Raw genomic sequence first — 57671 nt, 5'->3', positions numbered from 1 at the left:
TCAAAAATTCTTCCCTTGATAGAAGCGGTTTATACAAAAACGACCGTCCTTCCAGTCTCTTGCAAAGAATCTCCTTGTCTACTAATCGATTCATAACAGTCATTACTGTATTGAAATTCGTTGATTTTTCACGTTCAAGTACTTGCTGAACATCTTTAATAGTCATTTCGACATCATTCCATAAAACGTCCATAATCTTTGCCTCAAGAGGCCCAAAAAAGCGGTTTAGCCCACTTTCATTCAACTTGAATTTCCTAATTTTCATGACTACTCATCTCCACATTACTCATTGTAGTGCTAGTCTTTTATCCAGTCAAGAATTCTCTTTTGAAAAACAGACAATTAACAAATCTGTAACATTTATTGCCCTATATTCTCCTTATTTAGGTCAGGTTGTCTTTAACAATTCAGACAAAAATCTCCCCGGCATTTAAACCGAGGAGATTTTCACAACCTATTATTGAAGCTATTTATTGTTTATTTATCATCTTCAAATTCGATTTTTGTACCGTCTTTAAATCGAATTTCTAGCTCAAATTCCGTATAATCTGTCGGTAAATCGAATACCTTCATTACTTCTTGAATGGCAGCTTCCTTCCCTGTCTGTTGAGTAATTGTTAACTGTTTCACCAATGGATACAGTTCATTGAATGCCTCCGTCCCCTTTTTCTTGATATTATTAAGTGAATCCTCAATTTCTGCATCGATTGAATTGTCACTATTTTTTTCAAGCTCTGCCTCATATTCCTGATGATTCGCATAGTCAAGCTTTAGTTCGAAATCAGCATAGCCAAGTTCATCCATCTTTTTTTGCATATCATCTTGATTGACGGTATCTGTATTTTGTTCAGTTTCAGGGCTACTAGTTCCCTCCGTCGAAGTCGCACCATTTGTGTCCCCATTACTATTCTCTCCCGTAATAGGTTCGTCCACTACCTTATCATTATTTTTTTCAGCGTTCCCGCAAGCAACAAGCACAAAGGATAATGCCATGGTCAAGATGAAAATAGAAATTTTCTTCATCGTATCTACCTCCTTATACAGTCCATTCCCCATCGAGGGACTTTTACACATGAAAAAACTACCTATTTTGGATATCGATAAATACCTGTTAGGATGGGGATAATGATGAATATAAATTGTGATAACGGAGGAATTTCAATGAATGAATCGATTAAGCAAACTGTTGCTACACTTACGTATATTTCAGTCGAACGAGTTATGGGTTGGTATGACCAAAAAACAAAGCGTACCGTGCATAGTATCTATTTATATACTGACTCGATTTCAACTTCACGAAATACATTCAGATTAGAACACGTGCATGATATGTCCTATAAGCCGTTTTCCAGCGGAGCAGGATTTTTCTATTTACATACAACCCAAGGTGTCTTCACTTATGAAGTCGATACAGACCCAACTTATTTCATCCGGACCTATCAAAGTTTACCCAGATGATCCGCACTTTCATTTTTTTGTTTAGTCCTTACCTTTTTGGGGAATATAAAAAAGGAGAACAAAAAATGGAGGTAATTTAAATGACTATTAAAAAAACTGTTGAAAACGCCGTTCAGGCAAAGGAAGAAATCGAGAAATTGGTAACACAAGGATATACACATGATGAGATTTATATTTTTGCACATGACAAAAAGAGAGCCAGTCACATAACGGATGCGCTAGATACAGAAAGCGTAGGTATGAAAGAACAAGGTTTCTTGGATAGTATGAAAAACATGTTCTCTTCTCGCGGAGATGAACTCCGTAGCAAGATGGAAGCTGCAGGACTATCCACGGCAGAAGCTGCCGATGCAGAGGCAGAACTTGACCAAGGGAAACTTATCCTAATTGCGAAGAAATAACTTATAAGTTTATGGATCCCATTCCTCTGATATGAGGAATGGGATTTTTTTGATTGCTTGGGGGATTATTTAGTTCGTTGCATATATGGTCGGTTCGATGTCAGTTATGATCGGTTGGACGGAGATACGATTGCTTCCGCGTCGGTTATGATCGGTTCGCCGGGGATATGATCGCTTCCACATCGATTATGATCGGTTGGACGGAGATACGATTGCTTCCGCATCGGTTATGATCGGTTAGACGGGGTTATGATTGCTTCCGCGTCCGTTATGATCGGTTGGACGGAGATATGATTGCTTCCGCGTCCGTTATGATCGGTTGGACGGAGATATGATCGCTTCCGCGGCGGTTATGATTGGTTGGCCGGGGATATGATCGCTTCCGCGTCGGTTATGATCGGTTCGTCGGGGATATGATTGCTTCCAAGATGGTTATGATTGATTGGTCGGAGATAGGATTGCTTCCGCGTCGGTTATGATCGGTTGGACGGAGATATGATTGCTTCCACGTCCGTTATTATCGGTTCGCCGGGGATATGATCGCTTCCACGTCGGTTATGATTGGTTCGTCGGAGATATGATTGCTTCAACGTCAGTTATGATCGGTTAGCCGGGGATATGATCGCTTCCACGTCGGTTATGATTGGTTCGTCGGAGATATGATTGCTTCAACGTCAGTTATGATCGGTTAGCCGGGGATATGATCGCTTCCACGTCGGTTATGATTGGTTCGTCGGAGATATGATTGCTTCAACGTCAGTTATGATCGGTTAGCCGGGGATATGATCGCTTCCGCGAAGGTTATGATCGGTTGGCGAGCAAACCGCTTACGTTTTCACTTTTTTAATGCTTTCATTGGCATAATCACACCATTATTCGATATGATGAACAATGGAAGTGGGTGCGTTTTATGATTAACAAGTTCTGGAAGATCGGTTTTTTCACTGGACTTACAAGTTTCGTTCTTCTCATAGTAGGTGTTCGAACTGTTTTGGGTCAAACGCTTGTCTTTACAAACTACTTAACATTTGGTCTTTTCGGGCTAATCATCGGTGTTTTTTCATTTTTACTGCTGTTTTACAATTTGAAAATTGCTTTCAGGATTTTCTTGATTGGTGTGGCTCTCGGTTTTGCAGAGTTTTTCCGCAGCTTGTTAATGAATCCGAATGGGATAGGTGATGTACTCGGAATCTTGTCCTTGTTCATCATTTCTTCCTTTGGATTGGGACTGGCATTTATTGTCCAGTTCATCGTGATTTTAATGAAGAAAAAGAGCTAAGAACAAGAGCACCGAAGTCTAGATGATAAAAAGAGTGTGCAACTCCTAGTTCCCCTAGGAATTGCACACTCTTTTTAAATGGATTAGACGGCTTTATCTTTCTTAATCTGCTTACTTCGTAACTGACCGCATGCTGCGTCGATGTCTGTACCATGTTCAAGACGGACGCCGCAATTGATGCCTTTTCTTTTGAGTGTTTCATAAAATGCTTTAATGTCTTCTGGTGTACTACGGCGATACTGGTCATGTTCGTCAACCGGATTGTAGGGAATCAAGTTAACATATGATAGGTGACGTTTGTTTTCGAGTAGTTTTGCAAGCTGCTGTGCTTCCAGAACATGATCATTTACATCATGCAACATAATATATTCAAACGTGATTCTGCGGTTTGTCGTTTCCAAATAATAATCGATTGAATCCATCAATTTCTCAAGCGGGAACGCTTTGTTAATTTTCATAACGCGTGTACGCAACTCATTATTAGGTGCATGCAGAGATACTGCTAGGTTGATTTGGATATTTTCTTCTGCAAAATCCTTAATTCGTTGCGGATTACCACTTGTTGAAACGGTAATGTGACGAGCACCGATGGAAAGTCCTTTTTGATCATTGACGACACGAAGGAAATTCATCAAATGCGAATAGTTGTCAAATGGTTCGCCAATTCCCATAACAACAATATGACTTACGCGCTCATCTTCAGCTTTCGCGTCAAGGTGATGCTGTACTTCCATGATTTGTTCCACAATTTCTCCTGCTGTTAAATCACGGCTTTTTTTCAATAATCCACTCGCACAAAAACTGCAACCGATATTACAGCCGACTTGTGTCGTTACACAAACCGATTGGCCGTAAGGAAATTTCATTAAAACAGTTTCAATCAAGTTACCATCTTGCATTTTAAATAGGAATTTGATTGTGCCATCTTCTGATTCCTGTTTCACAGTCTGTTCTAGCGTTCGGAGGACATAGTTCGCATCCAGCAAGTCGATACATTCTTGATTAATATTTTTCATGTCTGCAAAGTTTGTTACACGCTTTTTATATAACCAGTCCCAAATTTGTGCAGCACGGAATTTTTTCTGCCCTTGATCCACTAACCATTCTGTAAGTTGTTCAATTGTGAGTCCATATATCGAATTCTTCATTAGTTATCCTCATTTCAAAAAATGCAATTCACATATTATACTACATGAAATTAGAAATGGGAACAACTATTTTAGTTTATAAATGTGAATTTCCAGCCCATAATCGCAAAAGACCCTCTATTATTATCTCCTCCGCAAATAAAGACTGTCCTTAATCTTTTTGGAGTTTTAAATTTTAAATTTCTTTACATGATCTTTTAAGTTTATTGCCATTTCATTAAGGGTCGTTGTCGTTCCAACCATTTCTTCCATAGAAGCCAATTGCTCTTCCATAGATGCAGCAATGTTTTGCGTATGGGAAGATGTCTCTTCTAATGATTGAACTGTTTCGATTGTAGATGCTAGTATTTCCTCAGAACCCGCAGAGATTTCTTGTATTGTTGCAGATACTGATTGATTTTTTTCTGTAATTTGAGTAATACGATTCAAAATGCTAGTAAACGATTTACCTGTTTCTCGTACGATTCCAGTTTCACGTTCCACATCTTCGAAAACCTTCGTCATGGCCTTCACAGAATTTTGAGAGTCATTTTGAATTTCTTTCACGAGCGTACTAATTTGGTTTGCTGAAGATGCGGATTGCTCAGCAAGTTTCCTCACTTCATCTGCGACTACACTGAATCCTTTTCCAGCATCGCCTGCACGTGCTGCTTCTATAGCGGCATTCAGTGCAAGTAAGTTTATTTGATCAGAAATAGCCGTAATAATTTCTATAATTTGACCAACTTCATTGGATCTCGTATTCATCAACTGTGTGATATCCATAGAAACTTTAACTGAGCTCGTTATCGTATCAATCCCTTGAATCGAGTCTAAAATAAGATGATTACCTTGCTTAGCTTCTTGGGATGCATCCATCGATTCTTCCGTTACTTTCATAGAAGAATCTGCTATTTCTTGCAGACCAATTGTGATTTGTTCAAGCGCCACCAAGTTTTGTGATGCACTACTTGCTAACGTATCGCTCGTCGAAGATACTTCTTGGGTCGTAACAGTCGTATGATTGACTACTTCTGTCATTTGCTCTGCGCTATAGGTCAAGTCATCCGAGGAAGTGATAACGTTGTCCGTCGCTACATTGACATGTTCAATCGTATTTCTCAATTCTTGCTGCATGTTTCGGAAACTGTGGGCAAGATGACCAATTTCATCTTGACTATTCACACTAACTTCTTTTGTTAAATCACCTTGGGCTACAACTTCTGTATACTTCACTAATTGTTGAAGTGGTTTCGTAATTCTTGTTGATAAAATATAAGATATTCCAGCTCCTACCACCAATGCCCCTAGCGTAAGTGCAATACTGATGACAAGTATTTTCCGGGTTAAATCAGGGATAAATTTCGCATCCTGATCGATTCCTATAATAGAATCTGTCCCTTCAATATGTAAATAGATTGATTTATGTACACCGTACTCATCCTCATAAATCTCACTGAACAATGGCTGTTCCATGTTTAGCGCATCGTTTTGTTCGGATTTAAACGGATAAGGCGTAAGATAATCTGCCGTATCGGACAACGCAAGGATCATATCCTCACCATCAACTTTACTCATGATATAAACACTTTCTAAATCGCCTATCTCACGCGATTCATTGATTATAGCGAGTAATCTTTCATAGTCCTGTTTATTTGTCTTTGCTTTATTAAGCATCTCGGCATCGATATCTTTTTTCAAGTCTAGTAAATTCGTGTTGAGTACTCTCTCAAACTGGGGAATGACATTCTGATTGACAATTGACATAGATTGAAAATAAAAACCTAAACTAAATAATAAAGATAATACTGCAATTGGAATAATCGTTCCAAGCATTATTTTAGTTCTAATAGATCCTTTTTGTTTAAACAAACTAATTCCTCCTAAGATTTATACGAGTTGCGGTTCATAGAGCGATATAAAATTGCTCAATTCAAGTGTAAGCAATCGCTTATTTTCGTCAAATGTGTGATGTTTGAAAAATACAACAGAAAAAATAGGGTACTCTTTGTAATCCATATACCTATAGTCTAGTATTTCATTAAATTGTTGCTTAAAACTTTCATGGTCTACCGCTCGAATTAATTCAAGCGAAATCGACGGGTCAAATTCTGCACAAAGAAAACTATAAATCGCATTATCCATAGCCTCTATTTTTTCTTCCCAATTTGGTTTTAGCTGATTGAAATAATAATCATAAACGTCTACACCATAAGCATGTACGCCCAGTTCTGTCGTACCTATACCAGCAAAGCGGAATGGATTTACTTCAATTGGCACAACTTGTCCTTCTTTAGTTATTCGAACTTCAAAATGTAGTGGGAAGGAAGCCAGTGCTTCAATATTTCCTAGTCTTTCTAAAAAATCTGAAATCGGAGCAAGTGTTTCCCTTAATACACTTTTGCTTGTGTAATATATACGATCACTCATGTCTTTATCGTTAGCAAACATGCGCTTAAATAAATTTAAGATGACAGGTTTTCCCTCTTTAGTAAAATAAGCATCAATTGCATACTCGTCTCCTTGAATTAGCTCTTCTAATATGACAGTTTGGCTATCAATCACATCATTAGGATACGCGGATGCTGAATCGTTTATATCGACTTTCAATTTTTCTACGGTGTGATGCCAATCTTCAATACAATCTATTCTATAAACCCCAACACTCGAGTAGCCGATAACAGGCTTAATAATAATAGGGAATGGAATTGATTCTAAAGGTATTTCATATAAATCTTGAATAGATACTTCACGGAAATAAAATGAAGGATAAATTTTTGTCATTCTCCTCCTAAATTCCGCTTTGTTTTTGAATAGTGATGTCCATTCGGCAAATTTACTCTCAGGTAAGTAATTCATTAACATAGCCAAACCGTTTTCCGAATTAAATAAAAGAGGAGCAGAAGACTTCTCAAGTTGTTCAAAGAACAATGCCTCTTCAAGTAAAGCAAGTTTTTCTTCCTCCGGAATCTGCACATCTCCTATTTTTAAAACCGGAGTACCTAATTGCTGTAAAGTTGATGAAAGTAATGTTGATACATAAGGCTTATCAAGTATAATCATTTTATTCTCCTTTTTCTTGTTTTTTCCACTATATTTTTACAGCAGAATTTTTGTTCGTACCGATATTATTATCTCCCAATAGAGCCTATAGTATTGATTTTGAAAAATCATTAATTCCAATGACCTATAATTATCCGCGGTAAAATAACAGTTAATAACTCCTATTATCATACATAGTAAGTTTTAACAATGCTATGCATTGTATTAAAGTATCATTATTTTGTATAGTCCGAATAGGTAGATAGTTAATCTGTATTATGTCATAACTGTATTCTAATGGCTTTTCACTCTGCCTATCTCAAAATTCCTTGTTTAATTTAAGACATTATTTTTTCAAAAATTCATCATAGGTCTTTTAAACTAAATAATATAAGCAATAGATTCTATTGCATAAATAAGCCATATATAATTCTTATTACAATTATAAATGATTTATTTATTATATTTAAATTCCTTCATTGCTATTATTTTAGTCACATTTTTACTTCCCATGGTTTTCATCACCTTCAATATCTTATTTCGTTCTATGACCTACTGAATTCAAATAGCAAGGGTTCATTCATTTTTCTTTGTCATACGTTAATAAATAAAACTAGGCACCCTCCATATTTTCTGGAGGATGCCTAGTTTGTTGTCACTACTTATTTAAACTTCATCGCACTGCATTCTTTGCGGCTTTGTCCTTATTTATTTTCATGACAAGCGTTAAAATATTCAATAAGCTAAGTACTGTGAAAAAGATTCCAAAGCCAATTTGTCCATCCGCAAATCGCGTAATTGCGAAATAACTCATGAATAATATAAGTGCAAGATCAATATATTTAGATCCCATGTCGATAACCTCCCCTGTTTACACAAGTATATCAGTTTCGATGCACTTTTCATTAAGTCATTTCATCTTAGAACCTAACAGTACATTACAAATTCAAAATGTCAGTCAACTTCTCAACTAATCGCTCCATCTGTTCATCTGTACCAACTGTAATACGCAAATAGTTGTCGATTCCAGGCTTGTTAAAATACCTAACTAACACGCCTTCTTTTTTTAATTTATTGTAGAGAAACTCTGCTGGAACAGTCTGATGCGAGGTGAAAACAAAATTTGCTTGTGAAGGTAACACATTGAAATTGAGCTGTTGCAACGTCTCGTTCATCTTTTCCCGTGTTGCAATGATTTTCTGAGTCGTCTCCTCAAAATAGTCTTCATCCTCAAATGCAGCTTTTGCTCCCACTAGTGCAAGACGGTCCAGCGTATAAGAATTGAATGAGTCTTTAATGCGAATCAATGCAGCAATTAATGAAGGAGCTCCCATCGCAAAGCCAACGCGTAAACCGGCAAGTGAACGTGATTTAGATGTCGTCTGGACGACAAGGACATTGTCGTATTTCCGAATGAGTTCAGTCGCTGATTTCGATGCAAAGTCGATATATGCCTCGTCGATGATGACGACTTGGTCAGGGTTATTTTTGACAATCTCTTCAATGTGCTCAAGTTCAGCATAAATGCTAGTCGGCGCATTTGGATTTGGCAAAATTACTCCGCCTTCGGACTGAAAGTAGTTATCCACAGGCAATGTAAAATCTTTATTCAATGGAACTTCCTCATAAGGGATATCGAATAACTTTGCATAGACCGGATAAAAGCTATATGTTACATCAGGAAACCGGATTGGTTTGCCAGGCTCAAAAAACGCCATGAAGGAGAATGCCAGCACTTCATCCGAACCATTACCGACAAATACTTCTTCAGCAGTAAGTCCATATTGCAGTCCGATTGTTTCTCGTAGCTCAGTCGCAGTAGGAGATGGATACAACTGAAGGTTGCGTCCCATCTCTTGCTGGATTGCAGCTATCACTTTTGGACTTGGAGGATACGGATTTTCATTGGTATTCAGTTTCACGATGTCCTTTTGTTCAATTTGCTCCCCCGGAACATACGGGTCGGTCCGTTTCACCATAGAGCTCCAAAATTTACTCATCTCTCAGCACTTCACTTTTAGGTCGTCTTTTCCGCAATTCGTTTTTGACATCCTCAACACTAACACCTAACTCTTCCATCAATACAAGTGTGTGATACGTCAAATCTGCAAGTTCGCTCGTTACTTCAGCTTTATCACGGTTTTTTGCACCGATGACAACTTCAGTTGTTTCTTCTCCAACTTTTTTCAAAATTTTATCCAAACCTTCGCGGAACAGATACGTTGTGTATGATCCTTCTACTGGATTGGCACGCCGATTTTTTATTTCATCCGTGATCTCATGAACGATTGAGCGAGTCTGTACTACCTCATCGAAAACTTGCTTGTGGAAACAAGTCACTTCTCCCGTATGACAGGCTGGACCCAGTGGTGTAACTTGTACCAAAATTGAATCACCGTCGCAGTCCAGTGACAAGTTCTTCACAATTTGCCGATTGCCAGATGTTGCTCCTTTATTCCACAGCTCTTTTCTTGATCTGCTGAAAAACCAAGTCTCTTTCGTATCAATCGTCTTCTGCAACGATTCTTTATTCATATAAGCAAGCATCAGTACATTCCCTGTCCGGTCATCTTGAACAATTGCTGGTATCAATCCATTTTCGTCAAATGATAATGTGTCAATTTCTATTGTCATGGTTAGTCATTCCCAACAGATGTATTTTTTTCAGCTAGATATGTTTTTAATTCGCCGATATTAATGTCTTCGAAATGGAATACAGATGCAGCAAGCGCAGCGTCAGCTTTCCCTTCAGTTAAGACAGTATGGAAGTGTTCAGGTTTCCCTGCTCCGCCGCTCGCAATAACAGGAATGTTGACCGCTTCCGCAATCGCCCGCGTCAATTCGAGGTTATAGCCGTCTTTCACGCCATCTTCGCCGATACTATTAACAACAAGTTCACCGGCACCCAGTTTTTCGCCTTGAATCGCCCACTCAATAGCATCCATACCAGTATCTTTCATGCCTCCATTAGAGAATACCGACCACTTAGAAGGGCCCACTTCATTGACATCCATCGACAGGATAATGCGTTCAGAACCGAATTTCTTCGACGCTTCTTCAATTAAAGATGGATTGCTGAGTGCTGCACTGTTGATGGATACTTTGTCCCCGCCAGCATCAAACACCTTCTGAATATCTTCGACAGTCCGTATACCCCCGCCAACAATAAAAGGTACGGGTACTTCTTTCGCAATTTCCGCAATAAGGTCAAGGAACATGGCACGATTATTTGTCGAAGCGGCAATGTCGTAAAACACAAGTTCATCTGCACCGTCAGCTACATATTTCTTAGCCAATGTCAGTGGATCTGCAACTTCTTTAACTTCTAAAAACTTTTTCCCTTTTACGACTTTCCCGTTATCAAAATCTAGGCATGGTATTATCCGGTTGCTTGTCATCCTCGTTGTCCCCCTAATATTTTTTCTAAAGATATTTTACCTTCATACAATGCTTTACCAATAATTGCTCCATATAAATCTAGGTCCCGTAACTGAATGATATCCTCTTCCGTGGAGACGCCGCCTGAAGCCACAATGTCGATGGAAGACGCATTGTCCATCATTTCCAGTTCGTTAAAATTAGGTCCTTGCATCATTCCGTCTTTCAAAATATCTGTATAAATGACTGTTTTCACACCGATTACTTCTAGTTCTTTTAACAAGTCAACTGCTAATACATCACTTGTTTCCGTCCAGCCATCCGTTGCAACGAATCCTTTTCTTGCATCGATGGAAACTGCAATTTTATCACCGTATTTTTCTACGGCTTGCTTTAAAAATGGTTTATCTTGAATCGCCGCCGTTCCGATGATCACGCGACTAACGCCGGATGCAATATGTGCGTCAATAATCTCCATCGTCCGAATTCCGCCACCTACTTGAACTGGTATCGATACGTTTTTAGCAATCGCTTGAATGGCTTCGCGATTTAATGAATTACCTGTTTTCGCCCCATCTAAATCGACGACGTGAATGTAGTCAGCACCTTGCTTTTCCCACTCCAGAGCCATCGCTGTTGGTGAGTCATTATAGATAATTTCTTGGTCATAATCACCTTGAATTAGCCGAACACATTTACCATCACGTATATCAATTGCTGGAAATAAAATCATCGGTGTTCCCCCTTATATATAGAATTCCATTGAATCCGCTACGGCGCTTGGGGATGCCTCCCGCCATAAGCCGAGCAGCTTCGCCGCCAGTCTTATGGCTTCGGCTACCCCTTGTAAGGCGCCTTCGCTTAGTAAATTACGAATTCGAGCAGTACCTGCACACAAAACAAAATTACCAAGTGTGTAAAGGTAATATTCTTATAGCATTCCCTTCGTAGATGGAACTCCTTTTACATCTGGATTAATCGCACTTGCTACTCGCAATGCACGTCCGAATCCTTTGAAAATTGATTCGATAATATGGTGACTGTTTTTCCCGTACTGCAAATTGATATGCAATGTTACTTTGGCATGGCTTGTGAATGCTTGGAAAAACTCCTCAACAAGCTCAGTGTCGAATTCCCCTACTTTATCTTTCAATCCCTCAACGTTATAAACAAAAAATGGACGCCCGCTTATATCGATAGAAACTGTTGATAATGCTTCATCCATAGGTGTTGACACTGTCGCATAACGCTCGATGCCTTCCTTTGATCCGATACTTTCATAGAACGCTTGTCCCAATACAATTCCGATATCTTCGACGGAGTGATGCTGGTCTACTTCGATATCGCCATCACAATCAACAGCCAAATCGAATCGACCGTGATTTGTGAACAATGTCAGCATATGATCGAGAAAGCCCACTCCTGTTTTAATAGTTGTTGTTCCACTTCCATCAATCGCAAAGTCTAAGTTAATCTTTGTTTCCGCTGTCTGTCTTGAAATCGATTTACTCCGCATTCAAATCCGCCTTCCTTACTTGAATTGAATTTGCATGGGCCGTTAAGCCTTCCGCATTCGCAATTGTGATAATGTCTTCGGCTACTTCTTGCAATGCTTGCTCCGTATACTGAATAATGCTCGTTTTTTTCATAAAGTCATAGACACCTAACGGCGATGAAAATGCCGATGTCCCGCTCGTTGGCAATGTATGATTCGGACCTGCCATATAATCGCCCAATGCCTCCGGTGAATAGTTTCCTAAGAAGATTGCTCCTGCATTGTGAATGAACGGTAATTGCTCCATCGGATTTTCCACCATAAGCTGTAAATGTTCCGGCGCCAATTTATTAACAAAGTCGTATGCTTCCTTCAACGATTCAACCAAGATAATGCGCCCATTATCAGCGATTGAAACTTCAATAATTCCCTTACGATCTGCTTGTTCAGTTTGCTTTATCACTTCTTTTTGAAGTGCTTCAGCAAATGATTGACTCGTCGTTACGCATACAGCTGTTGCCCGTTCATCATGCTCCGCTTGTGATAATAGATCAGCAGCGACAAACACTGGGACAGCGCTATTGTCTGCAACAACACAAATCTCACTCGGTCCTGCAATCATATCGATGGCTACGTCACCAAAAACCCATTTTTTCGCCCGTGCAACAAATGCATTTCCAGGCCCCGTGATTTTCACTACTTTTTTTACTGTTTCCGTCCCATACGCCAATGCTGCAATCGCTTGAGCACCACCAATTTTATAGACGATATCGACACCGGCTTCTTGCGCTGCTACGAGCACATGTGGATTCACTTTGCCATCCGCTTGAGGTGGTGTCACCATTGCAATCCTTCCGACTCCCGCAATTTTTGCTGGAATGGCATTCATAAGAACAGTCGATGGATAAGCCGCTTTTCCGCCAGGTACGTATATACCGACACTGTCTAAAGGCGTCACTTTCTGACCAAGAACAATTCCTTGTTCTTGATTAATAAACCAAGACTGTTCTTTTTGAACTTCATGGAACGTAGTAATGTTTTGCTTTGCTTTTCTAAGAGCACTTAGGAATTGCCCTGTAATCAACGTCCGCGCCTCCGCAAACTCCTCAGGCGTTACAATCAAGTTATCTAGCCACACGCCGTCAAACTGTTCGGTAAAGCTTCTTAATGCCTGGTCCCCATCTTCACGGACTGTTTCGATAATTCCAAGCACAGTTCGGTCAAATTCAAAATTAGTTGTTTGTACTGCCGTTTGCTGCTCTTTCTCTTTTGTATATTGTTCCAACGTTACAATTCGCATAAATTATCACTCCAATGCAGCTTTTAAGTCCGAAATGACTTGCTGGATTTGACTGGTTCTTGTCGCATAACTTGCTTTATTAACAATCAATCGTGCACTGACATCTGCAATTTCCTCCAAGACGACTAATCCATTTTCTTTTAGTGTCTTGCCCGATTCAACAATATCAACGATGACATCTGCCATACCAATAAGCGGAGCCAGTTCGATAGAGCCATTCAACTTGATGGTCTCAATACGAATGCCTTTGCTGTCAAAATAGGCTTTTGTCACTGCTGGATACTTTGAAGCAACTGTCAGCAACGTACTACTCGGAAATTGTTTATCCGGAAATCCGGCAACAACCAGCTGACATTTTCCAATTCCAAGATCCAACAGTTCATAGACATCAACTGGATCTTCCATAATCGTATCTTTACCAACAATTCCGATATCTGCTGCTCCTTTTTCGACATAGGTTGGAACATCAACTGCTTTCACGAAAATGAGTTTCACTTTATTTTCATCATCATAGATAACAAGCTTCCTGCTTTTATCATGATATTCTGAAAAACGAATGCCTGCTTTTTCAAAAAACGCTAACGCTTTATCAGCAGTACGTCCCTTCGCCATGGCGATTGTAAGATGTGTCATTTCAATTCAATCCCCCTACGAGTAATTCCAGCAAAGCCTTTAAGTCCGGAAATGGTGTAACTTTATCTTTATATAGAAATGAATTATTTTCTTTCTCCAAACGTATCGAGTAAACACTCTGTCGTGGATCTGCCTGTTCCTTATGCTCCGAAAATGACAGCACACTATAATTTCGTTCCCGTAATTCATTGGAGATGGCAATGGCTTGTTCCAATTGGCTATCTGCATATGTTATTTTTACATCGATTGGAAAGCGGGATGTAACTTCCCTGCTATCTGTCGCTTTAACTAACGATTCAATTTCACATGCAAACCCAATCGCTGGAAGTCTAGCACCAAACTCGTTTCCTAACTCATCGTAGCGCCCGCCCATTAAAACAGGTTTCCCAAATCTTTCGACATATCCTTGGAAAATAACCCCTGAATAATAACCCATATGATTAATCAATCCCAAATCCATGACAATATACTGTTCTAATCCGTACATTTTCAATATACTGTAAACATCCATTAAGTAATCGAGCGTGTCCTGCATTTTTTCCGTTAAGGCGATCCCTGTTGTCCGTTCACTCACATCAACTGGGTTACCGTATAAAAACGGGATCCGTTCGATTACTTCTCTCACATCATCGTCAATGTTTAGGTTCTGAAGAAAAGGTCCAATTTCTACAACGTTTTTCGCTTGTATCAATGACTTCAATTGATCAATTTGAAGTGAAGTAAGTGGTAAATTCTGGACAAGCTCATTGAAAAATCCAGCGTGCCCTAATTCTATTTTAATATCATTAAATCCTAAATCTTTCATTAAGTGACACGCTAGTGCAATTACTTCTGCATCCGCTTCAGGTGAACTATCGCAAAAATATTCAATGCCTGCTTGTGTGCGTTCGATACTGTCATTTTTATCAAATGGCTGACGGAACACCTCTTGTACATAAAAATATCTAAGTTCACTTGAAAGGTCCGGGAAATTTTGTACCAGTTCTCTTGTGATTGGAATCGTGACATCGGGTCGTAATACTAATACTTGCCCTGTATGATCGATTACTTTAATCATTTCATTTTGGTTGATTGAGCTTTTTACTTTTGAATATAAATCATATTGTTCAAAAGCCGATGTTTTAATGCGTTTATAGCCATATGTGGTAAAGCGCTTATTGATCGTCTTAATGATTCTTTCAAACTTTTCACTATCACTTAACATTCGTTCAGGATACACTTCGTTTCTAACCATTTCCAACACCCCTTACTTCACTACTTTACTAGACTAAAGTTATTTAGTACTATAAAGGTATACCAACGAAATGTCAACAGGAGGAATGATTATTAATGTTCGATTATCACATGCACAGTTCGTTCTCAGCAGACTGCCCAGTTCCAATGGAAGATATGATTAAGGGAGCGATTCAAAAAGGATTGACTGAAATTTGTTTTACAGAACATATCGACTATGAATATCCCGATGATACAATCGTTTTCGACTTTGATAAAAAGGAGTACGCAAGCAAATTGATAGAAATGCAGAAGAAATATGAAGGGCGTATTCGTATAAAAAAAGGCGTTGAAATCGGTGTACAACCACATATACTGGACAAATACGACGAGCTTATGGCTAAAGAAGTATTCGATTTCGTCATTTGCTCCATGCATACCGTTGAGAAAAAAGGATTACACTACGGAGAATTTTTCGAGCATAAAACCATAGAAGAAGCGTATGGTATTTATTACGCAGAGTTATTATATTGTGTAAAAAACTATAAACAATTTAATATCCTCGGTCATGTTGACCTCGTGAAGAGGTACACAAAAAAATCGTGTGATAACCCTTTCCATACTGAATTGACGGCTATTTTCAACGTTATTATTCCAGAAGGTAAAGGAATTGAATTGAATACTTCTGGTGTCCGCTACGGACTGGCAAACGGCATGCCAAGTGATGATATTTTGAAACTATATAAACAATGCGGAGGCGAAATCATCACACTTGGTTCCGATGCACATAAACCTGAAGACATTGCATTCCAATTCAGTGAATCACTGCAATTGTTGCAGTCGATTGGATTCAAGTATATCACTACATTCGATAATGAAAAACCTACTTTTCACGCAATTAGTAATATGATGTGAATTAAGAAAAGCGCAAGTGCCTAGGCACTATTCCATGTTGAATAACTTATACTTTTCTTCACGCCTGTTGATTAACCAAAAACAAGCTGTAAATAACTTGATCACACACTGGGTGCTGTGCATATAGTTATATTTTGATTGCTTTGGATTGAACGACTTCTATACCATTTTCGAGATGTCTGGATGTGTAACTACACGTAGTGCTGAAGTTTTTTTGGACGAAAGAATAGCTGGCTTTTTCACTAGAGAAAAGCCGCCAAAGATGCAATTTTGGCGGCTGATGCTTTCTCTATGGTTTTTCTTTTTTATTTTAAAGAAGTGTCACTTTCTATAAGGTATCACATGATTACATACATACTCTTTGCTAAAAGTAAGCAAGAAACACATTGTACAAAGTACTAGAGTGCCCGAAATTGTATCTTCGGGCACTTACAATCTCTGTAGAAAGTCATCTATTCATTTCTTTCAAAGCAGCTGCATTTTTCACTTGAATAGTGTAGGAACGCGACAGGCAATTATTCACAACAGGATTACTGAAAAGAGTGTGGCTAGAAGTGACGGAGTCGCTTCTAACCACACTAGGCCCCCCCTCAGTAAACCTGTCATGAATATTTAGCCGAAAGCGGACCAGAAATGGTCCAGTGAAAATGAAGTTTTCAAGCCCTTTTCACCAGTTTTTTATGCGAATTAATGGTTAATCAACAGACATGACTTTTCTTTTAATCAAACGGTCCAGTACGCCTCTACTAACTAGAGACGGACTGGACCGTTTTTACACACTATTACTCCGCTTGTTTAAATATAGAGATAAAATTAACAACCATTTTTGCAGCTTGTGCACGTGTAGTTGAGCTGCTCGGCATGAATTTTCCTTCGAATCCAGTTGCAACATCTAATTCATGAAGCATTGAAATGGCATTTACTACTTCCGCATTATAGTTTCCGAAATCGGAATAAGGTGCTTTAGTAGAGGCCTTATATGCCTTTCCTGTTACGCTTCCATATGCACGTTCAATCATTAAAGCCAATTGTGCGCGTGTTACTAAATCAGTTGGATTAAAGTTTCCTTTATTCCCTTTAATAATTCCATATTTATAAGCGGCATTGATGTCAGCTTTGGTCTTATCTGCATAATTACCAATATCACCAAATGGGGCTACTTCATCCGTTTTCAAACCTAATGCGCGTACAATTATTGTAGCAGCTTGCACACGTGTTAAGTTTTGATCAGGTTTGAATGTCCCGTCCGGGTAGCCACCAATGATTCCAGCTACGGCTGCATGTTCAATATAATTCTTCAAGCCATGATTGGCGATATCCGAGAATAATATTGGTGTTGGTGTCGATGAATCTGCAACCGTTACACTGATTATTGGATTATGAACACTTTTGTTTCCAGCTTGATCTACTGCCATTACTGAAAAAACATACGTTGTATTTGCAGTAAGATTTTCTACTTTATATGTCGTAATGTCTCCAGCTACAGTTGCTAGTTTTTCTTCACCACTGTATATTTCATAACTCGTTACGGCTACATTATCACTAGCTGGTTGCCAGTTTAATTTCACCGAGTTTGGACCCGGCGCATCGGCGACGAGGCTACCTCCTGTGATCCATGTATTAGCTGGTAGCATGTTCGCCCAAAATTGCTCAGTCACTTTTTTATAGCCTGCTTCACTTAAGTGGATATTTTCCGGATTTGGAAGGTAGGTCTTGTAGTCTGACGCGATTACGTCACCAGTAGGCACGAAGATTGCTTGCGTCCCCACTAGGCCTGTTGTAATGGCTTTATTCAACATATCTAGTAATTGTTTGAGCAATGGTTGCAGGTCTTCCGACATATAAGGAAACGGATTATAGTAACCCATGACATACACTTGCGCATCAGGATTGATTTCATTGATTTGAGCCATAATCGATTTGTAGTTTGTACCTACTTGCTGAAGCGTCGTCAGCGCCATTTTCTGATCAATAATGGCCTTACCTGTCGTCGGATCTTGTTTGAAATGCGGTAAAATATCATTTGCACCGGCGCTAATTGTGATAACTTCTGCATCTTTGATGGATTGTTGAAGTTTAGCTGTCTTCTCTTCAAAGCCAATGCCTTGGATATCCTTTGTGACGTTCAGTTTAATATCATTTAAAACGTCTGTTGTTTTATAGCCTGGATACGAGAATCCTTTGTTATATGTTTTCAAAGCCCCTATCTCCATCATTGACACCGCTAAGAAATCTGCATAGCCCTTCCCTAATTCATTGTTAGGAGTGACACCTGCTGCCAATGAATCACCTATAGCAAGATAATCGATTGGCAGCATCCAAGAAGGAGCACTTGTATCTATTTCAGCTGCTGCAAAACGGTACGGTACAACAATCATTTGGATCATAAGTGCAATTACAAAAAGCATTCGAAATTTGAACTTCGATTTCACCATAACCTTCCTCCTATTTTATGTTTTTGCGAACACCCTACCTCGGTATAACTCCTTGTCACACCACCTTCGCATTTAACCGTGCCAACCAGTACTATTCTTGACTAATTCGACATAGAATACTAGTTTTCCTTCACTGTAATTAGATACCGTCGTTTAGCATTGAAAACACTTTTTTCAGCATGTAGTACTATTTATTCCCACGAAAAGCGAATTCTTATCAACCATCATTAAAAATGGCGGTTGCCCGTTTATAAGTTAAGAAATTATAAGTTTTTCACCAGGCGCCTTGCGCTTTTCTTTGTGTCTAGACTCCAGGCGCCAGCCGCTCTGGTCATAAGCAATCCAGTTACGTGGCAAAGAGCGCCACGTAACTGGATCGACTTATGCCTGTCGCGTCTAAACGGCGCCTTGCGCTTTTCTTATTTCCCTACAATATACGTTTTCACAAGGGCGATACGTTCTCTCACAGTCAATTTTGCTGCCACTACTTTCGGCGTTTTAGCCGACACTCCATCTGACTCGAGTCCAAGGCTAGCCGCAATTTTCCGTGCTCTCGCCAGGTGATAATCACTTGTGATGATTGTGATCGAACTAATTTCAGACGGCAACAACTTTTTCGAGAATAAAATGTTTTCATAAGTGGAAGTAGACGCCGCTTCTAAAATAAGCCGTTCCTCGGCGATGCCATTCTCCGTTAGAAACCGTCTCATCGCTTCCGCTTCGCTAATAGGCTCATCCGGACCTTGCCCGCCTGATAAGATTATCGTCACATGTGGATACTCATTAGCGTACTGTAGCGTAGCATCCAAACGATACTGTAATGATAGCGACAGAGAATCTTTTTTCACTCTAGCACCGAGTACGATTACATAGTCATTCGTGCCATCTGCTGCAGGTTCTAATCCCTCATCCATCCATTTGCCCGTTAGCCACCATAAAAACAGACTAAAAATAGTAAGTGCAATTGCACAAGCTATAGCTATTTTCTTTGATTTTTTCATTACAATCACTCATTTCAACTGTTCTACGAAAATTTTATTCTCCATCAATAAATTCATATAAAACGGATCTTTTCCGATTGCATAAACTCGGTCGCAAACGGTAGTAATTTCGTCCATATCATGAGAAGTGTACATAATCATTTTCCCTTCATTTTTCGCCAACCTATGCAAATATGAACCTATCTCCTTTTTGGATTTCAGATCGATACCAACTGTAGGTTCATCTAACAACAAGAAAGTCGGATCATGGAGCAGGCTGATTGCTAGGTTCAATTTCCTTTTCATACCGCCCGATAACGATTGAACTCCCTCCTTCCAATGCGTCAATTGCATATCCAAACAAAGTTGCCGGCATTCCTCTTTTGTACGTTTTTTCCACGACAGCTGTTCAAAAAAAAGCATATTTTCCTCTACTGTGAGTTCCTCCCAAACCGATATATCTTGAGGGACATAACCGATTAAGCGCCTGATGCCCTTTACATCAGTCATATAAGAAAGTTCATCCAATTGAATATCGCCTTGAGTCGGCTGAATAACTGTCGCCAATAGTTGAAGCAAGGTTGATTTTCCTGCACCATTTTCCCCAACGAGACCAACAATTTCTCCAGGCTTCATTTGAAAAGACACATTTTCTAAAACGGTCTTTTCCTTGTACTTTTTCTGTAGTCCCGTCACGTTAAGCATTTGCCTTCCCTCCTCTATGAATCCAAACAGTGAGCAAAGCAATCATAACGAAAAGCCATGTCAGAGGTATCGTCCCATCCAGTAACGATTGGACCGGACTAAGTTCTTCAATCCACGGCCACTTCCCCTTTAGCCCATCCATCGGTATGATTGACCCACCGACTACAATCAGCAACAACGCAATCCCCAAGCCACTTATATAGTACATAAACAATTGCTTGTAGACGCTTGCGAGTAGAAACGCCAGCAAATTTATCGTCAGCCGGAAAGTAAATAGTGAAATCAGAACTCGAATTGTCCATGCTTCCTGGAATAATGATGAGAAGATGAACGCCGTGACAAGATCCATGAGGAAAATGATAACTGTAAAAAACAGCAATGATAAACATGCATACTTTTTAAAAGAGATTTCAGTGAATAACCAGCGCTGACGCATCGATGGTCGATTTTCTTTTAGCATCCAGTCGAATAGGAAGAATGTCGTGATGATTGCGAAGAATGCCCAAACACCCCATGCTTTCAGTAGCGGTAACGTTTGTTCTTCAGCGGTATTTTCCTTATCATAATAAGAAAAACTCGATCGGAGCAGTGCTTCACTTTTTTCCCTTTCGCGACTACTCTCAATAACTTCTTCGTAACTCCATTCATCTTCCATACCATAATCAGAGAATAATTGTTTGATAACGAAAGCTGCTTTTGAACGGGCTGCATCTTGTTGAGCATAGGACGTAATCGTTTCGACGACAGCTCGATAAGCAAAAGACCGATTGGAAGAGTATGCCTCGATAAGCTGATTTCGCCGGTTTGCCAGTATATGATCTTCATACCCCTTGCGAATAACGAACACACTATCCAACTCATGCTGTTCGAGTTTATGTAGTGCTTCATCTAGGGATATGAACTGGATATGGAGAAGCTCCGTACTCGCGATATCGTCAACTAGACGCGCTGCCATTTCAGTCTGTTCCTCAACGACAAGAGCTATCGGCACTCTAGTCTCCTCTTGCCAAGTCACAACACCTTGCATAATTAGCACTGTCATAACGATTGGCAGAAGCATCCAGCATAAAAGACTTTTCCAGTCCTTCTTCAAACGCATCAAGCGGATAAACACAACATTTTTCATCGAATCCACCTCTCTTTTCCGACTGTTGATAGCCAAAGAAGGAGTAGTCCGATAGTAGCAATGACAGTTAGTGTTATGAAGTTCGCATAGTTTCGCCCTTCCAATACAATATCAATCATCCAATTCAAGCTAACGTATGAAAAGATATACGGTAAAACACCTTGTATCACTTGCGGAAAGTAGAGCGTCGGTATAACTGCACCACTTGTGAAAATTAGTACGAACGTATAGAAACTTTGTAATAAAAGAATGACTTTTCGAGATGAAATCCAGACATCAATTAGCGCTATGCCAACTAAAAACAATAAAGCATTAAGAATAGTAAATAAACCAAACCGGAAATAATCAATAAAGAAAAGTTCAAATCCAACAAACTCACCGATAATGAAAAAGGCTACTGCCGCAACGACAAGGCTATATCCTAAAGAGACCAGAATTCTTGCGAGGATAGGTTGCCACGTAGTTACACCGAACAGTTTCATCCGAATTAGCATCGAGGAATGCTCTTCTTTCCCTAAAATAGTATAGATGGCGAAAAGCCAGACTGACATAGTTATAAACCAGCCGGACAATATGTAATAGTGCGTTGGTGATGACGTCGCCACATTTGTAATCATTTCTTCATCAAGTAGCTTATCTTTTCCAAGTGTGTACAAACTGAAATCCATAAACTGTTGAAACATCATTTCTTGTCGTTCTTCTTTGGGCATATCCGTTTTTTTTGCGTACTCATTGACGGTAAGAATAGTCGACTGAGCTACAGAGATGTAACGCATCATACTTTCCACTAACTCTTTCACAAGAAAACTATCTGTTGGACGCGATGGGTTTCCAACAATAGGAACCGTCACGGATTGACCTTCATACAAATCCTCCGTAAATCCGCTCGGAAATGTAAAATAGGAACTGATTTGGTTTTGCTCCATAAGTTTCACAGCATTTTCTTTCGTTATTGATATGATTTGGATGAACTGATTATCCGAGGCTGTTTCTTCCAGTAGCCCACTAAACAGTATCGTTTCCTGCGTTCTGTCTTCATCAACCAAAGCCACCCGGATTGGTGAATCTTCTTCAGGCAGCAGTAAACCAGCCACCAGGAGCAACAGTGAGCCTATCAAAATAATTGGAAATAGAAAAAGAAGAAGAAGTGTTGCCCACTTCTTCTTCAACTGTTTATTATATTGGCGCATGAAAAATAGTATTCTTCTCATGGATAGCATAATGGTCACTTCCATTCTTAAAACTCGCCTATTTCACCTTGTAAATCCTCCATAAATCCGAACATCCATTCTTGGACTTTCACCGTGATTTCTTCAGTGAATGCATCAAATTCATCCTTATTCATTTTACCAATATTCACTGTGCCCTCTGTTTCTACTGGCATATCTACTTTTTTCACAACTTTTCCTTGTTGCTTTAAAATGAGATTGAACATATCAGCGCCCATTGTTTCTTCACTGAAAGTAAATTCATGATTCGCTTTCATAGAATCGCTTTCGTGTGTAGCACTCCCTTTCCAGATAACGGCTGGATCGACATTTCCATCTGTAAAGCCAAACGAACGAGTAAATGTACGTTTCTTATCTTCCAGTTGTTCTTTTCCTTTATAGATGAACTTCATATCATCCATCGAAAATGTTATGGAATCAGTTGCCTTCTGATCTTTCCAACTTAAATCACCAATAATTTTCACAAAGTTTTCATCACCGAAGGAATCTTCTACCCCCATTGTGAAATCCCACTTTTGACTTGTTTTATCTAGCAATTGAGTTCCATTAATCATTAACGTATCGACATCCGTCTTATCTTCTCCAACACCCATTGCGAATTCACGTTTCACAATTTTGTTTGAATGGTGCCAGATTGTCGATTGCAGTCCGTTAGGAAGTTTAATAGCGTCCACACCTTCAATCGCTTCATCAAGCCCATTTTCAAAATCATCCATTATAGTTGCAAGTTCATTGTCGGAAGTATCCCCAGCAAATGAAGTAAGTGTCAATTGCTCTTTCAGTATAGCTTTAAGTTTTTCATCTGATTTCGCTTTTTTCAATAAATCTTTTAATAACGTTTTAACTTGTTGTTCTGTAAGATCCATCTTGGTTTTTTTAGTTTTTATTTTTTCATCAAACACTGTAAGTTCTTCTTTTGCGCTCGTAAATGCCTCTTCAGGAATCTCTTTAATGAGATACGTGATATATTCGTTTTCGACATATGTACGTGATTCTTCCGTCATCGAAAATCCACCTTCGAATAATTGGGATAGACCAAGATTTTCATTTCCTTCATAATCTGGATCCGTTTCTCTCATTAACTTCCCGAAATCCTTATCGTCGAAGCGAATTAGTTCATCCATGAATGGAAATGAAGCCACTAGTTTCTCAGTTGTCACAAAAACCGAACCGAAGTCCATGTTAACACTGCCTAGTTCTCCCCTAAGATCCACTTCGAGTTCTTTTTTGACCGGATCATAGACTTGTTTACTAGATATTTTAGCACTATTGACAATGCTTTGTACTTCCTGCATTTCATGGTCAACAGACGGATCATTCCATTCGCCGGAAAGATCAAAGTTCGTTTCAACTGGCTTTTCCTCTTGAACTTCCAACCATCTTAGTTCGTTCTTATAACGGTCTTCCAAAATAGTTCCCATTTGTTTAAACGTTTCTGCTTCTGCTAAAAAATATTGTACTTTAGGTGACTTATTCACCAAGAAAAATGCCGACACGCTACCGCCTACAATGACCAATCCAGTTAATAACATAATCATTAATAACTTGGGTGACTTTTTCTTCACAGCTTTCTCTTCCATACTATTCTCCTCCTAAATCCGAATCGTGAACTAGAAATGTTTTGCTAAAGTTGAAGTTTTTTCATATTCACATTTTTTCATACTATCACAGTCTATGTCTTTACTCAAAAATAAGTTGGAAGAATTCACCTTTTCAGAGCAATTGATGATATCCGACTAGTCCCCTCTCTACACCCAAAGAATCATACAGCTCAAAGAACCATCTACCTTTAAAAAGTAGATGGTTCTTTGAATGGATAGCACGTCTGTCATTAACCATTTGTTTGCATAAAATACTGGTGAGTAGGGCCTGGAAAAATCCATTTTCACTGGATCATTTCCGATCCGCTTTCGGCGAAATTATCACGACATATTTACCGTGAGGCGTATGCGCTTTACAAAGGTTTTTAGGAGGCCACTGAAAAAGTCCCAATACTTAGAACTAATTAGATTTCCCGCCAATACCGCTTGGACGCTTTGTGGATGCCTCCCGCGATAAGCCAGAAAGAAGACCGCTTTCAGTCTTATCGCTCCGGCTACCACGAAGTTGCGCCTTCGCTAGATGGTCTATGTGAGAAAGAGCATTTCATTATCTGTGATGAAATCTGCAACCTAGATTGCGTCTTTCTTGAATATAATTATATATGTTGAATCCGGTATATATACTGAGCGAAGGCGCCTTAACAGGGGTAGCCGAAGCCATAAGACTTGCGGCGAAGCTGCTCGGGAGGCATCCGCTAGCGCTGTAGCGGTTCAATGGGATTCATTTATATAGTATCAACTAGTAATCACCTTACAATCTCGACATATACATCTCAAAATCACATTTCTCTCGATAATGAACAACCTAGCGCAGGCGCGGCAAAGGGGTCGCCGAAGCTGTAAGACTGGATGCGAAGCGCTAATCCAGGCATACAGCCAGAGGCATCCCCAAAGCGCCAAGCGTTCTACAATCCACACCCCGAATAACACCTCTCTTATTATTGAGTGCCACGGCAGATTCAATGGGATTCTTTAATTCAACATATATAGAAAGTTTCAGCACTCTGTGTATTAATGCATTTGAAGCGCGACGGATGAAGGACCACCATACGATCACCGAAAAAATATGTAGGGATGCGACAAAGTCACATCCCTACATATTCAGACATCTCGGTAATCATATAGAAGTCATTCTATCCAAAGTAACTCAAAGTCAACTATACACATAGCTTCCAGTAGGTGATCATGTTACACACTGGTTACTTTGGTTAATCAACAGACGTGAATGGATAGTGCTTAATTTTTCACTGTTTGCTTCTTGTTTACCATGCTGTGAACTTCTGTAGGTAATCCCCAAAGCTTGATGAACCCAACCGCTGCAGATTGATCAAAGGAGTCATCAGACGTATACGTTGCAAGATTCATGTCATAAAGTGAATTAGCTGACTTTCTGCCTTCTACAATCGCATGCCCCTTGAACAACTTCACACGCACTGTTCCATTAACGTATTGCTGTGTTTCTTTGATGAACGCTTCTAATGCATCTCTCAGTGGTGAGAACCACAAGCCATTATAAATTAATTCACTCAACTTTTGTGAAATAATTGGTTTGAAATGAGCCAACTCTTTAACAAGTGTCAGATCTTCTAATTCCTTATGTGATTTCAACAATATAATTGCTCCTGGACATTCATACACTTCACGTGATTTGATCCCAACAAGACGGTTTTCTACATGGTCAATTCTTCCTACTCCGTGCTTTCCACCAATATCATTTAGTTTTAGAATCAGTTCACTGAGTGGATATTGCTGACCGTCAATACTGACAGGCACACCTTTTACAAAATCAATTTCAATAACATCTGACGTATCTGGTGCATTTTCAATTGAAACTGTAAGACCGAATGCATCTTCAGGTGGTGCTGCCCAAGGATCTTCCAAAATTCCACACTCATTAGCACGTCCCCATAAGTTTTGATCGACAGAATATGGGCTTTCTAAATCGATTGGAATCGGGATATTCTTCTCTTTTGCGTAAGCAATTTCTTCTTCACGCGACCAACTCCACTCACGGACAGGGGCAATAACTTCCAATGATGGATCCAATGCTTTAATTGCCACTTCGAAACGTACTTGGTCATTCCCTTTTCCAGTACAGCCGTGTGCAACTGCAGTAGCATTTTCTTTATGAGCCACTTCAACAAGTTTTTTCGAAATAAGCGGACGTGATAGTGCCGATACAAGTGGATATTTGTTTTCATAATAAGTTTGAGCTTGGAGTGAGAGCAACGCATACTCCTGTGCGAATTCCTCTTTCGCATCAATGACATAACTATTTACAGCTCCAACCTGCAACGCTTTCGCCTGGATGAAGTCCAAGTCTTTTCCTTCTCCGACATCAAGACAAACTGCAACTACATCATATCCTTGTTCTGTTAGCCACTGTACTGCCACAGATGTATCTAGTCCACCTGAATATGCTAAAACTACTTTTTTCTTACTCATAATTAAAATCCCCTTCCATTCATTCATCTAGTTGTATGTTTATGCAACACTTTGTATTTTTATAATAACATATTTTCAATTTTACACAATAGTTTTGTTGAAATTTTTCCGAAATAAAAAAGAGTACACAATTTTCAGCTTGTGTACTCTTTTTATGGGACTGTCATAAGCTTAACTAAGACCATGGGCTACCATTGCATCTGCTACTTTTAAAAATCCTGCAATATTCGCTCCGACTACGAGGTTACCGGGATGTCCATATGCTTCTGCCGCATCCAAACAGCTCGTATAGATATTTTTCATGACCGTCTGAAGTCTTTCATCAACCTCTTCAACTGTCCAAGAAAGACGCATACTATTTTGGGACATTTCCATCGCTGATACCGCAACACCACCTGCATTCGCAGCTTTTGCTGGACCGAATAAAGTTTTATGCTCGTGGAAAACTGCCATCGCTTCCAACGTACAAGGCATATTCGCACCTTCTCCGACTGCAATTACACCATTCGCAATCAGTATACGGGCAGCTATCTCATCAATTTCATTTTGCGTCGCACAAGGAAGTGCAATGTCACATGGAATTGACCAGATTGCAGAACAGTCCTCAAAATACTTTGCTTCCGGATGTTCTTTGACGTATTCCGAAATTCGTTTGTTCTCAACCTCTTTCAAACGCTTGATTGTATCTAGGTCGATTCCATTTTCATCATAAATATAACCGTCTGAATCACTACAAGCCAGTACAGTAGCGCCTAACTGCATTGCTTTTTCAATTGCATAAGTGGAAACGTTACCCGACCCTGAAACAACAACTTTTTTACCTTCAAAACTTAAACCTGCTTCTTTTAACATCTCTTCAACAAAGTAGACTGTTCCATACCCTGTCGCCTCTTTGCGACCAAGGCTACCACCATGTTTTGGATCTTTCCCAGTAAACACGCCTGCTTCATAACCGCCTTTCAAGCGATTATACTGACCAAACATATAACCTATTTCTCTCTTACCTACTCCAATATCACCTGCTGGAACGTCGGTATCAGGACCGATATATCTGCTCAACTCCGTGATGAAGCTTTGAGTGAAACGCATAATTTCACGGTCTGATTTCCCCTTCGGATCAAAGTCAGAACCACCTTTACCCGCACCAATTGGCTGGCCTGTTAACGCATTTTTAAATATCTGTTCAAATGCGAGAAACTTCATAATGCTGCTGTTTACAGAAGGATGGAATCGGATACCGCCTTTATACGGTCCGAGATCACTATTGAACTGGACACGAAAACCACGATTTACATGTACTTTACCTTGATCATCTTCCCATGCAACCCGAAAAATGATGATGCGTTCCGGTTCCGTAATACGCTCTAAAATGCCATTTGTTATATAATCGGGATGCTTGGAAAAGACAGGTCGAAGCGAATCGAAAATTTCTCTAGTTGCTTGTAAGAACTCTTTTTCATCTGGATTTCTTTTCTTGATCAATTCATAGACTTCATGGACGTAATCATTCGCTCTTTTTTTATTATCATTGTAAGTTTCATTCAACTTCGTCAATTTTCACTCATCCCTTTCTTGCTTTAAGTTAAAGGTGGAAGCTATTAAATCCCTACTTCCACTACTAAATGATAGTTCAAACTCATGTTACCATTTTTAGTATTATCGCTGAAAAAATGAATATATACAACTTTTTTCTAGTGTCGAATAAGTAATTATACAACATTATGTCCTATTTATGTATGGAAAATAAAATTATTTACTTTTTTCCGAAGAGAGAGTATTATTTAGTTATTCAAATAACGATTGATGAAGCATATACTTATCAGTGTAGCTGTCAATAGCTATTAGAAAATTACAACTAGGAGAAAGAAGGTTAGGACAATGAAATTTAAAAAGATTCTCCGTACATTTATCGGTGCGAACGTAATGCTATTAATGACTTTCGTTTTCCTACCTGTTTTACTTTTCAATCCGGATGTAGAGTTTCTGACGAGTTTCATCAATTATATCAATAAAGAGTAATTAATCTTAAAAAATGAACCGCGAGTGCTTAAGCACAGCGGTTCTTTTTTTTAAGTAATTTTTCGTATGGCGAAATTGTCTTCCAACAGCAACCAGTTTTGTGGAAAAGCTAAACCAAGTTTCCAATACATAATCCCGCGTAAGTTGAACTGTTTGATCAAGTCAAATTTAGCTTGAATACTACGTGCATCTTCAAACCAAACTACATGACGTACTCCTGTATCATCCGTGTACTCGAAATTGGGTGCCTGCGCTACATAGTCGTATTCGATATCAACTTCTCGATCTGTCGCAATCAAAATTGCCTGTTGAGGGCTTATCGCTCTGGCAGCAGATCCACCTTGACTCGGATATGGTGTAGACCAATCATAACCGTATAGATTTTGGCCCAAGAATATTTTCTCGCTCGGAATTTGACTGACAGCATACTCGACTACATTCCGAACAGGACCTATTGGACTGACAGCTTGCGGGTCGCTGTATGTGTAGCCCCACTCATACGTCATAAGAGAAACAAAGTCCACAATCTCTCCATGCGCACGATAGTCATGTGCCCCGTAAATCCCAGTTCTGACATCACTTGTCATGGGTGCAAGTGCGGTCGAAATTGTGAAACCGGCTTGATGGAATCGATCTCTTGCATTTCGCAGAAAACTATTATAAAGTTCACGATCTTCTGGATGTAATAACTCAAAATCAAAATGTATGTCCTTATAACCAATTTCATTAGCCACTTGAATGAGATTGCCGAACAACCGATTTTGTGCTGCCTGATCCGTAAATAATACATGAGCAAGATCTGCATTAAATGCAAAGTTCTCCAAATTACTTACTACAAGTGCATTCGCCGCCCCTGCAGCACTCGCTATATTCGGTATATCATCAATCGAAGGTGCTTTCAATGACCCATCCCGCTGCGCTTCGTAACTGAACATGGCTAAGTACGTTAGTGCATCGACTCTTTGTCTAACTTCATCAATCATTACTTCGGTTACTGGAGTCCTTGGCTCCACATAGAGTAATGACTCAGCCGTTTTTTTCGGTCGCGCTGGAATGTAAAGACGTTGTCCCACACGTAAGTTCTGGGATGGAGATAGTCGATTAATTGTTGCGAGCTCATTGACTGTCAAACCGTACATTTGTGCGATGACATAAAGCGACTGACCTGGCTGAACCCAGTGATAGCTGCCTGTAATTGGTATGACTAACGCTTGGCCTACAACGATACGTGATGGATCTGGTAGTTCATTTGCTTGTGCAATTTCTTGATAATTGATGCCATAAGCTTGGGCAATTCCATATAAACTTTGACCATTTTGAACCACATGAATCTGCATACCTATCATCTGCCTTTCATAAATAAAAATGTCCTCTACTCTAGACTATTTTAGTTAGAAGGAGATTATGCTTATATTGTTTTCATTTCACAATTTCCACGCATAGTTTTCACACGATCATCCATACTATGGTTGATGAAAATCAACAACCATAAAGGAGGAATTTATACAGTGACGCAAAATCCATTCGGTCAATCGAACGATCAAACTCACGAAAACATGCATACGGGAAGCGTTCCGCAACAGCTGAATCATGGTGGTCATGAATTATTTGACGTCCACGAGGCATTATCTGGGACTGTCGCATGTCTGAACCAAGCAATGCTATTACGAACACATGTGAAAGATCCCGAGTTACTTGACATTTTGGATCGCCAATACCGCTTTGCTTTAGATGAATATAACATTACAGTTGAATGTTTCAAAACTGGACAAAATCCATCACATCCTACAGGAAGGTATGAGATGAAACAAGGTAATGACTTCGTATATGGTATGAAACCGTCTCAACCGAAAAAACCGATGCAGTCCGTGGCAGACATATCGGATGAAATCATTTCAGGCTTTTTACTAGGCTCCGCAAAGGCTGGAGCATCGATGAAAACGATGGCTGCAACCGAAACATGTAACCCCGTTGTTCGTCGCGTACTTGCTGACTCTGTACCTAACTGCATAGAAATGGCTTATGAACTGGCGATTTACCAAAACAAACATCATTATTACCAAGTGCCACAGCTTGCCGCACAAGATATGCAACAATTATTGAATTCGTTCGCCTCTTCACAAGGTCAACCCGGAATGCCAAATAACACGCTTCAATAATCAAAAAAATCAGGTGCACACTAGAATTCTAGTATGCACCTGATTTTTTTATTAACACCCAATAATTGCAATGCCTGCAAGTCATTTTAAAATCGAGTTGACGATATGTTTTGGTGAATTTTCAAAGAAGGATAAGTAATGCATCGGATGACTTTTGGGAAATAGTTTTTTTCTTATTGCATGCGAAGTCATTCCTTGATTATTGAGCGATTGAACTTCTTGTTGTACGCCCTCCAAATAATCCAACTTTTTCTCAATCGCCTGTCTACCTCTAACTTTTACCCCTGCATGGGAGCAAATATACGTTTCAAAATCATACGTCAATATTTTCTTTAATGATGTAATAATTTCCGGAACAGATTCAAAGGCAAACAAACTTTTCGGAGTCGGTTGTATATACAGATCACCGCCAAACATCCAACCTTTTTCCTGATTAAACAACGCAACATGATCATGTGCGTGACCAGGTGTATGAATGACATCCCAATTGTAGTTATCTGTTGTAATCGTGTCATTCAATTCAATCGGTTGGAACGGTTCTCTATCTCCCCAAAAAACTTTACGATAAAAAGGCAACTTTGTACGATTTTCACAGTCTTTAATTCCCGATTCATGAATGTAAATCGGGAATTCCGTATTTTCTTGAAGCCAATATGCCAATCCCGTATGATCTTCGTGGTGGTGCGTTAAGATCACTTTAGTTATATCCCACTGCTCAAACAAAGGTATGAGTTTTGCTTTCATTTTAGCTGGTCCAGTATCAATTAATAACCCGTCTATCATAAAGACGGAAACAGTCAATTTTTGCTTACCAAATGAAAGAACCATCTCAGCTTGTTGTAAATCATCATAAGATATAATTTTCATGAACACACCAACCGATCATTTTGACTTCGAAATTAGTGAAGATGGCACATCCGCTTTGAAACGGACGAGTTCTCCAGTACGCGGATGTAAAAGTGCCAATGCCGTAGCATGAAGGCCGATCCGTTTAATCGGGTTAACGCTAGATCCGTACTTTTTATCACCAACAATTGGGTGACCAATGTCTTCCATATGAACGCGAATCTGATTTTTACGACCTGTTTCCAGTTGAACTTCAAGTAACGAGTAGTTACTATTCGACTGGAGCTTTTTGTAATGTGTTACAGCATGTTGCCCACCATTATCAGTTGGATTTGAGTATACTTTGAATGTTTTACTTTCCTTAAGCCATGATGAAATCGTACCTTCTTTTTTTCTAACAGCACCCTCAACAAGTGCCGTATACGTACGTTCTTTCACGACTTCATTCCACGCAGCTTGCAATCCATTTTTCACTTCTTCATTTTTCGCGAACAACATCACACCCGATGTATCTCTATCAAGGCGGTGAACGACATAAACTCGGTTTCTTGGATTGGTTTCTTTTACATAGTCCATTAGCTGTCTGTAAGCGGTCATGTCTTCCGGAATTTTAGAAGCGACTGATAGCAGACCTGCTTCTTTATTAATAACAATGATATCGTCATCTTCATGCAAGATAGTGACACCGACCAACGTCTCTTCTTTCATCGCCGCTCGATTTTTAAGGATTTCAACATGTTGTCCAGCCTGAAGTGGATGATTATGTTGCGTTACCATCTTGCCATTCACCGTGACCTGTCCACGTGTCAGTATAGATTTCACCGAGTTGCGGCTACTTTTAGACATCATTTCCAATAGAAAGGGTAATAACTCCATGGGTTCTTTCACTGTATAAACGGATGTATCTTCTTTTCTGCTTGCTGAATTCTTATGATTTTTTTTCATAATTAATAAACTCCTCGCTCTCACTTCTTATTATCCTCAAATTGCCTCTACATTACAAACGCTGTATGATAAAATCAAGGAATTAATTACAAATAGCAGGAAAAAGGGGATTTTTATGCGAGTTGCGATATTCGATTTTGATGGAACACTGTATTCAGATGAAACTTTTCAACTACTAATGAACCATTTAAGATACCACCCCGTCCATCATCCAAACTACAAACGATTTTATCGGGCCATCCTTCCACCTTATATCGGACACAAGTTAAAACTGGTTCCAGAAGCCAAGATGAAAGAACGTTCTATGCAAATCTACTTGAATGCGCTTGGGCAAATGTCCATTACAGAATTAGATGCCTATTTCGGGGAATTGACCGATCGGGTACGAGAAGGTTTTAATCCTGAAGTCATCACACGTTTAAAAGAGCATGCTGCTGAAAACATACATATAATGCTTGTTTCTGGTGCCTACACGTCCCTTTTGCAATCCGTCACAAAGGAGTTGCAGTTCGACACCATCATCGGTACCGAAATTCCTATGAAGGAGGGCAAAACCGATAAGCGGACGCCAATCTATCATATACAAGGTCCTCGAAAAAACGAGAAGATTCAAGAAGTACTACAAGGAAAAGAAATCGACTGGCAAAATAGTTTCGCCTACGGAGATAGTTTTTCCGATTTGTCTGTTCTAGAACTTGTCGGGAACCCAGTCGCCGTTCGACCTGAACCCCGCTTAAAAGCTATAGCTAAAGAACGTGAATGGGAAATAATTTGAGTAAGGAAAAGCGCAAGACGCCGTTTTAGCCCCGACAATTCTGAAGCGACTCGAGGGGCTGGCGTCTGAAGTCTAGACACCAATCCATGTAGATAAACTTATACTTTCTTACCTTGTATCAAAAGCGCGAAACACCTATTTTCTAAATAGGTTAAACAGATGACTGCTTACTTTTTTGATAAAACACTAGTTACTCTATGTACAGGTGCTTCGGATTGCATTGAACTGAACGACTACTATACAATCATCAGAATTTCTTGCTGCGTAGGATGCGACTTTGTCGCGTCCTACGCAGCTTTTTCGTTAATCAACAGACGTGATAATATGTATACTTTTCCTCCCTCTTCGCTCCATTTCTCACTTGATTGAAGTCTATATATGTTGAACAAATGAATACGGCGTATGCGCTTTACAAGGGCTTTTGGGAGGCCACTGAAAAAGCCCTTGTAATTGGAATGAATTAGAATTCCCCCTAATACCGCTTCGACGCTTTGTGGATGCCTCCCGCGATAAGCCAGAAAGAAGACCACTTTCAGTCTTATCGCTCCGGCTACCACGAAGACGCGCCTTCGCTAGATGGTCTATGTAAGAAAGCGCATTTCATTTTCAGGGATGAAATCTGCAACCTGGAGTGCATCTTTCTTGACTATAAGTAGTATCAACTAGTAATCACATTATAATCTCAGCATATACATCTCAAAATCACATTTCTCTCGGTAATGAACAACCTAGTGCAGGCGCGGCAAAGGGGTCGCCGAAGCCGTAAGACTGGATGCGAAGCGCTAATCCCGGCTTACGGCGGAAGGTATCCCTAAAGCACCAAGCGTTCTACAATCCACACCCCGAATTACAACTCTCTCATTATTGAGCACCACAGTAGATTCAATGGGAATCTTTAATTCAATATATATAGTGAATTTGTTATTTTGAGCGTATTACTGATTTTCATCAAAATAAAATATATTAATCTTAAACGTTGCAACAAAGCTAATGTAAGCGCTACATCTCCTTAATTATCTAACTGTGTTGAATTTTCTGACTTGTGTTTTTTTCGAGTTCATGGTAAAAATTTATAACAACAGTTAAAAAATACGAAGTGGAATGGGGTATATTTAATGACGAGTCGTTATCAATCTTCTTTAGAAATGCATCGTATTCATACAGGAAAAATGGAAACTGTATCGAAGGTCCCGCTTGAAAACAGTGTAGATCTCAGCCTAGCTTATTCTCCAGGAGTAGCAGATCCGTGTTTAGAAATCGCAAAAAACCCCTATGCGGTATACGACTATACAATCAAAGGGAATCTAGTGGCAGTAATTACAGATGGAACTGCCGTGTTAGGCTTAGGTGATATAGGACCCGAAGCAGCACTTCCGGTAATGGAAGGGAAAGCGATGCTGTTAAAGAGATACGCTAACATTGACTCGTTTCCAATCTGCCTAGGTACTAAAGATGTTGATATCATCGTTCAAACAATTAAAGCCATCAGCCCGACATTTGGCGGGATCAATTTGGAAGATATATCCGCCCCGCGCTGCTTTGAAATTGAAAAAAGATTACGTGAAGAGTGTGATATCCCTGTATTCCATGATGATCAGCATGGTACTGCAATCGTCGTTGGCGCAGGTTTATTAAATGCTCTAAAGGTAGTTAATAAAAGTATGGAGACAGTTAAAATAGTGATCAATGGTGCCGGTGCTGCAGGTATTGCAATAGTGAAACATCTCAAGAATATTGGATTTGAGCAGATTGTCATCTGTGATTCAAAAGGCATTATTTACAAAGGTCGCCCCAATGGCATGAATGCCACTAAAGATGAAATTGCTGAGATTACAAATCCTAACGACTTAACAGGCTCGTTACAAATTGCTATGACGGATGCTGACATATTCATAGGTGTTTCTGCTGCTAATTTATTGACGAAGGAACTTATCGACTCCATGAGCATCGACCCGATTGTCTTTGCTTTGGCCAATCCAGACCCTGAAATCGCGCCTGCTTTGGCAAAAGCATATGGAGTTCGCATCATAGCGACCGGCAGATCCGATTATCCAAATCAAGTGAACAATGTGCTCGCGTTTCCTGGTATTTTCCGAGGGGCACTGGATGTCCGGGCAACAGAAATAAATGAAAGTATGAAGCTGGCTGCGACTTATGCTATTGCATCATTGATCAATGAATCCGAGTTACGCGATGATTATATTGTTCCTGATCCTTTTGATGAAAGAGTTGTAAAAGCCGTTACACAGGCAGTCAGTAAAGCAGCAATTGAGTCGGGAGTATCTGCTCTTATGTGTGCTGTCCACTAATTATAGAACACTCCATTGAAAAGCGTTGCGAAAAGTTCTATCCTTTTCGCAACGCTTTTCCTTATTTTCCATCTTCGGACTTCATATCTACGTGAAGACTTCCATCTGTTTGAACCTCGGCATAAAATACATGTTCTACATTGCCAATACCCTGTTTTTTCAATTGCTCGTACAACCATTCTTGCGTCAAATTTAGCTCCGTTAAATTCTTAGGTGTAATTTTCCCTTCCGCTATTACTTCAGTCGGTATATATTTAGGCACCTGTGCAGGAGCATTTACATCTTTTTTCGTTGCGGCCTCTTGCCCTGCTTTTTTTAAGACACTTAACTGTCCATTTGTTTCAAGTATCGCATAATGAACATCTTTAATTGAAAAAATACTTTGTTCACGCAGCATCATACTTAAGTCATTTAGATGGAGACGCAACTTCTTCAAGGAAGCTTCAACTATTTTCCCTTCATATACAACGATAGTAGGCTGATCATCAAGAATTATCCGTGCCTTTTTAGATTTAAATGCAATGTAGCTCATGAGCATCGTCAGGAATGTCCACCAAATCATTGCTATGAGTCCATCCAAAAGTGGAGTTTTGGATACTCCCGCGATTTCTCCCGCTATGGAGCCTATCGTAATACCGGTTACGTAATGGAAAAACGTCAGTTGAGAAATTTGTTTTTTCCCCATAAATCGTGCAAGTATAAGGAGGACAAAAAATGTAACCGTCACCCTCATAATCATTTCCCAAAAGTCCACTTCAAAAAAGTCATCCAAAGTTCACACCTCCGCTTTACAGAGAGTGTTCCACTGTTGCGCATTGCCTATACATGTAAATGACTAGGCGTTTACTTGTAAAAAAAAGAGAGCTCCGCCTATAGCCATCTGCGAATGACTTTTTGGACAGCTCTCTCTATTTTTATATCGCCTGTATTTTGTTCTTCTTCAATATTCCCGCAAGTAAACCTGTAACCATGGCCCCAGCGACTATCGCCAATGCATATAGCAATACTTTTCCAATACCACCATCGACAAGCCCCATAACGAAGACGCCACCATGCGGTGCACGTAACCCAATATCAAATAGCATTGTAAGCCCACCAGTCAATGCAGCTCCAGCTACCGATGCTGGAATAACACGTGCCGGGTCTGCCGCCGCAAACGGAATGACACCCTCCGTTATAAAACAAGCCCCAAGGACATAAGCCGTTTTCCCCGCTTCACGCTCTTGTTTTGTAAATCGTTTTTTGAACAATGTCGTGGCAATTGCCATGCCTAGTGGCGGTACCATCCCCGCTGCCATAACCGTCGCAATGAATCCGAAGTTCTGTGCATCGAGCATCGCAATACCGAATGTGTATGCGGCTTTATTAATCGGCCCACCCATGTCAATTGCCATCATCGCACCTAATAATATACCGACTAGTACCTGGTTTGTTCCACCAAGCCCTTCTAAAAATACTGACATACCCGTATATAATTTAGTCAAAGGAGGATTGATCATCATCATAATGAGTCCAGTAATCGCAATACCGAACACTGGATAGAACAACACCGGTTTTAATCCTTCAAGTGCATCGGGTAATGCCGCAAATGCTTTTTTAACAAGAACTGTTACATACCCTGCTAGGAAACCGGCAATGATTCCGCCTAGAAATCCAGAGCCCCCGCTGACACCGTCAACACCTGTAACCGTAATCGCGATTAACCCACCGACCATACCTGGAGCAAATCCGGGGCGGTCCGCGATACTCGACGCGATGAATCCTGCTAATACAGGAACCATCAAGAAGAATGCATTTCCACCGCCTATTGTATTTAGCATTGCTGCGAATGCATTGTAATCTGCACTATTCGGATCACTTGAATTTATACCCCAGAAGAACGATAACGCAATTAAAATTCCGCCACCAACAACAAACGGTAGCATATTGGACACACCATTCATTAAATGTTTATAAAAACCGTTTTTGGTTTCGGAAGTGTCACTATCCTCTTTAGACTTATCATGTTTGTAGATTGGTGCGTCTTTAATGATTGCACGATTCAACAATTCTTCCGTTTCATAGATTGCCTTGCCGACTTTCGTCTGTATGACCGGCTTACCGCTAAACCGAGCCATTTCAACTTTGGTATCTGCGGCAACAATAATGGCATCCGCTTCCGCAATATCCGCGTCTGTCAAACGGTTTTTCACGCCAGACGAACCGTTCGTTTCCACTTTCAATGAAATGCCCATTTCTTTCGCTTTGTCAGTTAGTTTTTGTGCCGCCATGTAGGTATGCGCTATTCCCGTTGGACACGCAGTAACAGCAAGTATTTTCGATGTAGGTGAAAGTGATGATTTTGATTCATCTATCTCTTCAGGTCCTTCCAACTCGATTTCCTTGTCATTGACCGCTTGTAGAATTTCATTTTTTGACGTAGCATTTAGAATTTTTTCTCTAAAGTTTGAATCCATCAAAAATGTAGCTAGTCTTGATAGCGCTTCCAAATGGTCGTTATTTGCTCCTTCGCTCGCAGCAATCATGAAAAACAGATGAGCCGGCTGGCCGTCCAGCGATGCGTAGTCGATACCTGGTAAAGAACGTCCAAATGCGATTCCCGGCACCTTAACAGCTGCTGATTTCGCATGTGGAATCGCAATTCCATCGCCGATTCCCGTCGTCCCTTGCTCTTCTCGGGCCAAAATATCTTGTGTAAATGCCCCTGTATTATTCAAATTTCCTGCACGATCGAACTGATTTATCAGTTCTGTCAATACATCCTGTTTAGATGTAGCTTTCACATCCAAAATAATTGTAGCTTCAGTTAATAATTGTGTGATTTTCATCATTTCACATCCCCCTTATCTAATGAACTAATCAATACTTGGTCCAGCAATGCTAGTACATCTTTTTTCTCACAAAGATCCACTCTAAAAGCTGTTGCACTTCCGCTTGCAACACCCGATCGGAATGCCTTAACTGGATCCCCCTCTTTCGTGAAGGATGCAAGAAACCCGGATACAAGTGAATCACCAGCCCCCACCGTATTCACAACTTTCCCTTTTGGCGCTTCCGCAAAAACAGCAACCTCTTTCGTAACGAGCAGTGCCCCTTCCCCCCCCATGGAAACGATGACATGTTCGACGCCTTTTTCAATAAGTTTCTTAGCGTAATGGTGTGCTTGCTGTTTGTTTTCTATTACCGTATCGAACAATTCACCAAGCTCCTGTTCGTTTGGTTTAATAAGAAATGGCTTCATGTCAATCAATCCTTTTAATGCAGGACCCGATGTATCAAGAACGAAATGTACGCCATTGTCATTGCAGATAGTTGCGATATCCTCGAAAAAAGTTTTCGCTATTGATTCAGGAAGACGGCCTGCAAGAACGAACCAATCACCTTTTTCCATGTTCTGCACTTTCGCCATCAATTGCTGTTGCTGTTCTAGTGTTATATCAGGACCAGGACCATTTAACTCTGTTTCTTTATCGGCTTTGATTTTCACATTGATGCGCGTAATTTCTTCAGTTTGGATAAAGTCCGTATGAACCCCTTCTGACTGTAGAGATTGTTGAATATAGTCACCTGTGAACCCACCTACAAAACCTAAAGCGATGTTGCTAACTTCTAATCGGCTTAACACACGTGACACGTTTATTCCCTTTCCCCCGGGATAGTAATATACATCTTTAGAACGGTTCAGTTTACCGCTCCTGAATTCGGGTAAATAGGTAGTATAATCAAGCGAGGGTGTGATTGTGCACGTATAAATCATGATTTCCCCACCTTTACTGTTGTTTTTTGCTCCAATAAGTTGATAGCTTGTTTTTCGAAATCACTTACTATCAATACGGCTTTATCGAGTGGCATAATAGTAGCAAAACTTACTTTGTTATATTTTGAATGATCCGTCACGACATATGTTTTTCTCGAGAGTGTAGAAGCAAGCCTTTTAACAGCGGCTTCTTCTGGATCTGGCGTTGTATAGCCGATTTCCAAATGGAATCCGTTGACGCCAAGAAAGCATTTGTCAAACTGATAGTCGCCAAGCGTCTGGATTGTTTGAGGTCCCACAAGGGCACGTGTGCGGGATTTTATATAGCCACCCGTCAAATAAGTCGTTATTTCGTATTCCATCAATGAATCAACATGTGTCAATCCATTCGTCACAACGGTCACTTTTTTATTCTTTAAATAAGGAATCATCTGCAAAGTGGTAGTCCCTGCATCAAGAAAAATACAATCCCCATCTTGGACAAAAGAAGCGGCATAAGTAGCAAGCTGAATCTTCTCTTGAAGGTTTTTGGATGCTTTATCCGAAATACTAAGTTCTTTTGTGATTCGCTCGCTTATTGTAGCGCCTCCATGGATACGATCCAATTTATTTAAGTCTTCGAGATCGTTCAAATCCCTGCGAATTGTTGACTCTGACGCGGATGTCGCATCGACTAACTCTTGAATTTTAACTGTCTTTTTCTCAGTCAATAAATTCAAAATCAATTCATATCGTTCATTTGTCAACATATGAACACCACCTCTAATTAGCTGTAAACTCATATTACTTGAAATCCCTTTCATAATCAATCATAATCTTCCATAGTCAGTCACCAACTTTTATAATACAGTAATTGATACTAACAATTAGGAGGAATACACATTGATAGAAAAACAATACACCATTTTAGGTACTGCTGGTTTACATGCCCGTCCAACATCCGCTCTCGTTAGTGCGGTCAGTTCTTTCAAATCGGATATTACACTGGAATACGTCGGTAAAAAAGTAAATCTGAAATCCATTTTAGGTGTTATGTCACTTGGAGTAGCTTCAGGCACTACCATTACAATTGCGGCGGATGGTGAAGATGAAGCGGATGCAATTGCAAAAGTCGATGCAATTATGGAATCCGAAGACCTTGGAAAGTAATAACAATCTCGAGTTGTGATAGTAGCAAAAGGGTTTCTAATCTGTTTCATGGACTAAATCGCAAACGCATGCCCAGCCCAAACAAGTAGGAGGGATGTAGTTCAATCCCTCCCGGTGGACCTATAGGTTAGAAGCGACAGAGGAAGGCAGCTTAGGATCACGATTTCCTTTTCAATAGTTGCATGACCCATGTCGTACAGTTCCAGGGGCTAGGCGCTGGAGTCTAGACGTAAAATCACTAAGTTACAACTTATCCACAGTACGAGATTTCATAATTTCCTAAACATCAAAAAAAGAAAAGCCGCGAATGGTATCAGTTACCATTCGTGGCTTTTCACATATAGTTTCATTAATCTAGTTTCACTCTGAGGACTGCACCTGTATTCGCATCAATTTTAACTTCATACTTATGACCTTCTGCCGTTCTTACGTCAATTTCATATACCAGCATTCCATCGTCGTAATCTAATTCCGCTTTTACGACCTGGCCTGGAACCCGCTCTAATGCAATGGCCATCGCCTGATTTATTGTAATCCTCCGGTATTGTGGGTTCTGATAATGTTCATGCCAATGTTGGTTTTGATTTTGTCGATTCCGATTCGTCACCCAATCTCCTCCAATTCGATTATCCCGTTGTCCTTAACATTCTATTCAAGGATGGCTAATATGTGCTGAATCCCTAAGCCCATAACTGAAAAGACAATTAAGCAGTTCCTAGGTATATGATTTGTACTTGAGGCTTGCTTAATTGTAATGATGTTTTCCATCATTAAATAGCCATACCTTTCAATCAACGTTCTCCTCTTTTTCTTCCTGCTTTTGGCTCAACATAAAACGTGCCGAAACTGGATCCGATCTGGTCAATAATTTGGATAGATACGAAGACGTCATGCTGTAACTACCTTCTATTTTCTCTGATAAAAAGTTGGTTCGCTCGTATAGGACTGAGCGTAGATAATCCAGTTGCCTTATCACTTTCCCTAGCAATCCTTCTTGGTTGTCCAGCCTGCTGATCACGTCTTTTTGTATATCTTCTTGTTTCAATAGTTGCTCTGACAACAACTTTTGATAATCTAATTGTTCATTCATTTTGACTACAATTTCCTCATTTGCAGAAGTCAGCATTTCTATACTATTGACAATTTCTTCATTTGACTGGCTGACCTCATTCACTTTCCCGATGAATTCTCGATTCATTATTCGCTCATGTATCAACGTACGTTGTAACATTTCGTTTTTAGTTTCTACTTTTTTTAAAGACTTCATAACATCTTTTCCAAACTTTTCATGTCGGAAATCACTTTCCTTGATTTCATTCAAACGATTATGGATTGATTTCAATTGATTGGATTGTGTGTTTTTCTGTTGCTTTAGTAAGGTTTCCATGATATTGAACTGTTCACCAACCGAATGAGACGCTTCCCTATGTTCCTTCATCCATTCCGCTATCGGATCTATTTTATAGTGTTCTTGGTTCCTCCCTAAAACGTCTGCATTATTTTTAAAAACATCCGGGTGCCCATTTTTGTTAATAAACAACCCCATCTCACTTACCCCCTCGTCGTATTAGCTTATGCAATTCACGACAAAAGGGTCATTGAGTCACGTCTGATGATTAACCACTTTCTTTAAAAAAGCACCTATACGCCAGGAATCTAGAGTTTTTTGCAAAATAGTAAGCAGTCATTTTCTGGTTTGGTTAATTGCAGACCTGTTGATTAACCAAAACTAACCAGTGAATAACATAATTACCTTCCGGGCGCTACTTGTATAGTTGCATTTTTGGATTGCTTCGGATTGAATGACTTCTATATCAATAAGCGGGATGTCTGGATGCAAAAGTACTTGTAGTGCTTATGCTTTTTTTGATAAAAGAATAGCTGACATCCAAGTCGGAGAAAAGCCGCCAAAGATGCAATTTTGGCGGCTGAAGCTTTCTATATGGTTTTTTCTTTTTTTAGTAAAGAAGTGGCACTTGCTATAAGGTATCACATGATTAGATGTATAATCTTTGCTAAAAGTAAGAAAGGATCGCATTGTACATCGTCCAAGAGTGCCCGAAATTGCATCTTCGGGCACTTACACCCTTCATAGAATGTCATCTATTCTATTCTTCCAAAACAACTGCATTTTCCACTTGAATAGTGTAGGAACGCGACAGGCAACTATTCGCAATAGTATTACTAAAAAGAGTGTGGCTAGAAGTGACGGAGTCACTTCTAGCCACACTCGGACCCCTCAGTAAATCTGTCATGAATAGTTAGTCGAAAGCGGGCCGAAAATAATGCAGTGAAAATGAAGGTCATCAAGCCCTACTCACCAGTGTTTTATGCAAATAAATGGTTAATCTACAGACGTGGTTTAATTGATACATTTGTCATTAACTAGTTATTCCCATTCATAAGGTGTTTCTTGATACACATAATAATTTAGCCAGTTGGAGAAGAGTAGATGCGTATGGGAACGCCATGTATTCAACGGCTCTTTGCTTGGATCATCATTCGGAAAATAATTTTCCGGGATATCAATACCAACTCCTTTTTGCAAATCACGTGCATATTCCTCCGCCAACGTATCCGCATCGTATTCCAAATGACCTGTGATCATAATATGTTTGTTATCTTTAGAAATGACGATGAATGCCCCTGCTTCCTCTGATTTGGCAAGCAAGTGTAGACGGGGATCATTTTTTATTTCCTCTGTTGAAACGGATGTATAACGTGAATGTGGCGCTTTAAATTCGTCATTAAAGCCACGTGCAAGGTTAATCGTTGGGTCGGATAGTCGATGCGTAAAAACGCCTGAGCATTTTTTCGGCAATTCAAATTTCCGGATTCCATAATGATGATAGAGTGCTGCTTGGGCACCCCAACAAATATGTAAAACAGAGGTTACATTTTCTTTTGACCATTCCATAATCTCCGTTATTTCTTTCCAGTAATTAACGTCTTCAAATTCTAAATGCTCAATCGGGGCACCCGTAATAATCAGTCCATCGAAACGACGATGTTTCACATGTTCAAATGTTGTATAAAATGCGTTTAAATGCGTTTTACTAACGTTTTTAGAATCATGAGTTGCTGTGTTCAAAAATGTAACATTTACTTGTAGTGGTGTATTCCCTAATAGACGTAGCAGTTGCAACTCTGTTCTTTCTTTTTCAGGCATTAAGTTTAAAATGGCGATGTTCATAGGACGTATATCTTGGGACGTTGCGCGTTCTTCATCCATCACAAATATTTTTTCCTTCTTCAATAGTTCTCCTGCTGGTAATTGTTTCGGTACATTAATCGGCATGTGTCGTCTCTCCCTTTTCACTTTGGTTTGAATCAAATGATTCAATATAAAAAACCCTCTTTTCTATAAGACAAGAAAAGAGGGTTTAATTTGGGCACTCTGTTCTTATCTCTCAAGAAAAAATCTTGTTGGAGGTAGCACCTTCCTGACTAAGTCAGAGGTTGCTGAAGCTTCACAGGGCCATATCCCTCAGCTTCTCTTGATAAGAATATTCAATTATTTACTATTATACTATTAAAACTACTATTGTAAACCGTCTTTTTTGACGATAATAATCAAAACAAACATTTTTATTTTAATTTCCACATTAATTCAGCATGAAAACTGCTGAATAATATTTCTTTAGAAAGCCATATTAACGTGGCACTGAAAAAATGAAAGGAGTTGTTACTATGGGAAGAGATGACAATAAAACTGGCGGAAATAATGCACGGTCTTTACCACAAACGCCGAAAAACCAAAAAATAAAACCGGGCGACATGAATGAAGAAATAGCCCGCGAGTTTGCTGAACTCCGTTCCCTGAAACCAAAACGCGAACGAATGAACTCAAATGAAAAGAAGAGAAAATGATTACCTTTGTCATGAACAGTAACTAAAACACTCCCCGCACTGGTATTATCTTGGTGCGGGGCACTTTTTTCAGCCTACATCAGATACTCGCTTCAATTCTTTGGTCATCCGCTCGACCAAGTCAGATCTTCCGTGAAATTGGGCCGGTGTATTTTGGAAAAGTTTTATTTTCCATCCATCCTTTTCTTTTACTGCAATCAGTGTTTGATGAGCATTCAAATTTGGGTCAAGTTCTGTTCCGCCCGGAGGTATCATCCCGACGATTGCACGCAACATCGCAACTTCAGCACTCAGAAAGTACACATCTTTAACGACATTGATAAATGGAGGTGTTGGATGATCTGCAAATATCGGTTCTAAATGTGCAAAAATAGTATTTCGCCCAATTTCTTGACTTCCGTCAAATCCAATCAATTCGCCTTGCTCTGTAAATTGATCAGCCATGCTCTTAGCATCGCGATTATTCCATGCAAGAATTAAGTTATAATAAAGGGTTTTGATTTCAATTAATTCAGATGCTTCCATATCTAATTCCTCCCGTCATTTTTCCTTCATCCGAGATAATCGCTCGGGATGCTACCTTCCTTTTCTACTTCCACATTCCATGCGATAATTGTCGTACTGTCTCGTACATTTTGTCTTTCGATTTCCATCAATAACTGCGAAATCCCTTTATCAAGTTCTTTTTCATTCAGCACGGCAACGAGATCTGACGGATCCAAAAAAGGTTCCCCCGGGCATTCCACTAAACCATCAGTCGTCAAAAAAATAAGATTGTTCCCTTTTCTCATTTCCCTTGTCCCTGACGTGTAGCATGGTACTGCTTGCTCAAACGTATTCACTTGACCAATCCATTCAAAGAATTGCCTTTGGTTAAGTTGAAACTGATTTAGGGCAATTAATTCCGAATGGAACAGATATACTAAACAATCTCCAACCGAAAACCACCAAACGTAATTAGCTTTCCTGACAACGATAAGACAAGCCGTTTCTCCCATGGCACATCTGCATTCATTCAAAAATTGTTCAGATTGAAAAATTTCAAGTAACTTCATTTCCAAACGTTTAAATCGTGGAGGACCTTTCATATCTAAAATCTCTACCAATTTTTCTTTATGCTGCCCGAGTGTTTGTACAACAAGTTCCGCACTTTCAGCACTTTTATGTGCATCCAAAATAGCCGCTAATTCCCAATCCTCATTTTGCCAAATAACGCAGCCATCTTCATTCTTGGTTTGTCCCGCTGAAGAATTACCTCCAAATCTACCAACCGCTACACGATTAATCCATCGTACATCTCGTTCATCGACAAAGTCCTTTTCACTTCCAACCCAAGTAAGATTATTCATGAGCGCTCAATCAATCTATACGGTCTCACTTCATAACTTTCATAAACAATCGTATCGCTATTTCGAGCATCATCCACACTAGATGCAAATTGCGGGCGTTTTATCCAGTCTCCTACTTGCTCTTTATCAAAGTCAACAAATTGTACGTCAATCGTTTCAGGAGGTTGTGCAGCTGGTACGCCTGACATCGCTCTTCCACGAAAAACCATACAGATGACGCCTAACGTGATATCTTGATAAACTCCTGTCATATCACCAATTTCTGCGTGGATACCTGTTTCTTCTAGTACTTCCCGTTTAACCGCCTCTTTCAAGGTTTCACCAAGCTCAAGTCGCCCACCCGGCATTTCATATGTATCATTTCGGTGATTGTTCCGTACAAGTAATACATGTCCTTCCTCATTGACAATGTAGCCATTTACAACAATAATTTGTCTAGATTGTCCATAATTCCCCGTCGAAGTGAAAAAGTCTTCATTTGATGAAATAAATAATGGAGCTAATGATTTCCGATAATTTTGCGCTTCAGCATGCATTTCCGATGCCCGAATGCTAGCGTCCACTGTCTCATAATGAGCCCTATTATCGTATGCCCACATTGCCATTATCTCCGTCCGTTCTTCATTGACCCACCGTCCAACCAGCTGCGCTCCATGCGTCAGCTGATTCGGAAGCAAATAGGTGTGGAAAAAGTGGGTAAACGTTTCGTACATCGCTGGTTCAACCTTGTACGTTTTTCTGCGATACAACATTCAATTATTCCCCCCGTACAAATTAATTTTCAGCGAGCCCTTTTTAATAACCAAAATAGGCCAAGTGTAAAAACAGCAACTAGTGTTAAAGTAAATTTGAGGTCAATGATTGGTTTGAACTTCACCTTCTCCGCATCTATCTCGTAAACACCCAAAGGTCTGACGGAGATATGTCCCCCGCCCCCTTCTCCTTGGGCACCTAAAGAGTTTCCTGTTTCACTAGAATAGCCGCCTCCCCCGCCAACAATATAATTAATCTTTGCTACCGGAAGGACTTTTTTGTTTTCAAAATTAATCGGTTCACCATAAATCAACGATGCGTCTTGTTGCCGTGAAAACTTGTCAAATATCCGCGCAATAGGTGATAGGTAATTAGAAGATTTTTTAATTCCCATGTTTTCCCCACTCCCTTAATTTTTAGTTGTGATTCGGTTAGCTGTCGTTTTTTCAACGTAAAATAGTATCCATCTATTTTACGCTGATATTTCAATACCGAAATTGCACTTTAACCGTGGCGTTAATCGAAATCTGCCCCTGTTCAATCGGTGTGGAGCTAGTCATTTCTCTCGCAGCAAATGTTCGATATGCGATGGGTTCTGCTCTTAATTCTTCAACAATTTTAATTGGATGTGGATCAAGTTGCAGTTGCATTGTCTCAGCAATTGTTTGCGCCTTGGCTAATGCGTTTTTAAGTGCAAGGCTCAATGCTTTTTGATAGTCCAATTGTTCATTTTCAACCTTGAACTGGATATTTGATACCCTGTTTGCCCCGTTTTGGACCGCCACGTCTATTATATTTCCAACTTGATCAATATCTGTAATTTTTACTGTAATCGCATTCGTAACTTCATATCCTCTAAATACTTGTTCGCCTTCGATATAGTTGTATTGGGGAACTATAGTGTACGAAATCGTTTGTATATTCTCCCTGTCAATCCCCATTTTCAATAACGAATCGATGACTTGATTCATCTCATAAGCATTTTCCTTTTGTGCATGGTTCAGTTGTTTGTTTTCAGTACTGACTTCCAACTGGATTTGAGCAATATCCGGTGCTAGTTTAAGACTCCCAATTCCTGTAACAGTCATAACCCGCGGTTGTCGGCAGGTCATTTGTTGGGCATAAGGATAATACATATGTCTCCACCTTTCCTGAGCATCATTACGCTACCTTAGATAGTATGCTGATTGTCTCGAAAAGATATTTACATTAGCACTTAACGTAAAACTGGACAACAGATTACTCGAGTACCACTGCAGTATCTGAAGACTATTTGACTAATTTAGATACATCCACATCCACTTTTCGAGTACTTTAAAAACGTCGCTGTTCACTTTCTTGCCGATTCCCTTCGAACTCAAAATTACAAAGACTGTTTTCCAAAAGTTCTTTACCGTTCTTTGTACGTGATAGGCGTCAAGTGATCCTTTATTTTCAAGCATTTCAGTTTCTACCAGTCCGGCCAGTTCTTCAATCCATACTTGTATAACCTGCTCAGCATCTTGATGCTTTATTAATGAAGCTAGTATTATAGCTAAGCGTTCTTCCTCTTCATCCAAATAATCAACTTGCCTTAACAAGGAATATTGAACTGCATGAAGAATTCGACTGATATCCTCTTTTTTCAGTAGAGGATGTTTTGCCAATGCATCCAATGCATCTGCGCCATGTGCGATGGCATGCGCCCATCCATTCCCCTGGATAAAACCTCGAGTGTCTTTTTCTTCCCTCATATAGCGTATAACTTTGTTCACTGTATACTGAACAAGATCTGGATTTACTATTTGTTTCTCAATGTCATATTCAATAACTGCAGCAATGACGAGTGCAGAAAAAGAACGTGTAAATACTGAATCAGTTCCAGACTCGCCAATCCCGTAAAATAGATAGTCTTCCTGTAATACCGTCTCAAGTAGATTCTGAATTTCTTCTGAATTTAATTGATTGGAAGCTATTACTTTTCCAAAACTTCGATAGATTAACTCGTCACGCAAAAAACCATCTGGATTTCCAATTTGCGTCAACATCTCTTGCCTAACTTCCTTCGATAGCTCTAGTATCTTATCTCCTAAATAACTTTCTAAAGTTGTTGCTAACATCACTATTCCCCCTAAACGATCATTTATCGTTGCCTTGTGTAAGGCAATTTGTCTATCCTAAGTTATTATCTTTTACATCAATTAGCGTAAATCGTTCGCAAACAAGGAGCATGTCCTCAGTGAACTCAAGTCCAACTTCTCGTAATTCACTCGTAAAGAATCTCACATGAGCCAATTTCCAATCTTCATATGACCCTTCCCCTTCAGCAAGCGCAAACTCTTCCGATACTTCATTCATCGGTACAAGCGATACTGCAATGGTCTTAATGATTGCCACTGGTTTTTCGTCGCTATTTAAAATAATGCTGTACTCATCTATTCTGGGTAATGGCTCGTTCTCCAGTTCATAAATTACATGACCTGAACATGTCGCTGTCTTTTCCCCATCAATTACAAGCTGTGCAAGCTCATCTGGCAAACTTCCAAACATCCATGCGTTGACAGAAGTAGGTTTCTCTTCGTTCTTCCAAAATTCGTCCCAATAAGTTTGTGCTGCTAAATTCATCTTGAAATCCCCTTTCGCTACTAAAAATTATAAATCTCCTATATGCCCAAGCTCTCCTCCCTAGATCGAGAGAACTTATTCATTTCAATAAGACCGTACTGGTGAAATTAGATGGAGGCAAGTGGAATCATTTTGCGGTTGAATGACAATCGGTTTCATCAAGCCATCAAAACGTATCGTGACATTTTCTTCTGGTATCCTTTTTAGTGCGTCAAGTACAAAACGACCATCAAATGACATTTGGATATCGTTCTGTCCTTCGATATGTATAATTTTTTGAAGCTCTTCAATCATCCCGACTTCTGTAGAATTGGAAGATATTTTGATAGTAGCATCATCCACAATCTCCAATTGGATGTTATTGTGTTTCCATTCAGTCGAAAATACACAAGCCCGATCCATTCCTTCTATTAATACTTGAGTATTCATGGTTATCAATGCCTTTGATTCAGTTGGCACCAAAGATCCAGTGTTAGGATAGACACCCTCAATTAACCTTGAATAAAGTGAACTCATAGCGGTCCCAAACACAATGAAATTATTCGTATAAGAAATCTCTACGATTGACGAATCCGCCTCTTTAAGACGCGTCAGTTCTGACAAACTTGTACTCGGAACTACAAATGATTCTGTTGTTTTAGATTCTATAGTCACTTCTCTACGTGCTAATCTATGTGAATCTGTTGCTGTACAAACGAGTTTGTTTTCTTCAAACTCCATCTTCACTCCAGTTAGTACCGGTTTAGCCTCACTTTTTGAAACCGCAAATGCAGTTTGCTTTATAGCCTCCGTTAATTTCCCAAACGGTATTTCAATTTTAGTATTGCGATCCATCTCCGGAAGTTTTGGATAGTCATTCGCATTGAATCCATTTAGTTTTGTTTCAATATCCCCCGATTTTATCGTGATTGAATCATTGCGTCCTAATTTAATACAAATATCATTGGGGAGTTTTTTCACAATTCCGTTCAAATATTTCGATAAAACAACTACACTTCCAAATTCTTTGATATCCACGACCTTTTCTCCACTTTTTAGTAAAGGGATAGTTCTTTCAATAAAAATATCCGAATTGCTACCCGTAAGCTTAAGACCATACTCGTTGGCTTCTATTTTTATTCCAGAGAGTATTGGAATAACGCTTTTTGATGAAATAATTTTATTTATATCAGAAACTGCAGTCGTAAATGAAGCGTAGCTTACTGTAAATTCCATAAAAGCCCTCCTAGTCACTGTCCAAACTTATAATCTCAAGCTTGTTCCATACAACTTGCCAATTCTTTTTCTTAATCCTTTCTTCATAAATCTTCATCCGTTCTTTCTTATCACAAAAATAAGGGGTCGGTTTTACTCTCAAATTTACAACATCTTCTATACCATGAGTCGCTGTTAATATGACATTGTTTCCTTCATCCAATTTCACCCCCAAAGCTGTTGCCGTTTCAGGAAACCTTGAGATCGCATCAACAGACGAAGTATAGGGGATGACATTATTTACACTATGCATTCTTGCCTGATTTTTGACCGACCAAGGGATAGCTGGTAGAAGTCTTTTCAACACTTCCTCGTATTCCTTTTCCACACTTTTCCCACTATTTGTTCGATCATAATAGATGACATCAATATCTGGAATCGTCGTCCTTACATTGAAACCGTGCTGCACATCCCAAATTTTAGATCGAACAAATCCGGCGCAGATCCACCAATCAGGCAAATTCAATGATTTGGCGCATTTCAATAGGTCCATCATCCACTTATCCTCTTGAATTAAAACAACAATTTCTCTTTCAGTTGTAATGACCATAAACTACTCCTCTTTCATTCACACTGCTCACATACTCGTACAAAAAAACTGGATTAAATCTTCATGCTCACCAAAAACCTTTTCAATGAATAAATTTACATCTTCCGTCTTACATTTCTATGTATCTGCATATGATTAGACTTCAATCCAATACTCCTTGCCATCAACACTTCGAGTCATGAAACGATAATCTATCAGAAATCTTCTTACCGTGGCAAAATCAGGATAAATCGTCGCCAATAGGTCATTTATTTCTTTTTCCAAATACATTCTATCTACTTCAAATTGCTTAATTATTTCTTGGGCAATAATGTACTTCCTTTTTTCTTTACTCGGAAATACGTCAAGTGGTCCTTGCAAACCTTGTTTGAAGTAATTTCCCAATACTTTTTCTCTTTCCACATCAGTGATTGTAAATCGTTCACCCAATTTAATCATTCCTTAATATATATGTTGAACAAATGAATACGGCTTATGCGCTTTAAAAGGGCTTTTGGGAGGCCACTGAAAAAGTCCCAATACTTAGAACTAATTAGATTTCCCGCCAATACCGCTTCGACGCTTTGTGGATTCCTCCCGCGACTAAGCCAGAAAGAAGATCAGGGAGGGAATGAACTGCATCCCTCCTTCAGTCTTATCGCTCCGGCTAGCACGAAGTCGCGCCTTCGCTAGGTGGTCTATGTGAGAAAGAGCTTTTCATTAGCTGTGATGAAATCTGCAACCTGGAGTTCGTCTTTCTTGGATATAATTGGTATCAACTAGTAATCATATTAAAGTCTTGGCATATACATCTCAAAATCACATTTCTCTCGATAATGAACAACCTAGCGTAGGCGCGGCGAAAGGCATCCCCAAAGCGCCAAGTGTTCTACAATCCACACCCCGAATTACAAGTCTCTCATTCATTGAGCGGCACAGTAGATTCAATGGGATTCTTTAATTCAACATATATAGATATTATTTTCATCCTCTTTTTATAGCAGTCTACCTACCAAGTTTTGTCGAGTTTATCAGCATAGAACTCAATTGCTCTCTTATATGATAAGATTTCACTATCATTTGTCGTGTAAGCTAGACTGGTCAGTAAAATCTCTATGGCTTCACGATGTTCACCAACATTGTACAATGTCATTGCGTAGAACGTTTTCACAGCATTATTTTCCGGAAAGCGTTCAATTCCTTTTTCCAAAACTGTTTTCGATTTGTTATACTTGCCTAATGCTCGATATGAACTACCTAATCCTATAAATGCGCCTATTGCATTTGTATCATCTAGGCCTAATTGGATGGCTTTTTCGTAATAAGGTACAGCATCTGCTTCTAACCCAAGAACATCGAAACTCCATGCATATTGATAATTAACTAGTGCATCTTCTGGGCATTCCAATACTAATTTTGAGAGTAAGACATTTGACTTCTCAAATTCCCCTTCACTTCTTAACTGAATTGCTTCTTCTAACTTCACCATTATACTTCTCCTGTCTCCTGAAATAATTAAAAAGATGTTTGCAAAAAATGAATAATCCCAATAAATGACCGAACTAATCTGTTACTTCGTTTTTCCCCTGTAATTAGCTATATCATCCCATCCATATGCAACTTCACTCAACTTCTTTCCTGCAATTTCGATTTCTTCAGTGTCAACCTTCTTTCCACCTAACATTTCATAGAAGCGGCAAGCCGGGTTCTCTTCTATCGCCCATATAAGCATCGAGTTCAAATTCTTATTTTTTAAATCATCCACAACAGACTGAACGAGTAATCGACCAATTCCTTTTCCTTGGTATTCTCTCAAGATATAAATCGCATATAATTCCCCTGTAAATGCCTCGTATTTCCCGGTGCGCTCTTTTCCACCTGTAGAAAATCCGATAACTTGACCATTTTCATTTTCTGCTATGTATATGTTATTTTCTTTTATCCCTTTTTTCCAAATCAGCTCGCGTTGCTCGTAAGAAAGGTTATCTAAAAAAGGATCCGGCACAATTCCTTTATATGTCGTCCTCCAACTATCCACATGGACTTTTGCAATTCCTGTTACATCCTCTACCTCTGCTTTTCGGATTAATATCTCACTCACCCCTTTCAACGTTGTAACAGTACTGAAACAACAGGTCAACATTTTTCAAAAAATCATTTCGGACGTGCTTCATAGGGATGGATTTGACCTATTATCCCCATTTCTTCATCTGCCCCAATCTGTTTAATAACTCCGTTCGCAATTTCAGCATGTGTAAGCCAACGTGAGCCACTGTCTTCCATTACAAATCCTAAATAGACTCTCCGATAGTTGCACTTGCTTGGAATACGGATAGACTCATCTTCGAAATACCGCCGACTTCCCTTTACATGGAACAGACTAAACGGTGTGTCCCCTGGGTTCAACTCACAAATCCGCTCTAGTACACTGTAATTCGATGTCCAGCTAATAATTAGATCAAACGAGCCACGTTCCAGAATCGCTTTTTTAATTTCGTCATATACATCATCTGTATTATAATCAGCTATAAGTGGGAATATAGAATTTGGCGAACTTTCTACTTGAAATCGTTTAAACTTCGACAATGTACGCCCAATGACAGAAACAGAATAACCTTCACGTGCAAGATGAAGACAAACTTCGGCAAGCATACCCGTTCCGCCAATGATTAGAGTATGATTATTACTTTTCATACACTTACCTCTTTTCTGAAGTCAAGACAATTGATTTATTCAATATATTCTTGGCCAGGTAATAGGCACTTACTGAAAAAAGTTGTGTAATTTTTTGTTCTTGAATCATCTCTTCGATTAAATCAAAAGAAATGAGTTTCACCTCAATCTCCTCAGTTTCATCCAATTCCTGCTCACATTCTTTGAATGCATCCAAAATTAGAAAGGTAACAATCCTATTTGTTTGAGTAGCCGGATTTATCATAAACTCACCAAGTTTTATCGGTTTCGTCGTCGAAATAAAACCCGTCTCTTCTCGTAACTCCCTCAAAATCCCCTCCTCATGTGACTCTCCCTCTTCAATTTTCCCGGCAGGAATTTCTAAATAAAATCCTTGACCAGGATGACGGTATTGTTCTACGAATACGACCCGTTTATCTTCCGTTAATACAATGGCATTTACCCAATCTTCATACTCATGGACAAAATAATCATCAATGATTGCCCCGTTCGGAAGCTGACACATGTCTTTCCTCAAATTCCCAAAAGGAGTTTTAAAGTGATATTCTGACTTAATCGTTTTCCATTTCTCCACAGTAAATCCCTCAATTCTTCCGTGACATACCGGTGATATATTTCCCTATACAAACACTACGAAAGTTAACCAGGTGCAGAAATGATTCGGAATCATTTCTACACCTGGTATTGAATTTATTCCAGTAGACTGAGGGATACCTCAATTACAACTTCATCAAATGTGTCGTCTCAGAAGCAGTGTCATCCAGTTCAAATCCGTTTGCCCTATAAAAAGCATCTGCTTTTGAAGATTCTGTCCGCACTGTCACTTCTTTAAATGCATCGCGTGAATGGTCAACAATTTCTTTCAGTAAAAGAGATCCTACACCTTGCCGCCTAGCATCATCTAATACATAAAATCGCTGCAAACGTGCAACTTGTGTATCTTCGGAAAAAGGTGATTGGTTTACTCCACCTATCGCTACTACCTCACCCTCATCATTTTGAACAGCTAACAATGCTTCACCCGGTTTGTTGAACCTATTTGTTCCATCCTCATAATCATTGACTAGTCGTGTTAAAAATCGGTACCCTTCCGTTTCGCTTTCTTTCACTAAATGAGAGATATCAATTGCCTTTAAATCCTCAACTTGCTCCACTTTGTAAGTCATTTCTATTCCCCCTATCAATTGAATGATTGCAACATACAGTCTATTTCGACAAATGGGGTAGAAAAACCTTTATAATAAACAAAAATGACCTGTTGCGAATTATTCGCAACAGGTCATTTTCAACAATTTCATTTCATATTATCTTCATCAAATTGTGCTTTAGAAAAACCGCGGCCAAGTATCTCCGACGCATTCAAGAAGATGACAAATGAGGTTGGTTCTTGTGTTTGAAGTAATTTTTTAAAGTAGACAGCTTCCGATTGTTCAACGACACATAAAATCATTGTTTTTTCTTGATTGGAATACCCGCCTATTGTTTTAATCTTCGTTAATCCGCGATTAATATCATTTTTTATAATGGCTTGGACTTTCTCTTCTTTATCCGTAATAATGAGAACCAATTTGGTCGGCGACGTTTGCAACTGAACAAAGTCAATCACCTTACTCGTAACGTAAATTGCTATCATCGCGTAAAGAGCAAGTTCAAAGTTAAAGACAAATGCCGATGTGACTACAACTAATCCATCTACAAGCAACTGTGAAAAACCACTCGAAAGGCCCGTATATTTCTTAACCAATTGAGCGATTAAAGCAGTACCACCTGTCGAACCGTTAGCCCTGTATACAATACCGAGACCTACACCAAGCATAATCCCACCGTAAATCGCACTTAATAATGGGTTTTCTACTGCAAGCTTTATGTCCGTTGTGAGCCAGATGACAAACGGAACAAAAAATGTCCCAACTAACGTTTTCATACTGAATTCCTTGCCGACAAGCAAGACCCCAAGTATTAGTAGTGGAATATTAATGAGCCATTGAACGTAAGCTGGATTGAATTGGAAGAGTTCATATAATATTGTACTAATCCCTGAAACGCCACCTGCTGCTAGCCTGGACGGTAAAAGGAAAATATTGAAGGCTAGACCAACGAGTGCAGCCCCAAAGATGATCTGTATATATTCAAATAAGACCGTTTTTCTAAATTTTTGTATTGCCATTTTTTTCTCCCTCTCTTTTACCCTTTCCATTCTAACAAAAAACGAGCTAGAACATCATTTTTTTTAAACCAACTTCAATTATAGATAATAACTGAATGCTTCATAGCCAAAATAGAATGATAAAAGCGATAGAAGACTGAACACGATGCTCTCTACCTTGCTTCCGGTTCTTGTTGTCAATGGAAAGCGAACTGTCATGCTAAGTGGGAAAAGCAGTTTGATTCCGTTTTTCGTCGCCATATCTAATATGTAATGACTCACCATCCCCGCTAAAAGTCCTGCCTTCACAGCCTCATTTGGAGTAAAGGCATTCATTAACGTCGCGATAATCACCAAGAACAATAAACTGTGTGTAAATGTACGATGACCGAATAGCATATTGATAAGTTTCGATAACAACTTAAATTTTCTTCCGATTTTACTACCACTGTGACAAATGTCAGGAAGTAACGCGCCAATTATCCCCGCTCCAAGCATTATAATCGGATCATGATTTGTAAATTGTGCATAAGCAAGACTTGCTGCAATGCCGCCTACGATGTGTGTTTTCCCTGTCATGCTTATTCTCCTTTTTCAGCTAAATTCATTTCTTAACTAGTTTGAACTCATCTTCATTAAAGCAAAAAGATTCGATATGTTTCAATTTCCAAATTTCCACCATTCTAATTCTCTTCTTGGCCACTAAAGCGTATGTATGAGTCCATTTGCGCAAAATAGTTACTGCTCCGTTTACATCGCTATTCATAAAGATATAAGTTCCAGCTCTATAGAGTTCTCGAACACTCGTCTTCCACTGAAAACGGGTTTTTCTCCTTTCAACCCTATCTTCATTATACCAAACGAACGTTCTTTTTAATATAGTTTCTACATATTTATTCCATAATAAAAACCAAGAATACACACAGCTAAAGTCACAAGTGTTTTTAGTTTGTTCATAAACGTTGTTGCAGTGCATGGATCAGAAATCATTCAAATATTTCTTAATGGATTCCAACAATTTCATTTGAAAATATCAAGCCGATGATGTACACTATATTTACAAGCTGCGTTGTGCGTATAAATATTAAGTTTTAACCCTTAAGCTGTAATCGGGAGTTTTACCTAGATACAGGAATGGCATACCCAGTTCTTTCGATAACTGGGGCATACAGGATTGTTTCTGCGAACACCCACTTTGAGAAGTGGTGGTTTAAAACTTTCTAAGACCATACGGCAAAGGCGGCTGTTATTTTAATAATTTAAATGAAACTGGTTTCCATTGGAAGCTGGTTTTTTTATTATACATTTGAAGGGGGCGGACATCATTCTCAAACGATTGGTGGTCACGGGTTATAAACCCCATGAACTCGGCATATTCGATGACAAGCATCCAGGCGTCCGTTTTATAAAAAAAGCATTAGAAAAACGACTAGTCGCCTTACTGGACGACGGGTTGGAATGGGTAATTATAAGCGGTCAACTAGGAATTGAAGCATGGGCAGCCGAGGTCGTAATTGATTTGAAAAAAGAATATACCGATTTGAAATATGCCGTTATTACTCCTTTTACAGATCAGGAGAAAAATTGGAACGATATGAAAAAGGAAAAGTATCATTCTCTCATCGCTAAAGCAGACTATCATACGAGTCTTACGAAGAGACCCTATGAAGCTCCGTGGCAATTTATCGAAAAAGATAAGTTCTTCATGCGCAATTCTGATGGAATACTCATTGTTTACGATGAGGAAAATGA

The 57671-nt window shown here is 39.4% G+C and carries 60 protein-coding genes, 1 other RNA gene and 1 riboswitch (2 of these 62 only partly in view); of the genes, 12 read left to right on the top strand and 49 right to left on the bottom strand.

The features are described 5' to 3' along the window. Positions 1-265, bottom strand: partial view of a BlaI/MecI/CopY family transcriptional regulator gene (locus ACGLYD_RS03695; RefSeq protein WP_340741723.1) — the 5' portion only. It extends 149 nt beyond the left edge of the window; 265 of the gene's 414 nt are visible here — the first part of the coding sequence; its start codon is at positions 263-265; its stop codon lies off the left edge, out of view. Between the two features lie 212 nt (positions 266-477). Beyond that, positions 478-1023, bottom strand: a complete 546-nt coding sequence (locus ACGLYD_RS03690; protein WP_187047156.1) for a YusW family protein — start codon at positions 1021-1023, stop codon at positions 478-480. Between the two features lie 102 nt (positions 1024-1125). Between ACGLYD_RS03690 and ACGLYD_RS03685 the strand changes: the two genes are divergently transcribed. From ACGLYD_RS03685 to ACGLYD_RS03675, 3 genes are all read left to right on the top strand, one after another. Then, positions 1126-1458 (top strand): hypothetical protein, encoded by a 333-nt coding sequence (locus tag ACGLYD_RS03685; RefSeq protein WP_399631423.1) that lies wholly within the window; start codon positions 1126-1128, stop codon positions 1456-1458. An 80-nt stretch (positions 1459-1538) separates the two neighbouring features. Then, positions 1539-1859 carry a general stress protein gene (locus ACGLYD_RS03680; protein ID WP_067207109.1) on the top strand — a complete coding sequence of 107 codons (321 nt, stop codon included), beginning with the start codon at positions 1539-1541 and terminating at the stop codon, positions 1857-1859. 910 nt (positions 1860-2769) lie between these two features. After that, entirely contained in the window at positions 2770-3138 is a 369-nt protein-coding gene (locus tag ACGLYD_RS03675) for a hypothetical protein (RefSeq protein ID WP_067207106.1), read from the top strand. 83 nt (positions 3139-3221) lie between these two features. Here ACGLYD_RS03675 and rlmN read toward each other — a convergent pair whose 3' ends face one another. From rlmN to hisZ, 12 genes are all read right to left on the bottom strand, one after another. Further along, positions 3222-4286 carry a 23S rRNA (adenine(2503)-C(2))-methyltransferase RlmN gene (gene rlmN, locus ACGLYD_RS03670; protein WP_067207103.1) on the bottom strand — a complete coding sequence of 355 codons (1065 nt, stop codon included), beginning with the start codon at positions 4284-4286 and terminating at the stop codon, positions 3222-3224. A gap of 168 nt (positions 4287-4454) precedes the next feature. After that, positions 4455-6137 (bottom strand): methyl-accepting chemotaxis protein, encoded by a 1683-nt coding sequence (locus ACGLYD_RS03665; RefSeq protein ID WP_399631420.1) that lies wholly within the window; start codon positions 6135-6137, stop codon positions 4455-4457. 18 nt (positions 6138-6155) lie between these two features. Beyond that, positions 6156-7328, bottom strand: a complete 1173-nt coding sequence (locus tag ACGLYD_RS03660; RefSeq protein ID WP_187047153.1) for an ATP-grasp domain-containing protein — start codon at positions 7326-7328, stop codon at positions 6156-6158. A 652-nt stretch (positions 7329-7980) separates the two neighbouring features. Beyond that, the gene (locus tag ACGLYD_RS03655) at positions 7981-8160 is read right to left on the bottom strand and encodes a hypothetical protein (protein WP_067207096.1); all 180 of its coding nucleotides are present in this window, start codon (positions 8158-8160) and stop codon (positions 7981-7983) included. 85 nt (positions 8161-8245) lie between these two features. Further along, positions 8246-9307 carry a histidinol-phosphate transaminase gene (hisC, locus tag ACGLYD_RS03650; protein WP_399631417.1) on the bottom strand — a complete coding sequence of 354 codons (1062 nt, stop codon included), beginning with the start codon at positions 9305-9307 and terminating at the stop codon, positions 8246-8248. Further along, positions 9300-9941, bottom strand: a complete 642-nt coding sequence (gene hisIE, locus ACGLYD_RS03645; protein WP_067207090.1) for a bifunctional phosphoribosyl-AMP cyclohydrolase/phosphoribosyl-ATP diphosphatase HisIE — start codon at positions 9939-9941, stop codon at positions 9300-9302. The genes hisC and hisIE overlap by 8 nt, the downstream gene beginning before the upstream one ends. Before the next feature lie 2 nt (positions 9942-9943). Next, positions 9944-10705 carry an imidazole glycerol phosphate synthase subunit HisF gene (gene hisF / locus ACGLYD_RS03640; RefSeq protein ID WP_399631413.1) on the bottom strand — a complete coding sequence of 254 codons (762 nt, stop codon included), beginning with the start codon at positions 10703-10705 and terminating at the stop codon, positions 9944-9946. After that, on the bottom strand, positions 10702-11418 hold the full coding sequence (hisA, locus tag ACGLYD_RS03635) for a 1-(5-phosphoribosyl)-5-[(5-phosphoribosylamino)methylideneamino]imidazole-4-carboxamide isomerase (protein WP_187047150.1): 717 nt from the start codon (positions 11416-11418) through the stop codon (positions 10702-10704). The genes hisF and hisA overlap by 4 nt, the downstream gene beginning before the upstream one ends. Before the next feature lie 198 nt (positions 11419-11616). Next, entirely contained in the window at positions 11617-12201 is a 585-nt protein-coding gene (gene hisB, locus ACGLYD_RS03630; protein ID WP_187047149.1) for an imidazoleglycerol-phosphate dehydratase HisB, read from the bottom strand. Then, positions 12191-13480, bottom strand: a complete 1290-nt coding sequence (hisD, locus tag ACGLYD_RS03625) for a histidinol dehydrogenase (RefSeq protein WP_399631409.1) — start codon at positions 13478-13480, stop codon at positions 12191-12193. Before hisD ends, hisB begins: the two co-directional genes overlap by 11 nt. Positions 13481-13486: 6 nt before the next feature. Further along, positions 13487-14113 carry an ATP phosphoribosyltransferase gene (hisG, locus tag ACGLYD_RS03620; RefSeq protein WP_067207076.1) on the bottom strand — a complete coding sequence of 209 codons (627 nt, stop codon included), beginning with the start codon at positions 14111-14113 and terminating at the stop codon, positions 13487-13489. A gap of 1 nt (position 14114) precedes the next feature. Next, on the bottom strand, positions 14115-15347 hold the full coding sequence (gene hisZ, locus ACGLYD_RS03615; RefSeq protein ID WP_067207074.1) for an ATP phosphoribosyltransferase regulatory subunit: 1233 nt from the start codon (positions 15345-15347) through the stop codon (positions 14115-14117). 95 nt (positions 15348-15442) lie between these two features. On the opposite strand from hisZ, the gene ACGLYD_RS03610 reads away from it, so the two are divergent. Further along, positions 15443-16240, top strand: coding sequence for a histidinol-phosphatase HisJ family protein (locus tag ACGLYD_RS03610; RefSeq protein WP_399631406.1), 798 nt, complete (start codon positions 15443-15445; stop codon positions 16238-16240). Positions 16241-17022: 782 nt separating this feature from the next. On the opposite strand, the gene ACGLYD_RS03605 is transcribed toward ACGLYD_RS03610, so the two are convergent. The 8 genes from ACGLYD_RS03605 to gdhA all read right to left on the bottom strand — a co-directional run bounded on the left by ACGLYD_RS03605 (position 17023) and on the right by gdhA (position 28315). Then, entirely contained in the window at positions 17023-18675 is a 1653-nt protein-coding gene (locus tag ACGLYD_RS03605; RefSeq protein ID WP_342537812.1) for an S-layer homology domain-containing protein, read from the bottom strand. Between the two features lie 419 nt (positions 18676-19094). Continuing rightward, the gene (locus tag ACGLYD_RS03600; protein ID WP_187047144.1) at positions 19095-19676 is read right to left on the bottom strand and encodes a YdcF family protein; all 582 of its coding nucleotides are present in this window, start codon (positions 19674-19676) and stop codon (positions 19095-19097) included. Between the two features lie 9 nt (positions 19677-19685). Next, the gene (locus ACGLYD_RS03595) at positions 19686-20360 is read right to left on the bottom strand and encodes an ABC transporter ATP-binding protein (protein WP_187047143.1); all 675 of its coding nucleotides are present in this window, start codon (positions 20358-20360) and stop codon (positions 19686-19688) included. Continuing rightward, the gene (locus ACGLYD_RS03590; protein ID WP_340741711.1) at positions 20353-21486 is read right to left on the bottom strand and encodes an ABC transporter permease; all 1134 of its coding nucleotides are present in this window, start codon (positions 21484-21486) and stop codon (positions 20353-20355) included. The genes ACGLYD_RS03595 and ACGLYD_RS03590 overlap by 8 nt, the downstream gene beginning before the upstream one ends. Then, positions 21483-22721 (bottom strand): ABC transporter permease, encoded by a 1239-nt coding sequence (locus ACGLYD_RS03585; protein ID WP_342537811.1) that lies wholly within the window; start codon positions 22719-22721, stop codon positions 21483-21485. Before ACGLYD_RS03585 ends, ACGLYD_RS03590 begins: the two co-directional genes overlap by 4 nt. Positions 22722-22723: 2 nt before the next feature. Continuing rightward, positions 22724-24295 (bottom strand): hypothetical protein, encoded by a 1572-nt coding sequence (locus ACGLYD_RS03580; protein ID WP_399631402.1) that lies wholly within the window; start codon positions 24293-24295, stop codon positions 22724-22726. 1257 nt (positions 24296-25552) lie between these two features. Beyond that, entirely contained in the window at positions 25553-26764 is a 1212-nt protein-coding gene (locus ACGLYD_RS03575; protein ID WP_156476149.1) for an argininosuccinate synthase, read from the bottom strand. A gap of 168 nt (positions 26765-26932) precedes the next feature. Further along, positions 26933-28315 (bottom strand): NADP-specific glutamate dehydrogenase, encoded by a 1383-nt coding sequence (gene gdhA / locus ACGLYD_RS03570; protein WP_067207053.1) that lies wholly within the window; start codon positions 28313-28315, stop codon positions 26933-26935. A gap of 324 nt (positions 28316-28639) precedes the next feature. Between gdhA and ACGLYD_RS03565 the strand changes: the two genes are divergently transcribed. After that, positions 28640-28780 carry a hypothetical protein gene (locus tag ACGLYD_RS03565; RefSeq protein WP_187047139.1) on the top strand — a complete coding sequence of 47 codons (141 nt, stop codon included), beginning with the start codon at positions 28640-28642 and terminating at the stop codon, positions 28778-28780. A gap of 50 nt (positions 28781-28830) precedes the next feature. On the opposite strand, the gene ACGLYD_RS03560 is transcribed toward ACGLYD_RS03565, so the two are convergent. Then, the gene (locus ACGLYD_RS03560; protein WP_067213876.1) at positions 28831-30117 is read right to left on the bottom strand and encodes a LysM peptidoglycan-binding domain-containing protein; all 1287 of its coding nucleotides are present in this window, start codon (positions 30115-30117) and stop codon (positions 28831-28833) included. A gap of 171 nt (positions 30118-30288) precedes the next feature. On the opposite strand from ACGLYD_RS03560, the gene ACGLYD_RS03555 reads away from it, so the two are divergent. Next, the gene (locus ACGLYD_RS03555; protein WP_370569977.1) at positions 30289-30939 is read left to right on the top strand and encodes a spore coat protein; all 651 of its coding nucleotides are present in this window, start codon (positions 30289-30291) and stop codon (positions 30937-30939) included. 81 nt (positions 30940-31020) lie between these two features. On the opposite strand, the gene ACGLYD_RS03550 is transcribed toward ACGLYD_RS03555, so the two are convergent. Together ACGLYD_RS03550 and ACGLYD_RS03545 are read right to left on the bottom strand one after the other, a co-directional pair. Next, positions 31021-31806 (bottom strand): MBL fold metallo-hydrolase, encoded by a 786-nt coding sequence (locus tag ACGLYD_RS03550; protein ID WP_067207050.1) that lies wholly within the window; start codon positions 31804-31806, stop codon positions 31021-31023. Positions 31807-31821: 15 nt separating this feature from the next. Further along, on the bottom strand, positions 31822-32730 hold the full coding sequence (locus tag ACGLYD_RS03545; RefSeq protein ID WP_399631397.1) for an RluA family pseudouridine synthase: 909 nt from the start codon (positions 32728-32730) through the stop codon (positions 31822-31824). Between the two features lie 115 nt (positions 32731-32845). Here ACGLYD_RS03545 and ACGLYD_RS03540 point away from each other — a divergent pair, with 115 nt between their 5' ends. Together ACGLYD_RS03540 and ACGLYD_RS03535 are read left to right on the top strand one after the other, a co-directional pair. After that, entirely contained in the window at positions 32846-33505 is a 660-nt protein-coding gene (locus tag ACGLYD_RS03540) for an HAD-IB family hydrolase (protein ID WP_338653120.1), read from the top strand. A gap of 1115 nt (positions 33506-34620) precedes the next feature. Then, a complete protein-coding gene (locus tag ACGLYD_RS03535) occupies positions 34621-35814 on the top strand; it encodes an NADP-dependent malic enzyme (RefSeq protein ID WP_067207040.1) in 1194 nt (397 codons plus the stop codon). A 61-nt stretch (positions 35815-35875) separates the two neighbouring features. Here the strand turns inward: ACGLYD_RS03535 and ACGLYD_RS03530 are convergent, their stop codons facing one another. The 4 genes from ACGLYD_RS03530 to ACGLYD_RS03515 form a co-directional block, all read right to left on the bottom strand. After that, the gene (locus ACGLYD_RS03530) at positions 35876-36586 is read right to left on the bottom strand and encodes a DUF421 domain-containing protein (protein ID WP_338653124.1); all 711 of its coding nucleotides are present in this window, start codon (positions 36584-36586) and stop codon (positions 35876-35878) included. Between the two features lie 142 nt (positions 36587-36728). Beyond that, positions 36729-38642, bottom strand: coding sequence for a fructose-specific PTS transporter subunit EIIC (locus ACGLYD_RS03525; protein WP_354313785.1), 1914 nt, complete (start codon positions 38640-38642; stop codon positions 36729-36731). Further along, entirely contained in the window at positions 38642-39571 is a 930-nt protein-coding gene (gene pfkB, locus ACGLYD_RS03520) for a 1-phosphofructokinase (protein ID WP_067207036.1), read from the bottom strand. Before pfkB ends, ACGLYD_RS03525 begins: the two co-directional genes overlap by 1 nt. Beyond that, positions 39568-40320 (bottom strand): DeoR/GlpR family DNA-binding transcription regulator, encoded by a 753-nt coding sequence (locus ACGLYD_RS03515; RefSeq protein ID WP_067213873.1) that lies wholly within the window; start codon positions 40318-40320, stop codon positions 39568-39570. Before ACGLYD_RS03515 ends, pfkB begins: the two co-directional genes overlap by 4 nt. Positions 40321-40453: 133 nt before the next feature. On the opposite strand from ACGLYD_RS03515, the gene ACGLYD_RS03510 reads away from it, so the two are divergent. Further along, positions 40454-40720: a phosphocarrier protein HPr gene (locus ACGLYD_RS03510; RefSeq protein WP_399631392.1), complete on the top strand. Its 267-nt coding sequence runs from the start codon at positions 40454-40456 to the stop codon at positions 40718-40720. A gap of 349 nt (positions 40721-41069) precedes the next feature. Here the strand turns inward: ACGLYD_RS03510 and ACGLYD_RS03505 are convergent, their stop codons facing one another. The 3 genes from ACGLYD_RS03505 to metA form a co-directional block, all read right to left on the bottom strand. Next, positions 41070-41327, bottom strand: coding sequence for a PepSY domain-containing protein (locus ACGLYD_RS03505; protein ID WP_399631389.1), 258 nt, complete (start codon positions 41325-41327; stop codon positions 41070-41072). Positions 41328-41507: 180 nt separating this feature from the next. Beyond that, on the bottom strand, positions 41508-42266 hold the full coding sequence (locus ACGLYD_RS03500) for a hypothetical protein (RefSeq protein WP_399631387.1): 759 nt from the start codon (positions 42264-42266) through the stop codon (positions 41508-41510). A gap of 843 nt (positions 42267-43109) precedes the next feature. After that, a complete protein-coding gene (gene metA, locus ACGLYD_RS03495) occupies positions 43110-44018 on the bottom strand; it encodes a homoserine O-succinyltransferase (RefSeq protein WP_338653129.1) in 909 nt (302 codons plus the stop codon). Between the two features lie 102 nt (positions 44019-44120). Next, a riboswitch (SAM riboswitch) is annotated at positions 44121-44227 on the bottom strand. A 183-nt stretch (positions 44228-44410) separates the two neighbouring features. Between metA and ACGLYD_RS03490 the strand changes: the two genes are divergently transcribed. Continuing rightward, positions 44411-44590 (top strand): hypothetical protein, encoded by a 180-nt coding sequence (locus tag ACGLYD_RS03490; RefSeq protein ID WP_067207021.1) that lies wholly within the window; start codon positions 44411-44413, stop codon positions 44588-44590. A 69-nt stretch (positions 44591-44659) separates the two neighbouring features. Here ACGLYD_RS03490 and ACGLYD_RS03485 read toward each other — a convergent pair whose 3' ends face one another. The 17 genes from ACGLYD_RS03485 to ACGLYD_RS03405 all read right to left on the bottom strand — a co-directional run bounded on the left by ACGLYD_RS03485 (position 44660) and on the right by ACGLYD_RS03405 (position 56498). Then, positions 44660-45115 (bottom strand): SgcJ/EcaC family oxidoreductase, encoded by a 456-nt coding sequence (locus ACGLYD_RS03485; protein ID WP_338653130.1) that lies wholly within the window; start codon positions 45113-45115, stop codon positions 44660-44662. A 26-nt stretch (positions 45116-45141) separates the two neighbouring features. After that, positions 45142-45939 carry a protein phosphatase 2C domain-containing protein gene (locus ACGLYD_RS03480; protein WP_338653132.1) on the bottom strand — a complete coding sequence of 266 codons (798 nt, stop codon included), beginning with the start codon at positions 45937-45939 and terminating at the stop codon, positions 45142-45144. Beyond that, positions 45936-46691: an NUDIX hydrolase gene (locus ACGLYD_RS03475; RefSeq protein WP_399631383.1), complete on the bottom strand. Its 756-nt coding sequence runs from the start codon at positions 46689-46691 to the stop codon at positions 45936-45938. Before ACGLYD_RS03475 ends, ACGLYD_RS03480 begins: the two co-directional genes overlap by 4 nt. A gap of 29 nt (positions 46692-46720) precedes the next feature. After that, positions 46721-47086: a hypothetical protein gene (locus ACGLYD_RS03470; RefSeq protein ID WP_338653135.1), complete on the bottom strand. Its 366-nt coding sequence runs from the start codon at positions 47084-47086 to the stop codon at positions 46721-46723. 91 nt (positions 47087-47177) lie between these two features. Then, a complete protein-coding gene (locus tag ACGLYD_RS03465; RefSeq protein WP_067207009.1) occupies positions 47178-47828 on the bottom strand; it encodes an SIMPL domain-containing protein in 651 nt (216 codons plus the stop codon). Between the two features lie 141 nt (positions 47829-47969). Beyond that, a complete protein-coding gene (locus ACGLYD_RS03460) occupies positions 47970-48791 on the bottom strand; it encodes a DUF2785 domain-containing protein (protein ID WP_399631379.1) in 822 nt (273 codons plus the stop codon). Between the two features lie 52 nt (positions 48792-48843). Further along, positions 48844-49296, bottom strand: a complete 453-nt coding sequence (locus tag ACGLYD_RS03455) for an ASCH domain-containing protein (RefSeq protein ID WP_067207005.1) — start codon at positions 49294-49296, stop codon at positions 48844-48846. Positions 49297-49380: 84 nt separating this feature from the next. Beyond that, positions 49381-50511 (bottom strand): DNA polymerase III subunit beta, encoded by a 1131-nt coding sequence (gene dnaN, locus ACGLYD_RS03450; protein WP_399631376.1) that lies wholly within the window; start codon positions 50509-50511, stop codon positions 49381-49383. A gap of 10 nt (positions 50512-50521) precedes the next feature. Continuing rightward, a complete protein-coding gene (locus tag ACGLYD_RS03445) occupies positions 50522-51100 on the bottom strand; it encodes a nucleotidyltransferase family protein (RefSeq protein WP_399631373.1) in 579 nt (192 codons plus the stop codon). A gap of 135 nt (positions 51101-51235) precedes the next feature. Beyond that, positions 51236-51529 (bottom strand): DUF2087 domain-containing protein, encoded by a 294-nt coding sequence (locus ACGLYD_RS03440; RefSeq protein ID WP_255428616.1) that lies wholly within the window; start codon positions 51527-51529, stop codon positions 51236-51238. Between the two features lie 559 nt (positions 51530-52088). Next, positions 52089-52568, bottom strand: coding sequence for a tetratricopeptide repeat protein (locus ACGLYD_RS03435; protein ID WP_399631371.1), 480 nt, complete (start codon positions 52566-52568; stop codon positions 52089-52091). An 81-nt stretch (positions 52569-52649) separates the two neighbouring features. Continuing rightward, entirely contained in the window at positions 52650-53180 is a 531-nt protein-coding gene (locus tag ACGLYD_RS03430; RefSeq protein ID WP_399631368.1) for a GNAT family N-acetyltransferase, read from the bottom strand. Between the two features lie 53 nt (positions 53181-53233). Continuing rightward, entirely contained in the window at positions 53234-53773 is a 540-nt protein-coding gene (locus tag ACGLYD_RS03425; protein ID WP_399631366.1) for a short-chain dehydrogenase, read from the bottom strand. Between the two features lie 4 nt (positions 53774-53777). Then, complete coding sequence (locus ACGLYD_RS03420; RefSeq protein WP_399631363.1) at positions 53778-54347, bottom strand: NUDIX hydrolase; 570 nt, start codon at positions 54345-54347, stop codon at positions 53778-53780. Positions 54348-54492: 145 nt separating this feature from the next. After that, positions 54493-54939, bottom strand: coding sequence for a GNAT family N-acetyltransferase (locus tag ACGLYD_RS03415; RefSeq protein WP_067206984.1), 447 nt, complete (start codon positions 54937-54939; stop codon positions 54493-54495). Between the two features lie 128 nt (positions 54940-55067). Next, positions 55068-55940, bottom strand: coding sequence for a YitT family protein (locus tag ACGLYD_RS03410; protein ID WP_067206981.1), 873 nt, complete (start codon positions 55938-55940; stop codon positions 55068-55070). A gap of 78 nt (positions 55941-56018) precedes the next feature. Further along, a complete protein-coding gene (locus ACGLYD_RS03405) occupies positions 56019-56498 on the bottom strand; it encodes a metal-dependent hydrolase (RefSeq protein ID WP_067206979.1) in 480 nt (159 codons plus the stop codon). Between the two features lie 479 nt (positions 56499-56977). Here ACGLYD_RS03405 and ssrS point away from each other — a divergent pair. Both ssrS and ACGLYD_RS03395 read left to right on the top strand, forming a co-directional pair. Continuing rightward, positions 56978-57169, top strand: a non-coding RNA gene (gene ssrS / locus ACGLYD_RS03400) — 6S RNA. 74 nt (positions 57170-57243) lie between these two features. After that, positions 57244-57671 carry the 5' portion of an SLOG family protein gene (locus ACGLYD_RS03395; protein WP_067213872.1) on the top strand. The gene runs 130 nt beyond the window's last position, so only the first 428 of its 558 coding nucleotides appear in the window; its start codon is at positions 57244-57246; the stop codon falls past the right edge of the window.

The organism is Sporosarcina sp. SG10008 (genome assembly GCF_044569405.1).
GTDB classification, from domain to species: domain Bacteria; phylum Bacillota; class Bacilli; order Bacillales_A; family Planococcaceae; genus Sporosarcina; species Sporosarcina psychrophila.
Note: the sequence above shows the minus strand (reverse complement) of the source record. Positions and strands in the feature narration are given on the sequence as shown.

Coding starts and splice junctions, on each gene's coding strand:
- ACGLYD_RS03660 (WP_187047153.1), bottom strand. CDS start 7,328: ATGATTATACTTGATAAGCCTTATGTATCAACATTACTTTCATCAACT.
- ACGLYD_RS03500 (WP_399631387.1), bottom strand. CDS start 42,266: ATGGGGTTGTTTATTAACAAAAATGGGCACCCGGATGTTTTTAAAAAT.
- ACGLYD_RS03405 (WP_067206979.1), bottom strand. CDS start 56,498: ATGACAGGGAAAACACACATCGTAGGCGGCATTGCAGCAAGTCTTGCT.
- ACGLYD_RS03485 (WP_338653130.1), bottom strand. CDS start 45,115: ATGGAAGCATCTGAATTAATTGAAATCAAAACCCTTTATTATAACTTA.
- ACGLYD_RS03445 (WP_399631373.1), bottom strand. CDS start 51,100: ATGGTCATTACAACTGAAAGAGAAATTGTTGTTTTAATTCAAGAGGAT.
- hisZ (WP_067207074.1), bottom strand. CDS start 15,347: ATGGTTAGAAACGAAGTGTATCCTGAACGAATGTTAAGTGATAGTGAA.
- ACGLYD_RS03550 (WP_067207050.1), bottom strand. CDS start 31,806: ATGAAAATTATATCTTATGATGATTTACAACAAGCTGAGATGGTTCTT.
- ACGLYD_RS03685 (WP_399631423.1), top strand. CDS start 1,126: ATGATGAATATAAATTGTGATAACGGAGGAATTTCAATGAATGAATCG.
- ACGLYD_RS03460 (WP_399631379.1), bottom strand. CDS start 48,791: ATGTTAGCAACAACTTTAGAAAGTTATTTAGGAGATAAGATACTAGAG.
- ACGLYD_RS03560 (WP_067213876.1), bottom strand. CDS start 30,117: ATGCAGATTCATGTGGTTCAAAATGGTCAAAGTTTATATGGAATTGCC.
- ACGLYD_RS03470 (WP_338653135.1), bottom strand. CDS start 47,086: ATGGGAATTAAAAAATCTTCTAATTACCTATCACCTATTGCGCGGATA.
- ACGLYD_RS03600 (WP_187047144.1), bottom strand. CDS start 19,676: ATGAAAAAATCAAAGAAAATAGCTATAGCTTGTGCAATTGCACTTACT.
- ACGLYD_RS03410 (WP_067206981.1), bottom strand. CDS start 55,940: ATGGCAATACAAAAATTTAGAAAAACGGTCTTATTTGAATATATACAG.
- hisF (WP_399631413.1), bottom strand. CDS start 10,705: ATGACAAGCAACCGGATAATACCATGCCTAGATTTTGATAACGGGAAA.
- ACGLYD_RS03525 (WP_354313785.1), bottom strand. CDS start 38,642: ATGAAAATCACACAATTATTAACTGAAGCTACAATTATTTTGGATGTG.
- hisD (WP_399631409.1), bottom strand. CDS start 13,480: ATGCGAATTGTAACGTTGGAACAATATACAAAAGAGAAAGAGCAGCAA.
- ACGLYD_RS03590 (WP_340741711.1), bottom strand. CDS start 21,486: ATGAAAAATGTTGTGTTTATCCGCTTGATGCGTTTGAAGAAGGACTGG.
- ACGLYD_RS03465 (WP_067207009.1), bottom strand. CDS start 47,828: ATGTATTATCCTTATGCCCAACAAATGACCTGCCGACAACCGCGGGTT.
- ACGLYD_RS03535 (WP_067207040.1), top strand. CDS start 34,621: ATGACGAGTCGTTATCAATCTTCTTTAGAAATGCATCGTATTCATACA.
- hisB (WP_187047149.1), bottom strand. CDS start 12,201: ATGCGGAGTAAATCGATTTCAAGACAGACAGCGGAAACAAAGATTAAC.
- ACGLYD_RS03455 (WP_067207005.1), bottom strand. CDS start 49,296: ATGAATTTAGCAGCACAAACTTATTGGGACGAATTTTGGAAGAACGAA.
- ACGLYD_RS03580 (WP_399631402.1), bottom strand. CDS start 24,295: ATGGAAGAGAAAGCTGTGAAGAAAAAGTCACCCAAGTTATTAATGATT.
- ACGLYD_RS03415 (WP_067206984.1), bottom strand. CDS start 54,939: ATGACTTACAAAGTGGAGCAAGTTGAGGATTTAAAGGCAATTGATATC.
- hisG (WP_067207076.1), bottom strand. CDS start 14,113: ATGACACATCTTACAATCGCCATGGCGAAGGGACGTACTGCTGATAAA.
- ACGLYD_RS03675 (WP_067207106.1), top strand. CDS start 2,770: ATGATTAACAAGTTCTGGAAGATCGGTTTTTTCACTGGACTTACAAGT.
- ACGLYD_RS03610 (WP_399631406.1), top strand. CDS start 15,443: ATGTTCGATTATCACATGCACAGTTCGTTCTCAGCAGACTGCCCAGTT.
- rlmN (WP_067207103.1), bottom strand. CDS start 4,286: ATGAAGAATTCGATATATGGACTCACAATTGAACAACTTACAGAATGG.
- ACGLYD_RS03565 (WP_187047139.1), top strand. CDS start 28,640: ATGAAATTTAAAAAGATTCTCCGTACATTTATCGGTGCGAACGTAATG.
- ACGLYD_RS03690 (WP_187047156.1), bottom strand. CDS start 1,023: ATGAAGAAAATTTCTATTTTCATCTTGACCATGGCATTATCCTTTGTG.
- pfkB (WP_067207036.1), bottom strand. CDS start 39,571: ATGATTTATACGTGCACAATCACACCCTCGCTTGATTATACTACCTAT.
- ACGLYD_RS03545 (WP_399631397.1), bottom strand. CDS start 32,730: ATGAAAAAAAATCATAAGAATTCAGCAAGCAGAAAAGAAGATACATCC.
- ACGLYD_RS03605 (WP_342537812.1), bottom strand. CDS start 18,675: ATGGTGAAATCGAAGTTCAAATTTCGAATGCTTTTTGTAATTGCACTT.
- ACGLYD_RS03425 (WP_399631366.1), bottom strand. CDS start 53,773: ATGAAAAGTAATAATCATACTCTAATCATTGGCGGAACGGGTATGCTT.
- metA (WP_338653129.1), bottom strand. CDS start 44,018: ATGCCGATTAATGTACCGAAACAATTACCAGCAGGAGAACTATTGAAG.
- dnaN (WP_399631376.1), bottom strand. CDS start 50,511: ATGGAATTTACAGTAAGCTACGCTTCATTTACGACTGCAGTTTCTGAT.
- ACGLYD_RS03435 (WP_399631371.1), bottom strand. CDS start 52,568: ATGGTGAAGTTAGAAGAAGCAATTCAGTTAAGAAGTGAAGGGGAATTT.
- ACGLYD_RS03480 (WP_338653132.1), bottom strand. CDS start 45,939: ATGAATAATCTTACTTGGGTTGGAAGTGAAAAGGACTTTGTCGATGAA.
- ACGLYD_RS03475 (WP_399631383.1), bottom strand. CDS start 46,691: ATGTTGTATCGCAGAAAAACGTACAAGGTTGAACCAGCGATGTACGAA.
- ACGLYD_RS03680 (WP_067207109.1), top strand. CDS start 1,539: ATGACTATTAAAAAAACTGTTGAAAACGCCGTTCAGGCAAAGGAAGAA.
- ACGLYD_RS03595 (WP_187047143.1), bottom strand. CDS start 20,360: ATGCTTAACGTGACGGGACTACAGAAAAAGTACAAGGAAAAGACCGTT.
- ACGLYD_RS03490 (WP_067207021.1), top strand. CDS start 44,411: ATGGGAAGAGATGACAATAAAACTGGCGGAAATAATGCACGGTCTTTA.
- hisIE (WP_067207090.1), bottom strand. CDS start 9,941: ATGACAATAGAAATTGACACATTATCATTTGACGAAAATGGATTGATA.
- ACGLYD_RS03540 (WP_338653120.1), top strand. CDS start 32,846: ATGCGAGTTGCGATATTCGATTTTGATGGAACACTGTATTCAGATGAA.
- ACGLYD_RS03655 (WP_067207096.1), bottom strand. CDS start 8,160: ATGGGATCTAAATATATTGATCTTGCACTTATATTATTCATGAGTTAT.
- hisC (WP_399631417.1), bottom strand. CDS start 9,307: ATGAGTAAATTTTGGAGCTCTATGGTGAAACGGACCGACCCGTATGTT.
- ACGLYD_RS03515 (WP_067213873.1), bottom strand. CDS start 40,320: ATGTTGACAAATGAACGATATGAATTGATTTTGAATTTATTGACTGAG.
- ACGLYD_RS03585 (WP_342537811.1), bottom strand. CDS start 22,721: ATGGAAGTGACCATTATGCTATCCATGAGAAGAATACTATTTTTCATG.
- hisA (WP_187047150.1), bottom strand. CDS start 11,418: ATGATTTTATTTCCAGCAATTGATATACGTGATGGTAAATGTGTTCGG.